47 protein-coding genes, 2 tRNA genes and 1 pseudogene (1 of these 50 running past the window's edge) are annotated in these 57,671 nt (G+C 55.4%); 32 read left to right on the top strand and 18 right to left on the bottom strand.

The genetic code is table 11. The features are described 5' to 3' along the window. The 6 genes from CXF87_RS17580 to CXF87_RS17555 all read right to left on the bottom strand — a co-directional run. On the bottom strand, positions 1 to 83 hold the beginning of the coding sequence (locus tag CXF87_RS17580; protein WP_101147565.1) for a gamma-butyrobetaine hydroxylase-like domain-containing protein. Its footprint begins 301 nt before the window's first position; the window shows 83 of its 384 coding nt (coding positions 1-83); the start codon lies at positions 81 to 83; its stop codon lies off the left edge, out of view. A gap of 112 nt (positions 84 to 195) precedes the next feature. Beyond that, positions 196 to 1,518 (bottom strand): ATP-dependent protease ATPase subunit HslU, encoded by a 1,323-nt coding sequence (gene hslU / locus CXF87_RS17575; protein ID WP_035562091.1) that lies wholly within the window; start codon positions 1,516 to 1,518, stop codon positions 196 to 198. A 51-nt stretch (positions 1,519 to 1,569) separates the two neighbouring features. Continuing rightward, positions 1,570 to 2,103 (bottom strand): ATP-dependent protease subunit HslV, encoded by a 534-nt coding sequence (gene hslV / locus CXF87_RS17570; protein ID WP_035562093.1) that lies wholly within the window; start codon positions 2,101 to 2,103, stop codon positions 1,570 to 1,572. A gap of 159 nt (positions 2,104 to 2,262) precedes the next feature. After that, the gene (locus tag CXF87_RS17565) at positions 2,263 to 2,997 is read right to left on the bottom strand and encodes an SPOR domain-containing protein (RefSeq protein WP_101147564.1); all 735 of its coding nucleotides are present in this window, start codon (positions 2,995 to 2,997) and stop codon (positions 2,263 to 2,265) included. A 3-nt stretch (positions 2,998 to 3,000) separates the two neighbouring features. Next, positions 3,001 to 4,686: an arginine--tRNA ligase gene (gene argS / locus CXF87_RS17560; RefSeq protein ID WP_101147563.1), complete on the bottom strand. Its 1,686-nt coding sequence runs from the start codon at positions 4,684 to 4,686 to the stop codon at positions 3,001 to 3,003. A 124-nt stretch (positions 4,687 to 4,810) separates the two neighbouring features. Further along, positions 4,811 to 7,057: a primosomal protein N' gene (locus tag CXF87_RS17555; RefSeq protein ID WP_198556132.1), complete on the bottom strand. Its 2,247-nt coding sequence runs from the start codon at positions 7,055 to 7,057 to the stop codon at positions 4,811 to 4,813. 158 nt (positions 7,058 to 7,215) lie between these two features. Here CXF87_RS17555 and rpmE point away from each other — a divergent pair, with 158 nt between their 5' ends. Together rpmE and CXF87_RS17545 are read left to right on the top strand one after the other, a co-directional pair. Continuing rightward, on the top strand, positions 7,216 to 7,431 hold the full coding sequence (gene rpmE / locus CXF87_RS17550) for a 50S ribosomal protein L31 (protein ID WP_035562478.1): 216 nt from the start codon (positions 7,216 to 7,218) through the stop codon (positions 7,429 to 7,431). Positions 7,432 to 7,766: 335 nt separating this feature from the next. Beyond that, positions 7,767 to 9,038, top strand: coding sequence for a malic enzyme-like NAD(P)-binding protein (locus tag CXF87_RS17545; RefSeq protein ID WP_101147562.1), 1,272 nt, complete (start codon positions 7,767 to 7,769; stop codon positions 9,036 to 9,038). A gap of 71 nt (positions 9,039 to 9,109) precedes the next feature. On the opposite strand, the gene CXF87_RS17540 is transcribed toward CXF87_RS17545, so the two are convergent. Beyond that, the gene (locus tag CXF87_RS17540; RefSeq protein ID WP_101147561.1) at positions 9,110 to 9,928 is read right to left on the bottom strand and encodes an acyl-CoA thioesterase; all 819 of its coding nucleotides are present in this window, start codon (positions 9,926 to 9,928) and stop codon (positions 9,110 to 9,112) included. A gap of 133 nt (positions 9,929 to 10,061) precedes the next feature. Between CXF87_RS17540 and tadA the strand changes: the two genes are divergently transcribed. Further along, a complete protein-coding gene (gene tadA / locus CXF87_RS17535; protein WP_101147560.1) occupies positions 10,062 to 10,529 on the top strand; it encodes a tRNA adenosine(34) deaminase TadA in 468 nt (155 codons plus the stop codon). Between the two features lie 27 nt (positions 10,530 to 10,556). Here tadA and mltF read toward each other — a convergent pair whose 3' ends face one another. After that, the gene (gene mltF, locus CXF87_RS17530) at positions 10,557 to 12,020 is read right to left on the bottom strand and encodes a membrane-bound lytic murein transglycosylase MltF (protein ID WP_101147559.1); all 1,464 of its coding nucleotides are present in this window, start codon (positions 12,018 to 12,020) and stop codon (positions 10,557 to 10,559) included. Between the two features lie 184 nt (positions 12,021 to 12,204). Between mltF and purL the strand changes: the two genes are divergently transcribed. The 8 genes from purL (at position 12,205) to nadA (ending at position 22,429) form a co-directional block, all read left to right on the top strand. Beyond that, on the top strand, positions 12,205 to 16,158 hold the full coding sequence (gene purL, locus CXF87_RS17525; RefSeq protein WP_101147558.1) for a phosphoribosylformylglycinamidine synthase: 3,954 nt from the start codon (positions 12,205 to 12,207) through the stop codon (positions 16,156 to 16,158). Between the two features lie 21 nt (positions 16,159 to 16,179). Beyond that, complete coding sequence (locus CXF87_RS17520; RefSeq protein WP_101147557.1) at positions 16,180 to 17,991, top strand: DEAD/DEAH box helicase; 1,812 nt, start codon at positions 16,180 to 16,182, stop codon at positions 17,989 to 17,991. A gap of 99 nt (positions 17,992 to 18,090) precedes the next feature. Next, positions 18,091 to 19,041 carry a segregation and condensation protein A gene (locus tag CXF87_RS17515; protein ID WP_101147556.1) on the top strand — a complete coding sequence of 317 codons (951 nt, stop codon included), beginning with the start codon at positions 18,091 to 18,093 and terminating at the stop codon, positions 19,039 to 19,041. Then, positions 19,038 to 19,877: an SMC-Scp complex subunit ScpB gene (gene scpB / locus CXF87_RS17510; protein WP_101147555.1), complete on the top strand. Its 840-nt coding sequence runs from the start codon at positions 19,038 to 19,040 to the stop codon at positions 19,875 to 19,877. The genes CXF87_RS17515 and scpB overlap by 4 nt, the downstream gene beginning before the upstream one ends. Further along, the gene (rluB, locus tag CXF87_RS17505; RefSeq protein ID WP_008957531.1) at positions 19,864 to 20,739 is read left to right on the top strand and encodes a 23S rRNA pseudouridine(2605) synthase RluB; all 876 of its coding nucleotides are present in this window, start codon (positions 19,864 to 19,866) and stop codon (positions 20,737 to 20,739) included. Before scpB ends, rluB begins: the two co-directional genes overlap by 14 nt. 147 nt (positions 20,740 to 20,886) lie before the next feature. Then, a tRNA-Lys gene (locus CXF87_RS17500) sits at positions 20,887 to 20,962 on the top strand. A gap of 92 nt (positions 20,963 to 21,054) precedes the next feature. After that, a tRNA-Lys gene (locus CXF87_RS17495) sits at positions 21,055 to 21,130 on the top strand. 270 nt (positions 21,131 to 21,400) lie between these two features. Further along, complete coding sequence (gene nadA / locus CXF87_RS17490; protein ID WP_101147554.1) at positions 21,401 to 22,429, top strand: quinolinate synthase NadA; 1,029 nt, start codon at positions 21,401 to 21,403, stop codon at positions 22,427 to 22,429. A gap of 125 nt (positions 22,430 to 22,554) precedes the next feature. On the opposite strand, the gene CXF87_RS17485 is transcribed toward nadA, so the two are convergent. After that, positions 22,555 to 24,018: a M48 family metalloprotease gene (locus CXF87_RS17485; protein WP_101147553.1), complete on the bottom strand. Its 1,464-nt coding sequence runs from the start codon at positions 24,016 to 24,018 to the stop codon at positions 22,555 to 22,557. Positions 24,019 to 24,236: 218 nt separating this feature from the next. On the opposite strand from CXF87_RS17485, the gene CXF87_RS17480 reads away from it, so the two are divergent. After that, the gene (locus CXF87_RS17480) at positions 24,237 to 24,500 is read left to right on the top strand and encodes a sulfurtransferase TusA family protein (RefSeq protein WP_008955946.1); all 264 of its coding nucleotides are present in this window, start codon (positions 24,237 to 24,239) and stop codon (positions 24,498 to 24,500) included. Continuing rightward, positions 24,497 to 25,597 carry an AI-2E family transporter gene (locus tag CXF87_RS17475; RefSeq protein WP_008955947.1) on the top strand — a complete coding sequence of 367 codons (1,101 nt, stop codon included), beginning with the start codon at positions 24,497 to 24,499 and terminating at the stop codon, positions 25,595 to 25,597. The genes CXF87_RS17480 and CXF87_RS17475 overlap by 4 nt, the downstream gene beginning before the upstream one ends. 53 nt (positions 25,598 to 25,650) lie before the next feature. On the opposite strand, the gene CXF87_RS17470 is transcribed toward CXF87_RS17475, so the two are convergent. Continuing rightward, a complete protein-coding gene (locus CXF87_RS17470; protein ID WP_101147552.1) occupies positions 25,651 to 26,127 on the bottom strand; it encodes a peroxiredoxin in 477 nt (158 codons plus the stop codon). Between the two features lie 283 nt (positions 26,128 to 26,410). Between CXF87_RS17470 and dapA the strand changes: the two genes are divergently transcribed. The 3 genes from dapA (at position 26,411) to purC (ending at position 29,106) form a co-directional block, all read left to right on the top strand. Beyond that, a complete protein-coding gene (gene dapA, locus CXF87_RS17465) occupies positions 26,411 to 27,295 on the top strand; it encodes a 4-hydroxy-tetrahydrodipicolinate synthase (protein WP_008955949.1) in 885 nt (294 codons plus the stop codon). Positions 27,296 to 27,373: 78 nt separating this feature from the next. Further along, positions 27,374 to 28,357, top strand: a complete 984-nt coding sequence (gene bamC, locus CXF87_RS17460; RefSeq protein WP_101147551.1) for an outer membrane protein assembly factor BamC — start codon at positions 27,374 to 27,376, stop codon at positions 28,355 to 28,357. A gap of 32 nt (positions 28,358 to 28,389) precedes the next feature. Continuing rightward, entirely contained in the window at positions 28,390 to 29,106 is a 717-nt protein-coding gene (gene purC / locus CXF87_RS17455; RefSeq protein ID WP_035562154.1) for a phosphoribosylaminoimidazolesuccinocarboxamide synthase, read from the top strand. Positions 29,107 to 29,121: 15 nt separating this feature from the next. On the opposite strand, the gene tsaA is transcribed toward purC, so the two are convergent. Then, positions 29,122 to 29,859, bottom strand: coding sequence for a tRNA (N6-threonylcarbamoyladenosine(37)-N6)-methyltransferase TrmO (gene tsaA / locus CXF87_RS17450; protein ID WP_035562158.1), 738 nt, complete (start codon positions 29,857 to 29,859; stop codon positions 29,122 to 29,124). A gap of 164 nt (positions 29,860 to 30,023) precedes the next feature. On the opposite strand from tsaA, the gene CXF87_RS17445 reads away from it, so the two are divergent. Then, positions 30,024 to 30,548 carry a GNAT family N-acetyltransferase gene (locus tag CXF87_RS17445; protein ID WP_008955953.1) on the top strand — a complete coding sequence of 175 codons (525 nt, stop codon included), beginning with the start codon at positions 30,024 to 30,026 and terminating at the stop codon, positions 30,546 to 30,548. Between the two features lie 6 nt (positions 30,549 to 30,554). Here the strand turns inward: CXF87_RS17445 and nadC are convergent, their stop codons facing one another. Then, complete coding sequence (gene nadC, locus CXF87_RS17440) at positions 30,555 to 31,409, bottom strand: carboxylating nicotinate-nucleotide diphosphorylase (protein ID WP_035562164.1); 855 nt, start codon at positions 31,407 to 31,409, stop codon at positions 30,555 to 30,557. Between the two features lie 93 nt (positions 31,410 to 31,502). Between nadC and ampD the strand changes: the two genes are divergently transcribed. From ampD to CXF87_RS17405, 7 genes are all read left to right on the top strand, one after another. Beyond that, positions 31,503 to 32,084, top strand: coding sequence for a 1,6-anhydro-N-acetylmuramyl-L-alanine amidase AmpD (gene ampD / locus CXF87_RS17435; protein ID WP_035562168.1), 582 nt, complete (start codon positions 31,503 to 31,505; stop codon positions 32,082 to 32,084). A 402-nt stretch (positions 32,085 to 32,486) separates the two neighbouring features. Further along, positions 32,487 to 35,159: a pyruvate dehydrogenase (acetyl-transferring), homodimeric type gene (gene aceE / locus CXF87_RS17430; RefSeq protein ID WP_101147550.1), complete on the top strand. Its 2,673-nt coding sequence runs from the start codon at positions 32,487 to 32,489 to the stop codon at positions 35,157 to 35,159. Positions 35,160 to 35,217: 58 nt separating this feature from the next. Continuing rightward, the gene (gene aceF / locus CXF87_RS17425; RefSeq protein ID WP_101147549.1) at positions 35,218 to 37,254 is read left to right on the top strand and encodes a pyruvate dehydrogenase complex dihydrolipoyllysine-residue acetyltransferase; all 2,037 of its coding nucleotides are present in this window, start codon (positions 35,218 to 35,220) and stop codon (positions 37,252 to 37,254) included. 254 nt (positions 37,255 to 37,508) lie between these two features. Next, positions 37,509 to 38,162 (top strand): adenylate kinase, encoded by a 654-nt coding sequence (gene adk, locus CXF87_RS17420; protein WP_035562174.1) that lies wholly within the window; start codon positions 37,509 to 37,511, stop codon positions 38,160 to 38,162. A gap of 123 nt (positions 38,163 to 38,285) precedes the next feature. Next, positions 38,286 to 38,984, top strand: coding sequence for a tRNA (adenosine(37)-N6)-threonylcarbamoyltransferase complex dimerization subunit type 1 TsaB (gene tsaB, locus CXF87_RS17415; protein WP_101147548.1), 699 nt, complete (start codon positions 38,286 to 38,288; stop codon positions 38,982 to 38,984). After that, positions 38,981 to 39,724 carry a class I SAM-dependent methyltransferase gene (locus CXF87_RS17410; protein WP_101147547.1) on the top strand — a complete coding sequence of 248 codons (744 nt, stop codon included), beginning with the start codon at positions 38,981 to 38,983 and terminating at the stop codon, positions 39,722 to 39,724. Before tsaB ends, CXF87_RS17410 begins: the two co-directional genes overlap by 4 nt. 36 nt (positions 39,725 to 39,760) lie before the next feature. Next, positions 39,761 to 40,882, top strand: a complete 1,122-nt coding sequence (locus CXF87_RS17405) for a phospholipase D-like domain-containing protein (protein ID WP_101147546.1) — start codon at positions 39,761 to 39,763, stop codon at positions 40,880 to 40,882. Positions 40,883 to 40,897: 15 nt separating this feature from the next. Here CXF87_RS17405 and CXF87_RS17400 read toward each other — a convergent pair whose 3' ends face one another. Further along, positions 40,898 to 41,557 (bottom strand): YecA/YgfB family protein, encoded by a 660-nt coding sequence (locus CXF87_RS17400; protein ID WP_008955962.1) that lies wholly within the window; start codon positions 41,555 to 41,557, stop codon positions 40,898 to 40,900. A gap of 71 nt (positions 41,558 to 41,628) precedes the next feature. Between CXF87_RS17400 and CXF87_RS17395 the strand changes: the two genes are divergently transcribed. Then, positions 41,629 to 42,177: a SprT family zinc-dependent metalloprotease gene (locus CXF87_RS17395; protein WP_101147545.1), complete on the top strand. Its 549-nt coding sequence runs from the start codon at positions 41,629 to 41,631 to the stop codon at positions 42,175 to 42,177. A 245-nt stretch (positions 42,178 to 42,422) separates the two neighbouring features. After that, positions 42,423 to 44,372 carry an acetate--CoA ligase gene (gene acs / locus CXF87_RS17390; protein WP_101147544.1) on the top strand — a complete coding sequence of 650 codons (1,950 nt, stop codon included), beginning with the start codon at positions 42,423 to 42,425 and terminating at the stop codon, positions 44,370 to 44,372. A gap of 107 nt (positions 44,373 to 44,479) precedes the next feature. Here acs and CXF87_RS22320 read toward each other — a convergent pair whose 3' ends face one another. After that, the gene (locus tag CXF87_RS22320; RefSeq protein ID WP_022522133.1) at positions 44,480 to 44,605 is read right to left on the bottom strand and encodes a hypothetical protein; all 126 of its coding nucleotides are present in this window, start codon (positions 44,603 to 44,605) and stop codon (positions 44,480 to 44,482) included. Here CXF87_RS22320 and CXF87_RS17385 point away from each other — a divergent pair. Beyond that, positions 44,604 to 45,266, top strand: a complete 663-nt coding sequence (locus tag CXF87_RS17385) for a response regulator (protein WP_007113812.1) — start codon at positions 44,604 to 44,606, stop codon at positions 45,264 to 45,266. The two genes, CXF87_RS22320 and CXF87_RS17385, sit on opposite strands and share 2 nt — an antisense overlap. A 55-nt stretch (positions 45,267 to 45,321) precedes the next feature. On the opposite strand, the gene CXF87_RS17380 is transcribed toward CXF87_RS17385, so the two are convergent. The 4 genes from CXF87_RS17380 to CXF87_RS17365 form a co-directional block, all read right to left on the bottom strand. After that, positions 45,322 to 49,263, bottom strand: coding sequence for a hybrid sensor histidine kinase/response regulator (locus tag CXF87_RS17380; protein WP_101147543.1), 3,942 nt, complete (start codon positions 49,261 to 49,263; stop codon positions 45,322 to 45,324). Positions 49,264 to 49,402: 139 nt separating this feature from the next. Beyond that, a complete protein-coding gene (locus CXF87_RS17375; protein WP_101147542.1) occupies positions 49,403 to 49,912 on the bottom strand; it encodes a hypothetical protein in 510 nt (169 codons plus the stop codon). A gap of 135 nt (positions 49,913 to 50,047) precedes the next feature. Then, entirely contained in the window at positions 50,048 to 51,829 is a 1,782-nt protein-coding gene (locus CXF87_RS17370; protein ID WP_101147541.1) for a sodium:solute symporter family protein, read from the bottom strand. A 6-nt stretch (positions 51,830 to 51,835) separates the two neighbouring features. Next, positions 51,836 to 52,096: a DUF4212 domain-containing protein gene (locus CXF87_RS17365; RefSeq protein ID WP_007113808.1), complete on the bottom strand. Its 261-nt coding sequence runs from the start codon at positions 52,094 to 52,096 to the stop codon at positions 51,836 to 51,838. Positions 52,097 to 52,791: 695 nt separating this feature from the next. Between CXF87_RS17365 and CXF87_RS17360 the strand changes: the two genes are divergently transcribed. From CXF87_RS17360 to CXF87_RS17340, 5 genes and pseudogenes are all read left to right on the top strand, one after another. Continuing rightward, positions 52,792 to 54,621, top strand: a complete 1,830-nt coding sequence (locus CXF87_RS17360; protein WP_101147540.1) for a DUF294 nucleotidyltransferase-like domain-containing protein — start codon at positions 52,792 to 52,794, stop codon at positions 54,619 to 54,621. Positions 54,622 to 54,626: 5 nt separating this feature from the next. Next, entirely contained in the window at positions 54,627 to 55,280 is a 654-nt protein-coding gene (locus CXF87_RS17355) for a DNA polymerase III subunit epsilon (RefSeq protein WP_101147539.1), read from the top strand. 106 nt (positions 55,281 to 55,386) lie between these two features. Further along, positions 55,387 to 55,596: pseudogene (locus tag CXF87_RS17350) on the top strand (tRNA 2-thiocytidine(32) synthetase TtcA); the annotation flags it as partial. A gap of 285 nt (positions 55,597 to 55,881) precedes the next feature. Continuing rightward, on the top strand, positions 55,882 to 57,009 hold the full coding sequence (locus CXF87_RS17345) for a site-specific integrase (protein WP_198556131.1): 1,128 nt from the start codon (positions 55,882 to 55,884) through the stop codon (positions 57,007 to 57,009). Beyond that, a partial coding sequence (locus tag CXF87_RS17340) for a hypothetical protein (protein ID WP_198556130.1) occupies positions 56,996 to 57,671 on the top strand: 676 nt, incomplete at its 3' end. The genes CXF87_RS17345 and CXF87_RS17340, both read left to right, overlap by 14 nt.

Below are 57,671 nucleotides of genomic sequence, written 5' to 3'. Positions count from 1 at the left end.
AAGCTCTCACCAGTGGAGTAGCCAAGTTCCAGCTCACGGGACTGCTTATGGTAGTGAACACGAGTGGGGGTAGGGGCGTTCATGATGAGACCTCATGGCTAAGTGTCCATGGCTAAATGTCATAGCAGCAAGCCCGCGAAGAGCGGGCTTGCTGTTGCTGACGATACCAGCGCTGATAATAACCGCAGGCGCAGCTTACAAAATATACCGCGACAGGTCTTCGTCGACCGCCAGTTCGCCAAGCTGGGCATTGACGTAATCAGCGTCGATGACCAGCGGGCTCTCCATATCGCCGCCTTTGAAGGAGGCTTCTTCTAACAACCGCTCCATTACCGTGTGCAGGCGGCGGGCGCCGATGTTTTCAGTGCCTTCATTGACCTGCCAAGAGATCTGCGCGATGCGCTCGATACCGTCGGGAGTAAACTCCACATCAAGACCTTCTGTCGCCAGCAGCGCCTGATACTGCTTGGTCAGTGAGGCAGAGGGCTCGGTGAGGATGCGTTTGAAGTCGTTCGGCGTCAGTGCATCAAGCTCTACACGGATCGGCAGACGGCCCTGGAGCTCGGGAATCAGGTCCGACGGGCGCGATAGGTGGAAGGCGCCAGAAGCGATAAACAGAATGTGATCGGTTTTGACCATGCCGTACTTGGTGGACACGGTGGAGCCTTCAATCAGCGGCAGCAGGTCGCGCTGAACGCCTTCGCGAGAGACTTCGCCACCGCTGGACTGGCCGCTGCCCTTGGCCACTTTGTCGATCTCATCCAGGAAGACGATGCCATGCTGTTCTACCGAGTAGACCGCGCGCGCCTTGATCTCTTCCTCGTTGACCAGCTTGCCCGCTTCTTCATCACGCAGCAGAACCAGCGCTTCTTTGACCGTTACGCGGCGATTCTCACGCTTCTGCTGGCCCATGTTGGAGAACATGCTCTGTAGTTGGCTGGTCATCTCTTCCATGCCCGGCGGGGTCATAATATCGATGCCTTGGCCATGAGAGGATATTTCAATATCGATCTCTTTATCGTCCAGTTGGCCTTCACGCAATTTTTTACGGAAGGACTGGCGAGTGCTGCCTTCTTCACGTGGCTTATCTTCCTGGCCACGGGGAGGCGGAAGAAGGGCATCTAGAACCCGATCTTCGGCGGCATCCGCGGCACGGTTGCCAACTTCTTCTTTCGCCTGTTCGCGCACCATCTTAATCGCGGCTTCCATCAAGTCGCGAATAATCGACTCAACGTCACGGCCAACATAGCCGACTTCAGTGAACTTGGTCGCTTCAACTTTAATAAACGGTGCTTTGGCCAGCTTGGCCAAACGGCGGGCAATCTCGGTTTTACCCACACCGGTGGGGCCAATCATCAGAATGTTCTTAGGCGTGACTTCTGGGCGCAAGTCGTCATCGAGCTGCATGCGGCGCCAGCGGTTACGCAGGGCAATTGCAACGGCGCGTTTAGCATCTTGCTGACCAATAATGTACTGGTCTAGAGCGTGAACAATTTCGCGGGGTGTCATCTGAGTCATATAAGTAACCTTTGTGGGCAATGAGCGGCGTTTGCGAGTCGCGTAAAGTGATTAGCGATCGTCAATCGACAGCTCTTCGAGCGTCACGTGATGATTGGTAAACACACAGATATCACCAGCGATCGCCAGCGATTTCTCAGTAATTTCACGCGCCGAAAGCTCGGTATTTTCTAACAGCGCTCGGGCGCTGGCCTGGGCAAAATTGCCACCAGAGCCAATCGCAATAATGCCGCGCTCAGGCTCGACCACATCACCGTTACCGGTAATGATCAGCGAGGCGCTATGGTCAGCCACAGCCAGCAGTGCTTCTAAACGGCGCAGCGCCCGGTCGGTGCGCCAGTCTTTGGCGAGCTCGACAGCTGCTTTGGTGAGATGGCCTTGGTATTTTTCCAACTGCGCTTCAAAGCGCTCAAATAGCGTGAACGCATCTGCGGTGCCACCGGCAAACCCGGCCAGTACTTTGCCGCGGTAGAGGCGGCGTACTTTGCTGGCGTTACCCTTCATTACGGTATTGCCCAGCGAAACTTGACCGTCGCCGGCGAGGGCGACCTGGTTACCACGACGAACGGAGACAATAGTGGTCATGGAGATAACTCCTTGGTGGGAGGCGCGCTCCCGATGACTGGCAGGTCACTTGCTCTTTAACATACTGCTTCTGGAAGCGACCATTGTGTAAGCGTTCACAACAAAATGCGGGCGGCTGATAAAAAATCAACCGCCCGCAGGGTGTTCAAGATGAGATTATTAGTTCTGTAGCTGGATAAGTAGTGGTTCGATACCCTGGGTGTTCATTAAATCCTGAGCGCGGTTCAGCTCGCGGGTATCCTCGTAAGGCCCTACTTGAACACGGTGCCAGGTATTACCATCCGCCTGGACTTCGCTAACTTCCGCCAACAGGCTTAAGTTGCGCAGTCGGCCGCGCAGCTGTACGGCGTCACTTGCCTCACGAAATGAGGCGGCCTGAAGCATATAACGCCCGGGAGTGTTGGTAGCCGCTTCACTCTCCTTGGCTGCTGAAATCTGGTCTTCAGGCCGGGTATTAGCGGCAATGACCTGGGCGATGGGGTCGTCGCTGGCCGAGCCAGAGGCGGTATCGCTCTCGGCCTCTTGCTCGGGAGCTTCCGGGCGCACAACGCTTGACGGCAGCGTGACGCCAGGGGCAATGACCTCGGTTTCCGGCAGTAGTGTATAAAACTCAAAGGTCGGCATTGATGGCTCAGCGGCCTCTTCGGTTTCCCGAGCCGCAGCGCGCTCCTCACTACCCGCGGGCTTGGGCAGAACCGTGGCCTGAGGCGCTTCGCTCTGCTCTTGCCAAGGCGCGGTGCCGTGCTGGTGTTGAGCCAAGAAAAAACCTGCCGCCATGCCGACCAAGCCCCATAGCCAACCAGGAAGGCGAAAGCCGCCACCAGAGCTACGGGGGGATTTGCGCTGCGAAGTGGCTCCACGGCGGGAGGCGGGCTTTTTACGCGGGCTAGCCATTGATTACATCTCCTCTGGGGCGCTAACCCCCATTAAATCAAGCCCATTGCGCAGCACTTGACGGGTAGCGAGGCCGAGTGCCAAGCGCGTGTTGCGTAGGGTGTCGTCCTCAACCATTACCTTGACGGCGTTATAGCAGGTGTGGAAGTCGCCGGAAAGATCGAGCAAATACTGGGCAACCTGCTGTGGTTCGCGGTTTCTAGCGGCGGTTTCCACCACTTCAGGGAAGCGCGCCAAGCGGTTAAGAACGGCTTTTTCCTGGTCGCTGTCCAGTAGGGCTAGATTGGCAATGGCTAATGCATGATCAAACGGCTGGCCGGCATCCTGTGCTTTGCGCAGCATGCTGCAGACCCGAGCATGCGCGTACTGAATGTAATAAACCGGGTTGTCGTTCGACTGCGAGCGCGCCAGGTCGATATCAAAGGTGAGCTGGGAGTCAGCGCGGCGGGCGGCGAGGAAAAAGCGTGTGGCATCGCGGCCGACTTCGTCGATCAAGTCGCGCACGGTGACATAGCTACCGGCGCGCTTGGAGAGTTTTACCTCGACGCCGGAGCGGGTGACCATCACCATCTGGTGGAGCACGTAGTCGGGCCAGCCTTTGGGAATGCCCACTTCCAGCGCCTGTAAACCAGCGCGCACACGGGTAACGGTGGAGTGGTGATCGGCACCCTGCTCGTTAATTACGGTTTTGAAGCCGCGCTGCCACTTGTCCAGGTGGTAGGCCACATCGGGTAGGAAGTAGGTGTAGCCACCGTCCTGTTTGCGCATCACGCGGTCTTTGTCATCACCGAAGTCGGTGGTGCGCAGCCACATGGCGCCATCTTCTTCATAGGTGTGTCCAGCGTTTACCAGCTTCTCAACGGTGGCATCCACCTTGCCATCTTCGTAGAGCGACGACTCTAAGAAATAGACATCGAACTCTACACCAAAGGCTTTTAAGTCGAGATCCTGCTCACGGCGCAGCCACGCGACGGCAAACTCTTGTATCGCGTCCAGGTCGTCAGGATCTTTTTTGGCGGTGACTTCGCGGTCATCGGCGCTGACCGTTTTACCTGCCAGGTAATCGTTGGCGACATCGACGATATACTCACCGCGATAGCCGTCTTCCGGCCAGCTGGCGTCGTCAGGGCCCAAGCCTTTTACACGCGCTTGTACCGAGCGGGCGAGGTTGGCGATCTGGGCACCTGCGTCGTTGTAGTAGAACTCGCGGGTCACGTCATAGCCGGTGGCTTCGAGCAGGCGGCATAAACAGTCACCAATCGCCGCGCCCCGGCCGTGGCCAACGTGCAGCGGGCCAGTGGGGTTGGCGGAAACGAACTCCACCTGCACTTTTTCACCCTTGCCGATCAGGCTGCGGCCAAAGGTATCGCCGCAGTCGAGTACTTGGGCAACGATTTGCGCCGCGGCATCGGCGGCAGCGAAAAAGTTGATAAAACCGGGGCCCGCGATCTCGGTATTCTGGATCGCGTCGCTTTCGGGGAGCGCGGCCACCAGCATAGTGGCTAATTCACGCGGATTTTTGCCTGCCGGTTTGGCCAGCATCAGCGCTAGATTAGTGGCGTAATCGCCGTGGGCTTTGTCTTTGGTGGGGTCGACTTTGATCGTGGGTTGAAGGTCGTTCGGCAGCACGCCTTGGTGCTTGAGCGCAGTGATCGCGCCTTCGAGCAGAGAAACTATCGTGTCTTTCATTTAGGTATCCGGGTGTCGTCGGTGGCGGCGTGTGCTAACGCGCAGCTGTAAAGGTGCGTCGATAAAGCGGCTATTATCAGCAATTGAGCCGCAGTTTCAAAGCCGCGTGATGGTGAGCCCCTCTTTAGGAGAGCGTTTGTGGGTCGATATCTATCGACCAGCGCACCTTGCGCGCCTCGCGATTCGCTTCCAACCACTGCACGAGCCAGCTGACGGCAGGGTGAAGTTGGCTACGCTTATTGGCCGCCAGCATGACATGTAAATGATAACGGTTTTGACGTCTTTCCATCGGTGCGGGCACCGGGCCCAGGCACCGGGTCGCCACGCGGGACTCTTTGAGCCACTGGCGCAAGGCCTGGGCGGCCTGCTGCGCCATGGCTAAGGCGGCCTCCTCCTTGGGGCTTTCAATCCGAAGTAGCGCCATAAAGCAGAACGGGGGCAGCTGGGCAATACGCCGCTCTTCCAGCATGTTGCGTGCGAGCGCCCCGTAACCGTGTTCAGCTAACTGGCCCAGATGAGGATCATCGGGGTGCAGTGTTTGCACGAGCACCCGGCCTGGATGAGCGGCCCGCCCCGCTCGCCCCGCCACCTGCTCAAGCAATTGAGCGCTGTGTTCCAGCGCGCGAAAATCAGCGGCGTACAGCCCGCCGTCGGCATTAACGACGACCACCAAGGTAACGTGGGGCAGGTGGTGCCCTTTGGCGAGCATTTGAGTACCGACTAATACGCACGGTTCACCGCGATGGATCTCTTTTAACACTTGCTCGAAGCTATCCTTCCGCCGTGTGCTATCGCGGTCAATGCGGTGGATGGTGGTCTTGGGAAACAGGGTCTGTAGCGTCTCTTCCGTGCGTTCCGTGCCGCTACCCAAGGCGCGCAGGTCGCCGCTAGCGCACTCGGGGCAGGCATCCGGCAGGGCGCGGCGGCTATCGCAGTGGTGACAGGCCAGTAGGGCGGGCTGACGATGCAGCGTCATGCGCGCGTCACACTGGCCGCACTCGGCCATCCAGCCGCAGGCGTGACAGGCAAGCGTTGGGGCAAAGCCACGGCGATTGATAAAGATTAGTACCTGTTTGCCTGCACTTAAGGTGCTTTTGATCGCCTTAATGGCGCCGGGCAGCAAACCGCCCTGGCGGCGCTGGTGGCGCAGGTCGATCAGTTCCAGCTTGGCCGGTGGGTGGCGGCTGGGGCGCTGGGTCAGGCGTAGATGGCGGTAGGCGCCGCTAAGCGCCTGATGCAGGCTCTCTAAGGACGGCGTGGCGCTGCCCATGAGCAGCGGGATTTTATGGTAATGCGCGCGCGCAACCGCAAGGTCGCGAGCGTGATAGCGCAAACCGTCGTGCTGCTTGTAGGAGCCATCATGCTCCTCATCGACAATGATCGCACCGGGGTTAGCCAATGGCGTGAAAATGGCCGAGCGGGTGCCGATAATAATCAGTGCCCGGCCGCTGGCAGCGGCTTCCCATACATCTAAGCGCTCAGGGTCGGTAAGGCCCGAATGCAGCGCCACCACGGGCACGCGAAAACGGCTTCTAAAGCGGGCCAGCGTTTGCGGCGTTAAGCCAATTTCCGGCACCAGCACCAGCGACTGCTTACTTTTGGCGGCCACTGCTTCAATCAGCTGCAGATAGACTTCCGTTTTCCCACTGCCAGTGACGCCTTCGAGCAAGCAGGGGTGATAACCCTCTAGCTTTTCATGCAGCGCGGCGAGAGCGGTCGCCTGTTCGCGGTTGAGCGGGAGCGCCGGGGCCGCGAGTAAGTTACCGCTTGGCGGTGATGGGGCGGTAAGAATATGTTCCTGGCTCGTGGCCAAGCCTTTCTTCTCCAACGCTAGTAGCTGGTCGCGGGCAAAGCCATGGGCGCTGACCGCACGACCGGGTAGGCCATGGGGGTGTTGGCGTAAAAGCGCATGCAGTTCTGCTTGCTTAGGCGCTCGGCTGAGGGTTTCCTGCGCGTCGTCACCTTGGGCCATCCAAAGTGTTTGCGTGCGACCGGCCATCGCGTGTCCCTGGCGTAGCCGCGCGGGCATGGCGTGGTGCAAGGTGTCGCCCAGGCTGTGCTGATAGTAGCGGGCGGCAAAGCGGCATAACCAGAGCCAGTCTGCTGGCAGCGGCGCGTCGTCCAGCGTCTCGCTGACCGCGCGCAATTGGCTGCGCGGCAGGTCGCTGTGGTCGGTAAGTTCCACGACCACACCGACGACTTCGCGGCGCCCAAAAGGTACCCGCACCCTCAACCCCGGCTGCCAACCGCAGGCTGGCGTCACGTTAGACGGCAAGTAGTCGAACAGGCGCCGCAGCGGTGAGGGCAGCGCTATTTTAAGTATTTGGTTAAGCACTTGAGGCGGTACCCGCGAAGAAACAGAATCAGGCAATTGGCCTCCGGCGTTAGTTTTGCTAGAATATGCGACCGCTCAATCTTAGCGATCTTATCGTAACGAAAGAGCGGCCAACCGGTTAGTAGTTTTTCCAAACCCGTATGCGGTGCCTGGCACGAGATCAGGTGGCGGCATATAGCTTCGTGAGGTTCGAGATGAGACAAGGTATCCACCCGAATTACAACACGGTCACCGCCAACTGTTCTTGCGGTGCTAATTTCCAGGTAGGTTCTACTTCAGGTCAGGACTTCTCTCTGGATGTGTGCTCCAACTGCCACCCGTTCTATACTGGTAAGCAGAAGCAAGCGACCACTGGTGGCCGCGTAGAGCGCTTCAACAAGCGTTTCGGCGCTGCTGTTAAGCGCGGCTAATCCAACTCGGATAGCCATATCGCAAGTACAGGTCGTACTTGCGCAAAACCCACGCCAAGGCGTGGGTTTTTTGTTGTCTCGCTAAAAACTGGCTATTTTTGTGGAAAAAATTTTCACAAATGCTGCGCTGATGTTGCGGTACAGCAATAAGCAAAGCGTTATGGCTAACGCCGTTTTACATAAGTTTCAGCAAATATCTGCGAAATGTGGCGAATATGAAGGTAAAATTCAGTTAAACGGGCGTTTTGATATGAGTTGACGGCACGCTTGAGGCGCATAGGTTTTTTCTATATTCTGAAACGACTTATCTACTTTATGTTAACTGGACTCTGACCATGACGGATGCAACTAAGCAGGCTGCTTTGGATTATCACGCAAAACCGATTCCCGGTAAGCTGTCGGTGGAGTTGACCAAACCCACCGCAACGGCACGGGATTTGGCGCTGGCGTATAGCCCAGGCGTGGCTGAGCCAGTGCTTGAAATCGCCAGGGATGCGGAAAATGCCTACCGCTATACCGGCAAGGGTAATCTGGTTGCCGTTATCACCGACGGCAGCGCTATTCTTGGCTTAGGTAATCTGGGCCCACTGGCGAGTAAGCCAGTCATGGAAGGCAAAGGCGTGCTGTTTAAGTGCTTTGCTGGCATTAACTCGGTGGATATCGAGGTGGATGCGGAAAGCCCACAGGCGTTTATCGATACCGTCGCGCGCATTGCCGATACCTGGGGTGGCATCAACCTTGAAGATATCAAGGCGCCGGAGTGCTTTGAAATTGAAAAAGCCCTGATTGAGCGCTGCAGTATTCCGGTCTTCCACGATGACCAGCACGGCACCGCGATTGTCACGGCGGCAGGCATGCTCAATGCGCTTGAGATCGCTGGTAAACGTATCCAAGACGTTAAGATTGTTTGCATGGGCGCAGGAGCGGCGGCGATTGCCTGCATGCGCCTGCTGGTCTCCTGTGGCGCAAGTAAAGACAATCTTGTGATGCTTGATCGCCGTGGTGTCATTCACACGGACCGCGAAGGCATCAACGAATACAAGGCTGAATTCGCCCGCGATACCGAGATGCGCACCTTGGATGATGCCATCGACAACGCTGACGTATTTATCGGCCTTTCCGGCCCGGGCCTGCTCTCCGCTGAACAGGTCAAGAAAATGGCGCCAGACCCAGTGATTTTTGCCTGCACTAATCCGGATCCGGAAATTCATCCTGACGTTGCCCGCGAAGCGCGCCCGGATGTGATCATGGCCACTGGCCGTTCGGATTTCCCGAACCAGGTCAACAACGTGCTGGGCTTCCCGTTTATCTTCCGTGGTGCGCTGGATGTTCGTGCTACACGCATTAACGAAGAGATGAAACTGGCCGCCGTGCATGCGCTGAAAGATCTGGCCCGAGAGCCGGTTCCTCAGGAAGTGCTGGATGCCTACGAGCGCACCGAGATGAGTTTTGGCCGCGAGTACATCATTCCCACGCCTGTCGATATTCGCCTGTTGGCGCGAGTCACCTCGGCGGTTGCCCAAGCCGCGGTTGACTCTGGCGTGGCGCGCAAACCGTTTCCTGCGCACTATCCGCTAACGTCTATCAACGACGTTTACGGTGGCTAATAAACCGCAGCATTCTGGTAACTATTTACGCCCGCTAATAAGCGGGCGTAAATGTTTGAGAGAGTATCTGTTTAGTTTTGTGAATAACGCGTTAGCCCTTCTTGAGCGGTAGAGGCCACTAATCGACCGTCGCGACTATAAATATGCCCCCGCGCCAGCCCGCGAGCGCCGCCTGCCCAGGGTGAATCGATAACATACAGCAGCCAATCGTCCAGGCGTGTGTCCTGGTGTAGCCATAAGGCGTGGTCTAGGCTGGCGATGCGCAGCTTGGGGTCGCGGTACTCGATGCCGTGGGGAATCAGGCTGGTGGTCAGCAGGTTGAAGTCAGAGGCGTACGAGAGCAGGTGGCGATGCAGGGCCGGGTCGTCTGGCAGTGTGCCTGAAAGGCGAAACCACAAACACTGGCCTGCAGGCGTGCCGTTGTCGGGGTTGCCCGTGAGATGCAAAAACTCAATGGGGTGGCCGGGAAAGCGGTCATGTTTGGCATCGCCGCTCTCTAGCAGCGCCTCGGGGGTGGCGACATTCGGCATGTCGCGCTGATGGCTAAAGCTTGCTTCCTCGCTCTGAAAAGAGGCGCTGCAGAAAAAGATCGGCCGACCTTTTTGAATGGCAGTAACGCGGCGGGTGGTAAAGCTGCCGCCGTCGCGAATGGTATCCACTTGATAGACAACGGGGCGATGGGGGTCGCCGGGGCGCAGAAAGTAGCCATGTTGAGAGTGCGGGCGACGCTCGTCTGGCACAGTGCGCGCGGCGGCCGCCAGCGCTTGGCCAAGAACCTGGCCACCGTAAAGCTGAGGAAAGCCTAGATCCTGGCTCTGACCACGAAATAGCGTCTCTTCCAGCGTTTCTAGCTCTAGTAACGCTACCAATTTGTTCAGCGCGTCTGTCATTCTCGGTATCCTTGCGGCTGTCTCTATCGAATGCGGTCGGTGAAAGAATGCTATCGGTGAAAGTAATGAGTTGCCACGGCGCCGGGCACCCCTTTCATACGATCGTTTTGCTACCTTAGCGGAGTTTACGTTTATGCGCAGCGATGAATTTTACATGCACCGGGCGCTTGACCAAGCCCACCTGGCCGCGGCGGCGGGCGAGGTGCCTGTAGGGGCAGTGGTTGTCGATGCGCAGGGAGAGATTATTGGTGTGGGGTGTAATGCGCCGGTGGCCAGCTGCGACCCTAGCGGCCATGCGGAAGTTCGTGCCCTACGCGAGGCGGGCAAGCACCAGGGCAACTATCGCCTTGAAGGCTGCACGCTGTTTGTCACCCTGGAGCCCTGTATGATGTGTGCGGGCACGATGATTCATGCTCGTCTGGCCCGCCTAGTCTACGGGGCCGCCGAGCCTAGAGCGGGCATGGTTGAGTCAAAGGCTAATCTGCTGACGCAGCCGTGGTTTAATCATCAGATCGCGGTGACCGGTGGGGTATTGGCCGCAGCCTCGCAAAAGCTGCTGAAGGGTTTCTTCGCCGCCCGGCGCAAGCAATTGAATCAGTAATACTGAATTGGAAATGCTACGACGCTGTTAATCAAGCGGCGGCACAAGTTCAAACAATACCAGCGGGTCATCGTTGACAGATGTTTGTTCTAGTTGAAAAAATTGCTGACGACTACGTTCCACATATTGAATCATTTCGTAATAACGACGGATGTTGCGTACGTATATCACCGGCTCACCGCCACGGGCGTAGCCGTGACGCGTTTGGCTATGCCATTCACGCTGCTGTAATAGCGGTAGCGCCGCGCGCACATCTTGCCAGCTGTCGGGGTCGCCGCCACGCATTTCCGCAATCTTACGCGCGTCATAAAGGTGGCCAAGACCCACGTTGTAGGCCGCCATGGCCATAAACAGGCGATCATCGCCGGTGATGCCTTCCGGTAAGCGGTCTTTAATACTGCGTAAATAGCGGGCACCGCCGTCAATGCTCTGGGCGGGGTCTGTGCGGTCCGTCACGCCCATTTCACCCGCCGTGGGGTTGGTCAGCATCATCAAGCCACGCACGCCCGTTGGCGAGACGGCATCTGGGTCCCAGTGGGATTCCTGATACCCCACTGCCGCTAATAACTTCCAGTCAAACTCTGTTTCGCGGGCAGCCTGCTGGAACAGTTCCGTGTAACGGGGCAAGCGTGCATCAAGGTGATCAAGAAAGGTGCGCGTGCCGACATACTCTAAATAGTCGTCATGGCCGAAGTAACGGCTTACCAGCCGATCAAGCGTGCCGCTTTCCTGAAGGTCTTGTAGGAAGCGATTGGCGGCTTCAAGCAATCCTAAGCCACGACCGCTAGGCACCGCCCATGCCATGGAAAGTGGGTCCCCGAGTATGAAACCACGTTCTACGTTGGGGAAAAAAAGCCGATTTAAACGAAACTGATGCTCGAAAATGACCGCGGCGTCCAGGGTGCCGTCCTCAACGCGTGCCAGCAGTTCGGCGACTTCAAGCTCGTGAGACTCTTTCCAGCTCAAGGTAGGATGACGCCGCTGAAGGTCGCGCAGCGCTTCATCGGTACCGGCTTCGCTGAGCGTACCAAGTTCTAAGCCGACAAGGTCGCTCGGCTCTTTAATGCCATTCAGACCGCGGCGGTAAACCACCAGCGGCTGCATTTGAATGATTGGGCGTGTGTAGTGGATGCCAGGGCTGTCAGGCAGTAATGGCAGCGCTGCCGCGCCCAGGTCGCCTTTTTCACGCACCGCCGGCAAGACGCTTTCTGGGTGGTGGCTGGCGTCAAGGTTAAGGCTCACTCCCAAGTAATCGGCAAAACGGTGCATCAGCTCGTATTCAAAGCCGGTAGGACCTTGGCGGCCTTCGTAATAGGTCGTGGGGGTGTTGCGGGTGTGAACGGTAATAAAGTCTTTTGTACCGATATGCGTTAAATGCTCGCCTGGGGGAACAAGAGAGAGAGTGGGCACCATGGTCAAAAGCGTAACGGCAGTTAACGCATAATAAGCGCTGGCACGGGCTATAAAATGTCGGCAAATCAACGTCAGCATGGCGTCTTGTCGGCATGAAACAAGCTGCCACGATACCCAGCCCGGGTCACGCTGTCACCTTGTTGATTTCGTGTGGTGGCTGGTTTCCAGTATCATAGGCGTTTTTCGCTATCATAAAAGCACGGCCGCCTAGCGGCCCGGTGATTTCCCTGCTCGAATTTCCCTGCTCTAGAGGCTTCAGGATATGCTCGAACTGCGAGGCGCGCCCGCCCTTTCTGCCTTCCGTTATGCTCGGCTGTTAACGGTGCTGCGTGAACGTGTTCCCGAGGTGGAAGCGCTGTCTGCCCACTATGTTCATTTCATCGATCTTAACGCTCATAACCACAGCAAGACGCTGGATGATACCGCCCACGCGCGTTTGGTGCAGTTGCTGGACTATGTGCCGGCTCACGCAAGCGTTGAGGTTCCGAAAAACGCCCAGCGTTTTTTAGTGGTGCCGCGTTTGGGTACCCAGTCGCCCTGGTCGTCTAAAGCGACCGATATCGCCCACAATTGCGGATTGCGCCAGATTAGCCGTATCGAGCGCGGCATCGATTATCGGGTCAGCTTTACCGACATGCCGGATGAAGAGAGCCTGAACGCGCTGGCGGCACTGCTGCATGACCGTATGACTGAAACCGTGCTATCCGATGCTTCAGACGCCGCTAAGTTGTTTGCCCAGCACGACCCGGCGCCGTTGGGTAGTGTGGATATTCTAGAAGGGGGCCGGGAAGCCTTAGCGACAGCCAACCAAGCGCTGGGGCTGGCGCTGGCAGAAGATGAAATTGATTACTTGGTAGATGCCTTCAACGAATTAGGGCGTAACCCCAGCGATGTTGAGCTGATGATGTTTGCCCAGGCCAACTCCGAGCACTGCCGTCACAAAATTTTCAACGCCGACTGGATCATCGACGGCGAGCCGCAAAGCCACTCGCTGTTCAAGATGATCAAGAACACCTTTGCGTCGTCGCCGGACAATGTGCTTTCCGCTTACAGTGATAATGCCGCTGTCATCAAGGGCAGCCAGGGTGGGCGGTTCTTTGCAACGCCGCTGACAGGAGCAGAGGACGAGCGTGCTCTTTACGCCACGCATCAGGAGCCTATTCACATCCTGATGAAGGTCGAAACCCACAATCACCCCACCGCGATTGCCCCCTTCCCCGGCGCTGCAACCGGCTCGGGTGGGGAGATCCGCGATGAGGGCGCCACGGGTATCGGCGGTAAACCCAAAGCCGGTCTGTCAGGTTTTACTGTCTCCAACCTGCGCATTCCTGAGTTCGTGCAGCCTTGGGAAGCGTTTGATTACGGCAAGCCGGGGCGCATGGAGTCGGCGCTTAACATTATGCTCGAAGGCCCGATTGGTGGGGCCGCGTTCAACAATGAGTTTGGTCGCCCCAATCTAACCGGCTATTTCCGCACTTACGAGCAGGAATCCCTGAACGAAGGCGGTATTGAGCGGCGCGGTTTCCACAAGCCGATCATGCTCGCCGGTGGTTATGGCAATATTCGTGCTCATCACGTCCAAAAGGGCGATATCCCGGTCGGTGGCAAGCTGATTGTGATGGGCGGCCCGGCGATGCTGATTGGTCTGGGCGGCGGTGCTGCCTCCAGCATGGCGTCCGGTACCTCCAGCGCCGATTTGGATTTCGCCTCGGTACAGCGCGAAAACCCGGAAATCGAGCGTCGCGCTCAAGAAGTCATAGACCGCTGCTGGGCGCTGGGCGATCACAACCCCATCCGCTTTATTCACGATGTGGGCGCAGGCGGGCTTTCCAACGCTTTGCCGGAGCTTGTCAAAGACGGCAACCGTGGCGGCCGCTTTGATTTGCGCGCGGTGCCAAATGCTGAGCCGGGCATGAGCCCGCTGGAAATCTGGTGCAATGAGGCGCAAGAGCGCTACGTGCTAGCCGTCGCGCCCGAAGACCTGGACACCTTTGACGCGCTGTGTAAGCGCGAACGTTGCCCTTATGCCGTAGTTGGTGAAGCGATGGAAGCGCACCATTTGGAAGTGCGCGATGGCCATTTCAGCAGCAAGCCGGTCGATTTGCCGATGAGCGTGCTGTTCGGCAAAGCACCCAAAATGCAGCGTGAGTTTGAACGCCACGATCCCGAACTCTCGGGCATGATGCTCGATAATCTTGACCTTCGCGAAGCGCTGGATCGGGTGCTGCGCCTGCCGACAGTCGCCTCCAAAAGCTTCCTGATCACCATTGGCGATCGCTCGATTACCGGCCAAGTGGCCCGTGATCAAATGGTCGGCCCCTGGCAGGTGCCGGTAGCCGATGTGGCGGTTACCACGGCAAGCTATGATACCCAGGCCGGTGAAGCCATGGCGTTGGGGGAGCGTCCGCCGGTGGCGTTGATCAACCCCGCGGCAAGCGCTCGCTTGGCCGTTGCCGAAGCAATTACCAATCTGGCGGCCGCGCCAATTGCCAAGCTTAGCGATATCAAGCTCTCCGCTAACTGGATGAGCGCTGCTGACCACCCCGGTGAAAATCAAGCGCTTTATGATGCTGTTTACGCCGTGGGCATGGAGATGTGCCCGGCATTGGGCATTGCGATTCCGGTGGGCAAGGATTCGATGTCCATGCGCACCGCCTGGACTGATGAGAACGACCAAGGTGAAAGCGAAGACAAGAGCGTAACGTCGCCGCTTTCGCTGGTCGTCACGGGCTTCGCGCCGGTCACCAATGCAATGGCAACGCTTACGCCGCAGATCAATCTGGATCAAGATGAATCTGATCTGATTTTGATCGACCTGGGCAGCGGTCAGAACCGCTTGGGTGGTTCTGCCTTGGCGCAAGTATACGGCCAGGTGGGTAACGACTGCCCTGATGTAGACGACCCGGAGGATATTAAAGCCTTCTTCGAGGTCATTCAGGGCCTTAACCGCGACGGTAAGCTATTGGCCTACCACGATCGCAGCGATGGCGGCCTGTTGGTCACCCTGCTGGAAATGGCCTTTGCGGCCCATGCGGGGCTTGAGATCAAGCTTGACTGGATGATCGATGAGCCGGTAGAGGCACTGAATGCGTTGTTCTCCGAAGAGCTGGGCGCGGTCATTCAGGTCAATCGTCAACACACTGAAGAAGTGCTGGCGCAGTTTGCCGTGGCCGGTATCGAAACCTGTGGCGTGATTGCTCGTCCCCGTTACGACGACCAAGTGCGCGTCACGCTATTTGAAGAGCCCTTGCTGGAAACCACGCGTCTGCTCACTCAGCGCACCTGGGCTGAAACCAGTTATCGCATGCAGGCGCTGCGCGATAACCCTGAGTGCGCCAAGAACGAATTCGACAACCTGCTCGATAGCCGTGATCCAGGGCTCTCCGCGACGCCCACGTTTGATATCAACGACGACATAAGCGCACCGTTTGTTAATACCGCTAAACCTGCCATGGCCGTACTGCGCGAGCAGGGCGTCAATGGCCAGGTGGAAATGGCCTGGGCCTTCGATAAAGCCGGGTTTGAAGCAGTTGACGTACACATGAGTGACATCCTTGAAGGGCGTGTTTCGCTGGATGAATTCAAGGGCCTTGTCGCCTGTGGCGGCTTCTCTTATGGCGACGTGCTAGGCGCAGGCGGCGGATGGGCTAAATCGGTGCTGTTCAACGAACGCGCCCGTGAACAGTTTGCGGCGTTCTTCGCCCGAGACGATAGTTTCTCATTGGGTGTCTGCAATGGCTGTCAGATGCTCTCTCAGCTCAAATCGTTGATTCCTGGCGCTGAAAATTGGCCGACGTTTGTGCGCAATGAGTCTGAGCAGTTTGAAGCGCGGGTCTCCATGGTGCGGGTTGAGAAGAGTCCTTCGATTCTGCTTGCCGGCATGGAAGGCTCCAAGCTGCCCATTGCGGTTGCTCATGGTGAGGGGCAGGCGGCGTTCCGTGACAGCGCTCATCTGCGTAGCATGCAGTCGAGCAGCCAGATTGCGCTTCGCTACATCGACAACTATGGCCAAGTGACGACCCGCTACCCGGCGAACCCTAACGGCTCGCCGTCGGGTATTACGGGGCTAACCACGCCCGATGGCCGCGTGACTATCATGATGCCGCACCCTGAACGTGTCGCTCGGGCGGTCACCAACTCTTGGCGTCCGGCGGAGTGGACTGAAGATGGTGCTTGGCTGCGCCTATTCCGCAACGCTCGCGTTTGGTTGGGCTAACGGATACACCCGCATAGGTGAATGATGACGCAACACCACAAGGCGGCCTCAGGGCCGCCTTTCTCATCCATAGCCCAGACGCCCCAATTGCGCTCCTACCAACAGGAAGCGGTAAAACGGGTGGTCGTGCATTTTCGTGCTTCCAGTGAGCCGGCGTTGGTGGTGCTGCCTACCGGCAGCGGTAAATCCCTGGTGATTGCCGAGCTGGCGCGTCTTGCGCGTGGGCGTGTACTGGTGCTCGCTCACGTACGCGAGCTGGTGGAGCAGAACCATGCCAAGTATCAGGCTTATGGGCTTGAGGCCGATATTTTTAGCGCGGGCCTAAAGCGTAAAGAGGCGAGTCGGCAAGTGGTCTTTGGCTCGGTGCAGTCGGTGGTGCGCAACTTAGATCGCTTTAATGACGCTAATTTTACCTTGCTGGTCATCGATGAGAGTCACCGCGTATCGCTTAACGAGGACGCAAGCTACCGCCAGGTGATTGAACACCTGCGGAGCCAAAACCCACAGCTTAAAATTCTCGGGCTCACTGCGACGCCGTATCGGTTAGGGCAGGGGTTTATCTATTACCGCCATCACCACGGTATGGTCAGGGGCAGTGAAGAGAGCTTTTTTCGCGACTGTGTCTTTGAGCAGCCGCTGCGGCTGATGGTGAAGCAGGGTTATCTGGCGGCCCCCAAACGCCTGGATATGGCCATTGAGGGCTATGATTTCTCAGCCCTTAATCCCTCTTCAAGCGGTTTTTTTCAGGAGGAGGAACTCAATCGCGTGGTGGCGGGTAGCCGGGCAACGCCGGGTATTATCGGGCAAATCGTCGAACGCGCGGCTGATCGCCAGGGGATAATGATCTTTGCCGCCACGGTGGCCCATGCCGAAGAAATTATCGGCTATTTGCCGCGAGCCGAAGCGGCGCTTATCACCGGTGCGACCCCCTCCCAGGAGCGCACAGCGCTGATTGATGTCTTCAAAGCACGTGAGCTGAAATATCTGGTTAACGTCGCGGTGCTGACCACCGGTTTCGATGCTCCCCACGTGGATCTGATCGCTATTTTACGCCCCACTGAGTCGGTTAGCCTTTATCAACAGATGGTGGGTAGAGGACTGCGTTTGTCGCCGGGCAAAAACGACTGCCTGATTCTGGATTACGCCGGTAATCCCTGGGATATCTTCGCGCCGGAAGTGGGCGAACCGAAGCCAGATAGCGATAGTGAGCCGGTTCAAGTCGAGTGCCCCGCTTGCGGCCATGCCAACCTATACTGGGGCAAGCGAGATGGTGACATCGTCATCGAGCACTTTGGCCGCCGGTGCCAGGGGCTAATGGAAGATGATGAGGGTAAGCGCCATCAGTGTGACTTCCGGTTTCGCTTTAAAGTTTGCGATGAGTGCGGTGCCGAAAATGATATCGCTGCCCGGCGCTGCCATGGCTGCGACAAGCTGTTGGTGGACGCAGATGACAAGCTAAAAGATGCCCTAAAGCTGAAAGATGCCAAAGTATTGCGAGTAAGCGGTATGCAACTGGAAGCGACGACCAATGGTCGTGGCCTGCCGCGTTTGAAAGTGACTTACCACGATGAAGATGGCACCCAGCTCTCCGAGTGGTTCGCACTGGAAACGCCTGCTCAACGGCGCGCCTTTTATGCCGCATTTCTGCGCTATCACCTGCGCGCACCAGGCGGCAAATGGCAGCCGTTGAGCGCTGATGAGGTAGTCGCCGAGCAGCGCCGCCTGCGCCATCCTGATTTTGTCGTAGGCCGTAAAGTGGGTCGGCATTTCCAAATCCGCGACAAGCTGTTTGATTACGAAGGACGCTATCGTAAAGCGGTGGAGGCAGGGTGATGCGCTTTCATTACCTGCGACTTGGGCGTCGCTAAGGGTGTCGACTTTGCTAAACTGTGCGATTGTGTTGATCCCCTTTTACCAGGAGAGCCGACCCGCGTGAGCGAGACGCCAAGCGATACGACTGAGCTAGAAAATCCTGACGCTGCGACCACTGACCCAGTGGCGGTTTCGTTTGGGCGCCTGTTCAATGAGCAGATAACGCAAATGCCGGAGGATTTGTATATTCCTCCCGAGGCACTGCGCGTCTTTCTGGAGACTTTTGAAGGCCCGCTGGATTTACTGCTCTACCTGATTCGGCGTCAGAATCTGGATATTCTGACCATCAATGTGGCCACCATTACTCACCAGTACATCGAGTATGTGGAGCTGATGAAGGCCATGGAGATCGAGCTGGCGGGTGAGTACCTGCTGATGGCCGCTATGCTCGCTGAGATCAAGTCGCGAACGCTGTTGCCGCGCCCACCGAAGGCTGAGGGCGATGATGAGGAGGATCCTCGCGCAGAGCTTATCCGACGCCTGCAGGAGTACGAACGCCTCAAAGAGGCAGCCGAGACACTGGATACGCTACCGCGCATGGGGCGTGACTGGTTCAGCGTGCAGGCGGGCTTACCTCCGCTGGAATCTCGTGTGATTCACCCTGAGGTGGAATTGGATGAATTGCTCAGCGCGCTTTCGGATATTCTCAAGCGCGCCGAGCTGGTGCAAGCCCACCAGATCAGTCGCGAGGTGCTATCTACCCGCGAGCGCATGCTCAAGATTATGGAGTTACTCAGCCACGATGATGCGCATCAACGTTATACCCCCTTTGAAGCGCTGTTCACCTTAGAAGAAGGGCGGGCTGGCGTGGTCGTGACCTTTATGGCAATTCTAGAGCTGGCCAAAGAAGCCATGATTGAAATTGTTCAGAATGCACCGCTTTCGCCGATTCACGTACGTGCTCGGCGTGCCGCCCTGGCCGACGACGAAGAGGGCGCTTTTGAGGAGAACGAGATAGAAGACGATGCCTATGGTGAGTCCGCCTTTGAACCTGGAGAAGAGACGCCATGAGTAACGCCGCCAACGCGTTAGATGACATTATTGAAGCAGCGCTCCTGGCCGCTGGTGAACCGTTACCCCTTGAACGTCTAGAAACGCTTTTTCTTGAAGGCGAATGCCCGACTCGCAAGGAGTTTCGCGATGTCCTTGAGCGCTTACAGCTGCGCCATTCGGCTGGGGCACTAGAGTTATTGGAAACGGTCTCAGGCTATCAGCTACGCATTCGCCCGCGTCTGTCGCAATGGGTGTCGCGGTTATGGGACGAGCGCCCCCAGCGCTACTCACGGGCGCTGCTGGAAACGCTGGCGCTGATCGCCTACCGCCAGCCGGTTACTCGTGGCGATATCGAAGAGGTGCGTGGGGTCAGTGTAAGCAGTTCAATCATGCGCACCCTGGCGGAGCGCGGTTGGATTCGCGTAGTGGGCCACCGGGATGTGCCGGGGCGCCCGGCGGTATATGCCACCACGCGGAGCTTTTTAGATGACTTTGGATTAAAAACGCTCGATGCGCTGCCGCCGATGCACACCCTGGCGAACTGGGACGAGAGCGAAATACCTGAAGACACAGGGATGACCAATGATACTGTCATCCAGGAAGAACAAGACACCGGTTCAGACCACGAAGCACTAGACGAAACGATCAAAACGGTGCAGGATGCGCCACCCCAGAAAGAAGACATAACGTCGGCTGAAACAGCCGATACGCACGCCGAGACGGCGTTAACCCAGCCGCTAAGCTTTGCCGATTTACAGGCACGGTTGGCGGCACGTGCGCAGCGCGCGAACGAAGAAGAGCGCGAGCGCACGCAGACTACCGATGTGAGGTCAGACGACCATGAGTCAGAGTGATAGCACCACGCCCCCTACCAGCGAAAAGCTGCAAAAAGTCCTGGCCCGCGCAGGCCTTGGCTCACGGCGTGAGATGGAAACGGCAATTTCCGATGGCCGTGTAAAGGTGAATAGCCAGGTGGCCAAGCTGGGTGACCGTGTTGAAGCGCGGGATAAAGTCAGCTTTGATGACCGCCCGGTATCGCTGCGCCCTGAAGAGGAAGTGCCGCGTCGAGTGATTATGTACAACAAGCCGGAAGGCGAGTTGTGCACACGCAAAGACCCGGAAGGTCGGCGCACCGTATTTGAACGCTTGCCGCGCTTGAAAGGCGAGCGCTGGATTGCGATTGGTCGCCTGGATATTAACACCAGCGGTTTGCTGCTGTTTACCACGGATGGCGAGTTGGCCAACCGCTTGATGCATCCCTCTACCCAGGTGGAGCGTGAGTATGCCGTTCGCGTAATGGGTGAAGTGAAGCGGGAGCATATCCTGGCGATGGTCGATGGCGTTATGCTGGAAGACGGCCCGGCTCGCTTCACGGATGTGCAGGAGTTTGGCGGCGAAGGCATCAATACCTGGTTCCACGTGGTAATTTTGGAAGGTCGTAACCGCGAAGTGCGGCGCCTTTGGGAGTCGCAAGCCCTCACGGTGAGTCGCCTGAAACGCGTGCGTTACGGCAACATCTTCCTCGATAAGCGCGCTAAAGCCGGTGAATGGGTTGAACTTAACCAGGATGAGGTGGACGACTTAGCGACATTGGCTAACTTAGAAACCCGTAAAGTGCCTGCGTTGACGCCTGATGAAAAGAACCGCTGGAACCGCGATAAGCACAAGCGTAAGCCGGTTCAAGCGATGCGTAAACCGAAAAGCAAAGCCCGTTAACAAAGCCCGCTAAATAGGTAAGTGAACGTGCCTGAACCGGTTTATATTGATCAGTCAGGCACGTTGTATGATTCATTTCTGTTATCCGAGACTAAAAAACACTTGCTATCAAAAGGGTGTAAGCGTAGGATATGCATCCGTTCAGGCGGGTCGTTAGCTCAGTTGGTAGAGCAGTTGACTTTTAATCAATTGGTCGCAGGTTCGAATCCTGCACGACCCACCATTGAAGCCGTTGTTTTTACGATATGTTTAAACAGCAAGTGGCGTCGGGTGGTTGTGAACGAAGACAGTATGATGATGTAGCAGCGCAAATTTGGGTCGTTAGCTCAGTTGGTAGAGCAGTTGACTTTTAATCAATTGGTCGCAGGTTCGAATCCTGCACGACCCACCAGATTCAACGCCCCTGGCAGCATAGCTGCCAGGGGCGTTTTGCTATGCGGGTGAGAAGCACTTTTGGGTAATGCCTCTACGTGACAATCTGTTTGCAGTGGGCAGCTATTTCCAATCAGAATGGGCTAGAATAGATATTCAGACGATAGGCCACCACGAGAGACGTAGCGGCCGATCGCACGCGAGCGGTGCGGGAATAGAGCGAAACGCGCCTGTGCCGTGACCCAGTGTTTAGCAGGGGGATTCCCTGCTCGTCACAGTGGTAGACACGATGACTATTATGACTACTCAAGCAGAGCTGAGTGCTCCGTTGCCCGTTGCGTACTGTCCGACCCGGATTTCGGCGGAAGATTTGGCAAGGGTCGAAGAAATCAAGCAGCTATTGAAAGCTCATAACGCTGTTTTGGTCGCGCATTACTACACCGATGATGCTATTCAGCAACTCGCTGAAGAGACCGGCGGCTGCGTTGCCGATTCGCTAGAAATGGCACGCTTTGGTGCCCGTCACGACGCCACCACGCTGGTTGTCGCCGGTGTCCGTTTTATGGGCGAGACCGCCAAGATACTGTCGCCGGAAAAGCGCGTGCTCATGCCCACCCTGGAAGCGACCTGTTCACTGGATATTGGCTGCCCTGCCGATGAATTCAGCGCTTTTTGTGATGCGCACCCGGATCGCACCGTGGTGGTGTATGCCAACACCTCAGCGGCGGTTAAGGCGCGAGCGGATTGGGTGGTGACTTCATCAATTGCAGTAGAGGTAATTGAGCACCTACAGGCCAGGGGCGAGAAAATTCTCTGGGCGCCCGATAAGCATTTGGGCGGCTATATTCAGAAGAAAACCGGTGCCGATATGTTGATGTGGGACGGCGCCTGTATCGTCCATGAAGAGTTCAAGGCCAAAGGCGTTGAAGACCTTAAGCGGATCTATCCCGATGCGGCTGTCTTGGTGCACCCCGAGTCGCCCGAGCCGGTGGTGAAGCTGGCCGACGTGGCAGGTTCCACTTCGCAGTTGATCAAGGCCGCTAAAGAGCTACCTAACGATAAGCTGATTGTGGCGACGGACCGAGGCATCTTTTTCAAGATGCAGCAGGCGGTGCCCCATAAAACCCTGTTTGAAGCGCCCACCGCCGGTAACGGCGCTACCTGTCGCAGCTGCGCGCACTGTCCCTGGATGGCCATGAACGCGCTGGATAACCTGGCGGGTGCATTGCGCGAGGGAAGTGGTGAGATTCAGGTCGATGAGTCGATGCGTTTGAAGGCCCTGATGCCGCTGGAGCGGATGCTTAATTTCAACGCCTAGCGAGAAAAGATTAACCGAATGTCATTGCGAACGAAGTGAAGCAATCTTGGGGATATTGCAACCGCTGGTTAAGATTGCCGCGTCGCTGCGCTCCTCGCAATGACACAGGTTTTGTTGACCTAGATTTAGTTGAAATCTTCCAGCGCTTCGCGATATTCAATAAAGGCCTCGCGGCGCTGTTCAATCCTGGCTACTACCTGCTGATCATTTTCACGTTCCGCCGCATCGCGAGCAATGGAGAGCTGGCGAATGCCGCGGTCTACCCGGCCCGTCAATTGCAGGTGCTCAGCGCGAGCCAAATGCCCCCAGCCATCATGACCACTGCGTCCGGCGGCTTCAGCTAATAGATTGAAGACCTGAGGGTTTTCTGGGTGCTGATCGGCCATGTCCCGTAACACGTTGTAAGCCGATTGAGGGTCACGCTGTAGCTGTGCTTCGGCCAATATCAGTTGAGCAGGCAGGTAGTTAGGCATAAAACGCAGCAATCGCTGGCTGCGCTGGATGGCCTCATCGTACTGACCGGCCTCTAAGGCGACGCTCGCGGCAGAGGCGGGGAGCATGGCAAAGTCAGGCTGCTGACTGGCAAGTTGATCAAGGCGTTGTAAGGCATTATCAGTCTGGCCGTTACGGGCAGCGATCAAGGCGTCCAGATAGTCCTGGGCAGTCTCGTCAGCGCCTTCTTGGGCAAGGCGCGAAGCCGCTTGCTCAGGCGTGTTGGCATAAATGCTCAACAGGGCGCGGGCGCGCATCATGTCGTAAAGGGTGTCGCTGGTATAGGCATCGGCGACATTGAGCTGGGCAGCGCGATCCTGGGCAGCGGTTAAGCGGCTATCGGTGACCGGGTGGCTAAGCAGGAACTCCGGCGGTGTATCGCCCTGCAGACGGGCCATGCGCTGCATAGCGGCGAACATGCGCACCATGGCCTCTGGGTCGTAGCCCGCATCGGCCATCGCCTGGAGGCCTAGGTTGTCGGCTTCCTGTTCAAATAAACGTGAATAGCTGAGCTGATCCTGTATTAGCGCTGCTTGGGAGCCCATGGCGGCCGCTATGCCCGCATCACCGCCGCCACTCGCGGCAATTAGCATGCCGGCTAGCATGGCCGCCATGGCGGGCAGTTGGGTTTGTGCTGCCCGTGCGCTTCCCCGCGCATAGTGGCGTTGAGAGAGATGGCCCAACTCATGCGCCAGCACTGAAACGAAGGCACCTTCATCTTCGGCAAACGCGAACAGCCCTGAATTGATGCCTACCACCCCGCCAGGCACGGCAAAGGCGTTAAGCGATTCGTTATCCACCATCACGGTAATAGTGCGTAGACCATTAATCTTGCTATGGGGGGCGAGCCGGGCAATCAGGCTTTCCAGGTAGTCGCTGGTAATAGGATCTTGCCACTGGGGGGCTTGAGCACGAAACTGTCGTAACCACGCGCGGCCCAGGCGGTACTCTTCATTGCTGACCGAGGTAGACGCCGCCCCCAGGCTTGGCAGGCCGTAATCGTTGATGGCAACGCTTGGGGGGCTAAAAAGTAAACTGCCACAGGCACAAGCGAACGCACATATCCAGCCTGGGTAAGCGGTAGGAAAGGTCGGCATGGCATCCTCATGGGTGATGGTTAAACGCTACAGTCAGGGTATGACATTGATTAATACTATGACATTGATAAAGACGGGGAAGTGCCGTTAAATCGACGACCTAGTGAAATCAATCGCTAACAAGACAGTTTATGCGGCAGCGTCTATTACACAATGTATATGCAGCAACATTTACAAATCTATGCCGTGAATAGGCAGGTCATTTTGAGGGAGAGTATATGTCTGAGCAAACCGGGGGCTTTCAACCCGATACGGTGCTTGACGCTTGTGGGCTGCATTGCCCATTGCCACTGCTGAAAGCTAAGCAAGCCTTAGCTACCTTGGCAGCAGGTCAGTTGCTGGAGGTGCGTTCAACGGACGCCGGTTCGTGGCGGGATATGGCGTCGTTTACCGATCAAAGTGCGCATACCCTGGAAGGCCGTGAACAGCGTGACGATGTTTATGTGTACTGGATTCGTAAAGCCGGGGATGGTCACTCATGACCCTGCGTACGATTTTAAAAAGCTGGGTTGAGCGCTACTTCTCCGACGAAGAGGCGCTGATTCTGCTGGTAGTATTGGTGGCAGGTTTTGCGGCGATCATTTGGTTTGGCCGTATGCTGGCACCGTTTTTCACTGCACTGGTAATTGCGTTTCTACTACAAGGCGTGGTGAGCGCACTTACCCGCCGTGGGTTGCCGCATTTGCTGGCGGTGATCATGGTATTCCTGGCGTTTATTAGTGTCTTGTTAACCCTGGCGTTTATTTTAATGCCGCTGATTTGGAATCAGTTAGTGGGGTTGGTACAAGAAACACCGAGGATGTTCGCCAGTGGTCAAGGCTGGCTGGATGAGCTGCAAGCGCGCTACCCCAACATTATTACGCCGGACCAGATGCAGAACTGGATAGGCGTGGCGAGCCGCGAGATCAGCCAGTTAGGGCAGCGCGCCTTAACGCTTTCGCTGGCATCGCTAGGCAATATTATGTCGCTGATTATTTATCTGGTGCTGGTGCCGATTCTGGTCTTCTTCATGCTCAAGGATCGCGATGTATTGGTTGGCTTTATGCTGTCGCTGCTGCCCCAAAAACGCACGCTGTTATCACGTATTTGGCGTGAAATGGATGATCAAATTGCCAACTATATCCGCGGCAAGTTCATTGAAATCATTATCGTGGGCACCGTAACGTTCTTTACCTTTGCCTTCTTTGGATTGCCTTATACGGCGCTGTTGGCCGTTCTGGTGGGGTTTTCTGTATTGGTGCCGTATATCGGGGCGGCGGTGGCAACACTGCCGGTGGCTGCGGTCGCTGGGTTTCACTTCGGGCTCAGCGAGGAGTTTGTGTATGTGCTAGTAGCTTATGGAGTGATTCAAGCGCTGGATGGCAACGTATTAGCCCCGGTACTATTTTCTGAAACTAACAATATCCATCCGGTTTCTATCATTGTGGCGGTGTTGTTCTTCGGCGGGATTTGGGGGTTCTGGGGTATTTTCTTTGCTATTCCATTAGCGACGCTGCTGAAAGCGCTGATCTACGCTTGGCCGCGTAGTATGCAGGAGCGAGAGGAGCGTCGTAGCTTGCAAGCCCCAGCAAAAGAGTAAGCGTAGCGCTTAAACACGGCCCGCGCTGGGTATCCTCAGCGCGGGCATAGGGGTTAACTGGCAGCGTTAAGTTGTTCAGCCGCGGCGAGTACCTCATCAACATGACCAGGCACCTTAACACCACGCCATTCGTTGGCGAGCTTGCCCTCTTTATCAATCAAGAAGGTGCTGCGCTCTATGCCGAGATGCTCCTTGCCGTACATTTTCTTGAGCTTGATAACGTCAAACAGCGTGCAGACGTTTTCGTCCTTGTCAGAGATAAGATCAAAATTAAAATCCTGTTTGGCTTTAAAGTTCTCCTGCGCACGTAGGCCGTCGCGAGAGACGCCGAGGATGACCGTATTGGCAGCATCGAAGGCGGTTTTACGGTCGCGAAAGTCACCCCCCTCGGTGGTGCAGCCTGGGGTGCTGGCTTTGGGGTAGAAATAAATAACCACTTGTTTGCCGTGCAGTTCCGATAGCGTCACGGTGGAATCACCAGTTGCAGTAGCGGAAAAGTCAGCAACGGGTTGACCAATTTCAACAGACATAAGGCGTCCTTTTGAGGGTGGGTGTTAAGATTAGTAGTCACGCGCGATTACACGAAAGCCAGGGGCAGTTGTCAAAGCTCAAACCAGGCCGGTGACAAACTTGCACCGCTTTACGCTGTACAGGCTCGAATCGCCTGAGTACCATTTGCTCTCTGTGGAACGCCAGCGCCTTATACAAAGTATCGCGATGGCGCCCAGTTTGCTAAAGACATAGCACGTAAAATACATAGCACTTAAAACACAGATAGTTGATATCACACTTTGGCTGGTGAGGAATAAACGGATGATCACAGGCAGCATTGTCGCCCTGGCGACGCCTATGAAGGTCAATGGCGACATCGACTGGGAGGCGCTTCGTCGTCTGGTGAACTTCCATCTCGAAAATGGCACCGATGGCATTGTGGCTGCTGGCACGACGGGCGAACCTACTACCATGTCCTTCGCGGAGCACTTTGATGTGATTCGCAGCGTTGTCGAAGAGGTCAATGGTCGTATTCCGGTTATCGCAGGGACGGGGGCTAACGCCACTTCTGAGGCGGTTGAGCTGGCGCGTTACGCCGGGGAAGTCGGGGCCGATTACTGCTTGTCAGTGTGCCCTTACTATAATAAGCCCACCCAGGAAGGCCTGTATCAGCACTTTAAAGCGGTCGCGGAAGGCAGCAAACTGCCGGTGATTCTGTATAACGTGCCGGGCCGTACCTGCTCTGATCTCTACAACGAGACCGTCTTACGCTTGGCCGATGTCGATAATATTATTGGTTTGAAAGACGCAACAGGGAACCTGGAGCGTGCGGAAGATCTAATCTCACGTCTAAAGGGCAGTGGCTTTATGCTCTACTCCGGCGACGATGCGACCGCCTGTGACTTTATGTTGATGGGTGGCCATGGCGATATCTCCGTGACGGCGAATGTTGCCCCACGGGCGATGCATGATCTGTGCACCGCTGCCGTGGCCGGTGATGCTGATAAAGCCCACCAGATTAATACCCGTCTGATGCCGCTACACACCAATTTGGGCATAGAGTCGAATCCTATTCCCGTGAAGTGGGCGCTTAATCGCATGGGTTATGCGGACGCAGGCCTTCGTTTACCGCTAACCTGGCTGTCTGAAAAGTACCACGCCACGGTGAGCGAAGCGCTGCAGATGGCAGGCGTCGTAGAGGAGTAACCTGGCGCAATACCCTTTGCTACCCAGCTCAGCGATAAGTTGAGCTGGGTACCTGATTTGTTGACTTAAGGTGGCTTGATGAGCTCTGTGCTTGAAATACGTGCGCTTAAATGGGTTCCGCTGGCACTCGCAGCGGCTGTCGCGCTCTCTGGTTGCGCACGGGATGGTTTTTACCACGACCGTAACCTGGACTACACCGAGGCTGCTCCGGCGCCTCCGTTGGTGTTGCCAGAGACCCGTAATCCCCAACGTTACCGCGATGCGCTGCCGGTTCCTCAAGCCGCCACCCAAGGGACACGGCTTGACGAAGCGGCAGAAATTCGTCCGCCCCAATCACTGGCTATTGGCAGTGGCTTAGAGCCTGAGTACGTTGAGCGCCGCGAAGTCGGTGATCAAACCTGGCTAGTGGTGGCCGCCGACACCGGTACGGTGTGGCCGCAGTTGGAAGAGTTTGTACGCAGCCGACAGCTGAATGTGCTGCAGAGCAGCGCGTCCCAGGGCGTTATCGTGACGTCCCAGGGGGAAATACGCCTGCAGAGTGCGCTGCGCGCAGGCAGTAGCGAAGTTCGCTGTGAAAGCGGTGGGCAAACCATGACTAGCTGTCTGGACGCACTGGAAAGCCATCTAAGTGCACGCAGCGCTTCTGCCAGCGTGTCATCTTCCTGGACCGCTCAGCGCCTTACCGATGAGCAAACGTTACAAGTTCGCCAGCAGGGTGAAGAGTGGGAAGTGGTTATTCCGCAGCCGGTGGACCGCGTATGGGCTGAACTGAACCACTACCTTGAACTGGATTTTGCTCAGGAAGGACAGCGCGACTTGCTTGCCTCTGACCCCAGTAGCCACGAGTTCCTGGTTGAATATATGACCGAAACCGAGCGCAATCGTAACCCGCTGCAAATGGTATTCAGCGCGGACGTACGCAAAATGTCCCAAGAGATCCGCCTTGCCTTACAGCCTGACGGCGACAAGACGATCCTGCGTGCCATCAACGCCAGCGAACGGGCATTCAGCGCCGATGATCAGCGCGAGCTGCTTGAGCGTGTCTCCGGTTATTTACGTTAATTTATTGACCCTTGATCCCTTACGGAGCCCCCATGGAAAAGCGCCAAGAACTCTACGCCGGTAAGGCGAAATCTGTGTATACCACCGACGATCCGGATTTGTTGGTGCTTAACTTTCGTGATGACACCAGCGCCTTCGATGGCAAAAAAGTGGAGTCGCTGGCCCGTAAGGGAATGGTCAATAACATCTTTAACGCCTTCATTATGGAGCGGCTGCAGGAAGCGGGCATTCCCACTCACTTTGAAAAACAGCTCTCCAGTACGGAGAGTCTGGTCAAAAAAATGCAGATGATCCCGGTGGAGTGCGTAGTGCGCAATATCGCCGCCGGTGGTTTGGTAAAACGGTTAGGTGTGGAAGAGGGTATTGCACTAACACCGCCTACCTTCGAGCTGTTCTTGAAGAACGACGAGAAGGGCGACCCGATGATTAACGAGTCGTTGGCGGAGACCTTCGGTTGGGCAACGCCCGAGCAGCTCGCCAAAATGAAAGCATTGACCTTCAAGGTTAACCATATCCTCAAAGCGCTGTTTGCCGAGGGCGATATGCTGCTGGTGGATTACAAGCTTGAGTTTGGTGTCTTCAAGGGTGAGGTGGTATTAGGGGATGAGTTCTCGCCGGATGGTTGCCGCCTTTGGGACGCTAACACCCGTGAAAAGCTGGATAAGGATCGCTTCCGCCAGGGGTTGGGCGGCGTGATTGAGGCGTATGAAGAAGTTGGTCGCCGCCTGGGTATTACCTTTCCCGCTTAAAACGTCATCATTGTTTTATCGCTCGTCGTAAGGTTCGATAGCCATCACCTCTAAGGTGGTGGCTTCGCCTTGTTGACGCTGACGAAACTTAACGTCTACATCGCGCAGGCGTACCCCGTAAAGTCGTTTAGACGCTAACTCTTTTTGCTTATAGGCGGGCCGTGGGTCCTGGCTTAGTACTTGCTCAATTAATGCATGCAGCGTGGCGCTGTCTGAGCGTTGGGTGAGGGTGTCCAGTGCCGCTGGGTGAAACGACACCGCCAACAGTGACGGCGTCTGCGGCGCAAAACCAGCCTTTGCATCAGGCTGAGATTCAGCCCAGGGCAAGTAGGGTTTGATATCAACCACCGGCGTGCCGCTCACTAAGTCGCAGCCCTGTAACGCCAAAACGACGCCTTGCTGAGTGTCGATACCGACTAGCCTTACCAGTGATAGCCCCAGACGATTAGGGCGATGGGTGCTACGGCTGGCAAAAACGCCCACTTTTTTATTACCGCCCAACCGTGGCGGCCTCACCAGCGGCGACCAGCGTTGCGGGCTTTGATGAAATATAAAGCTTAACCACAGGTGGCTGAAGTCTTCTAAACCACGCACGGCGAGAGGGTCATTGTAGGGGGCGGCGAGCACAAGCTTGGCGTTAGCCGCGGGTGCGAGCCCTGGTTGGCGCGGAATGCCGAATTTGTCAGGGTAGTCGCTGACCATGTGGCCAATGGGCGATAGCGTAAAGTGCTCGCTGTTAGGGGCATCGTCCATCACACTGCCTTTTGCTAGGATTTATTGGCGTAGTATAAAACAGTATAAAGCAGCCGATGGCTTAAGCGTGACCCAATAGGGTGTGATCTAAAGCGGCGTGATCGAAGAGGTCTTGCTTGAATAGGCATTGACCAAATGTTAGCTGAACAGTGCAGAGGTGACGCATGAGTAATAGCGATGAGCAGCAAGCGCCAACGAGTGCGCGGGTTATGTATCGCGCGGCACTGGCACGCGATGCCGCCGATCAGGCAGAAGTGTTTTACCACGCCGTCATGCAAGGGGCTGCTACCCACTATACGCTGGATGAGCGGCGGGCATGGGCGCAAGCGCTACCCCGTGAAGGCAGTGCCTGGGCAGTGCGGCAAGCGCTGTATACCACGTTAATTGCTACCTGTGATGGACGCTGCGTGGGGTTTTTGGAAGTAGATTTAGATGCCGGGCGGATTGAAACGCTCTATGTCTGGCCTTCTCTTGCTGGTCGCGGCATTGGCACCACGCTACTGGTTCACGCTGAGCGTATGCTGCTCGAACAGGGCAAAGGCAAGGTGGAGATTGAGGCCAGTTCGATGCTTTACGAGCGTCTAATGCGCCGCGGCTGGGAAAACCACGGCGAGCAGTGGGTGGAGCGCAGTGGTGAATCGCTCAAGCGGTATCGACTTTCCAAGGCACTTAACGCCGTGGAAACGTAAGTCTAGCTACACATTATAGCTGCGGGTTATGCGCATCGATAGGTCGATTGAGGCGATATCCTTGGTTAGCGCACCGCTAGAGATACAGTCAACGCCGGTATCGGCGATTGCCCGTAGCGTAGCGTCGTCCACATTGCCTGATGCTTCCAGGGTGGCTCTGCCGCCGTTAATTTCTACCGCAACGTGCAGGTCTTCAATGGCGAAGTTGTCGAGCATAATAATATCGGCACCCGCTGCCAACGCCTGATCCAGCTCTTCAAAGGTTTCTACTTCCACTTCCACTGGGAGGTCACTGGCCAGCTTGCGTGCTTGTGCAACGGCTGCTTGAATGCCCCCACAGGCAGCAATGTGGTTCTCTTTGATCAAAAACGCGTCCCATAGACCAATGCGGTGGTTATGGCCGCCACCGCAGGTGACCGCATATTTTTGCGCCAAGCGCATGCCGGGTAGCGTTTTGCGGGTATCGAGCAGGCGCACGCCAGTACCTTCAATCAGGTCGACATAAGCACGGGTGGCGGTCGCAGTGGCAGACAGCGTTTGCAGCACGTTAAGCGCCGCACGCTCGCCGGTGAGCAGGATGCGGGCGGGGCCTTCCAGGGTTAAAAAACACTGGCCAGCCTCAAGTCTATCGCCATCAGCGGCGTGCCAGTTCAGGCTTACTCGGTTATCCAGGCGGCGAAAAAGCTCATCCACCCAAGGTGCACCGCACAGCACCGCGGCTTCACGGGTAATCACATCGGCGCTGGCCCACTGGTGTTCAGGGATCAATTGCGCGGTAATATCACCTGGGCCCACGTCTTCGGCTAGCAGACGAGCAGCGCTGGCGCGGATTTCTTCTGCAAGAGCGGATTGATAATGCATGGCAGTGAGTTCTCAGAACGTCGTCAAGTGTGACCAGTATTATAGTGAAAATGAGCAGTGAAAGAGAGCGCTAATATAGAGGAGAGCGTGCGCGTGGAAGAGAAACAACCGTTAAGTGGCTGGTGGGAAGGCGCTCGGCACGTGGTCTCACCCAACTGCGACGCTCGCCCAAGCGACGAAGTCTCGCTGCTGCTACTGCATGCGATCAGTCTGCCCCCAGGCGTGTTTAGCGGTAATGCCATTGAGGCGCTGTTTACCAATCGGCTGGTGGCAGATGAACATCCCTTTTTCACTGAAATAGCTCATCTGAGAGTCTCTGCGCACCTGCTAATACGTCGCGATGGAGAGTGCGTTCAATTTGTTGATACGGATCAGCGCGCATGGCACGCCGGGCGCTCTTGCTGGTGGGATGCATATCAGCTAAAAAGGCGAACAGCGCTCAACGACTTCTCGGTAGGCATTGAGCTTGAAGGGGACGACATTACCCCCTACACCAAAGCCCAGTACAACGCCTTGGTAGAAGCAACGACTTGGCTAATCGCGCGCTATCCACAGCTTAATAGCCGCCGTATCACCAGCCATGCCCATGTCGCGCCGCTGCGCAAAACAGATCCAGGCCCAGCATTTGACTGGGTTTATTTCCAGCAGCGGTTAACGTCACAGGCTGAGAAGTAGGGGGGCGATTAGGTGTTTTAATAACTAAGTGCTTCAATAACAAAGCAATAAAACAGTAGTTTAATTACAATTGTTGGCTTATTTGATACTGAAGAATGAGGTCTTTAATTTGCTTATGTTGCAGTGCAATAGTTTGTTTTCGATAGGCTTTTCCGCCCCGACAGAATTGGCAGCGTGACGACTTTGCGGTATCTTCCCCTATACAAAAGGCTAACTTTTACGACATTTGTGTAGCTTTACTACATAAAACGGTACGTAGCTTGTTGAATGTAGAGCTAAAACCCCTATCCGGCGTTTATTCACCGGCTGAATGTTGGCGCGTGGTGGACTTCCACACCGCCGCCCCAGGCCCATTAGGGTAGCGGGGCTAATTGTCATTTATCGTCATTCGGAGAGACCTCTATGAGTCTGGAGACAAGAGAAGATCTCGATCCGATCGAAACTACGGAATGGATTGATTCCCTAGAGTCGGTATTGGATCGTGAGGGCGAAGATCGTGCCCGCTACCTGATGACCCGCCTGGCGGATCGCCTGCGCCGGGACGGCATGAAGGTGCCCTTCTCGGTGACAACCCCGCACCGTAATACGATCCCGGTTCACCGCGAAGCACCGATGCCTGGCGACCTGTTCATGGAGCGTCGTATTCGCTCCTTGATCCGTTATAACGCCATCGCACAGGTGATTCGTAACAACCGCGCCAAGCCGGGCCTGGGCGGGCACATTGCCAGCTTCATGTCGTCTGCCACGTTGTACGATGTAGGCTTTAACCACTTCTTTCGCGCGCCCCAAGGCGATTTTGCTGGTGACTTGGTGTATATCCAAGGGCATGTGGCGCCAGGCATTTACGCCCGTTCCTATTTGGAAGGACGCCTGAGCGAAGCGCAGATGGATAAGTTCCGTCAGGAAGTCGATGGCGATGGTCTCTCTTCCTACCCGCACCCGTGGTTGATGCCGGACTACTGGCAGTTCCCCACGGTGTCGATGGGCCTGGGCCCGATTCAAGCGATCTATCAAGCGCACGTGATGAAGTACCTGCATCACCGTGAGCTGAAAGATATGTATGACCGTAAGATCTGGTGTTTCATGGGCGACGGCGAGTGTGACGAGCCGGAATCCTTGGGCGCCATTTCACTGGCGGGCCGTGAAAACCTCGACAATCTGATCTTCGTCATCAACTGTAACCTGCAGCGCCTTGACGGCCCGGTACGCGGTAACTCGCGGGTGATGGACGAGTTCGAAGGCGTCTTCCGTGGCGCTGGCTGGAACGTGATCAAGGTCGTCTGGGGCCGCCACTGGGATCCGCTGTTCGAGAAGGACAAGAAAGGCATCCTTCAGAAGCGCATGGACGAAGCGGTCGACGGCGAGTACCAGAACTACAAAGCCAACGGCGGTGCTTATACTCGTGAGCACTTCTTTGGCAAATACCCAGAAACCGAAGCGATGGTCAAAGACCTCTCTGACGAAGATATCTGGAAGCTCAACCGCGGTGGCCACGATCCGTTCAAGGTTTATGCGGCCTACCACGAGGCGGTTAACACCTCTAACGGCAAGCCAACGGTTATTCTGGCCCATACCGTTAAAGGTTACGGCATGGGTAGCGGCGATGGTGAAGCGGCCAACGAAGCGCACCAGGTTAAGAGCATGGAGTACGAGGCGCTCAAGACCTTCCGCGATCGCTTTGGTATTCCGATCACCGATGAGCAGCTCAAAGACGTTCCCTACTACAAGCCGGAAGATGATTCTCCCGAGCTTAAGTACATGCACCTGCAGCGCGAGCGCCTGGGTGGTTACTTGCCCAGCCGTCAGAGCGACTTTGAGGCGCTGGAGATTCCCAGCCTCGAAGATAAAACCTTTGCCTCGCAAATGGGTGGTTCGAAAGGTCGTGAAGTCTCCACCACCATGGCGTTCGTGCGCGTACTGAATGGCCTGGTGAAAGATAAGACGCTTGGCAAAAAAGTGGTGCCGATTATCCCTGACGAGGCACGCACCTTCGGTATGGAAGGTATGTTCCGTCAGTTGGGTATCTACACCTCGGAAGGCCAGAAGTACGAGCCGGTGGATAAAGGCCAGATCATGTTCTACCGCGAGGATCAGAAAGGTCAGATCCTTGAAGAGGGTATTACCGAAGCTGGCGCCATGTCTGCCTGGATAGCTGCCGCGACCTCTTACAGCAACAACAACGTCACGCTGCTGCCGTTCTACATCTACTACTCGATGTTCGGCTTCCAGCGCATTGGCGATTTGGCCTGGGCAGCAGGCGATTTGCAGGCGCGCGGCTTTATGGTCGGCGGCACGGCGGGGCGCACCACGCTCAACGGCGAAGGTTTACAGCACCAGGATGGTCACAGCCTGATTCAGGCTTCCACCATTCCCAACTGCCGCAGCTATGACCCCACCTACGCTCATGAAGTGGCAGTGATTCTGCAGGATGGCTTGAAGCGCATGTTCACCGATAAGGAGAACTGCTTCTACTACCTGACGGTGATGAACGAGAACTACGAGCATCCTGCACTGGAGAACGTACCGGCCGACGATATCGTCAAGGGTATGTACCTGCTGCGCGAAACCAAGGGTGACAAAGGCCGCGTTCAACTGCTGGGTTCTGGCACGATTCTGCGCGAAGTCGAAGAAGCTGCCACCCTGCTTGAGAACGATTGGGGCATCGGCGCCGACATCTGGAGCGTGACCAGCTTTAACGAGCTGCGTCGTGAAGCGCTACAGCTCGACCGTGAAGCCTTCCTAAGCCCAGATGCGGAGGCCAATAAGCCTCACGTGACTAAGTGCCTGGAAGGGCGCGATGGCCCGGTTATCGCTTCAACTGATTATATGAAGCTGTATGCGGACCAAGTGCGCGCCTGGGTGCCGGGTGACTACACTGTACTGGGTACCGATGGCTTTGGCCGTTCAGATACCCGCGAGAAGCTTCGCTACTTCTTCGAAGTGGATCGCTACTTCGTCACTGTAGCCGCGCTGCGTGCGCTGGCTGATCGCGGTGAGATTGATCGCAAGCTTGTCGGCGAAGCGTTGAAGAAGTACGGCATTGACGCTAATAAGCCTAACCCGCTGACTAGCTAAACCGCTGCCCGGTGGGCGAATGCTCACCGGCTCGATCCGATTTGGAAGGAGCGCGACCTTGAGTAGCGAAATCATCAAAGTTCCCGATATCGGTGGCGATACCGATGTCGAAATCATCGAGATTGCGGTGTCAGAAGGCGACGTCATTGAAGCGGAAGACACCCTGATCACTCTGGAATCTGACAAAGCCAGCATGGATGTACCGGCCCCGAAAGGCGGCAAGGTACTTAAAGTGCTGGTCAAGGAAGGCGATAGCGTCTCCGAAGGTGACGATATCGTTGAGCTGGAAGTTGAAGGCGGCGGCGACAGCAGTAGCGAAGACGCTGAGCCAGAAGCAGCCCCAGCGAAAGAAGAAAAGCAAAAGCCCCAAGAAGAAAAGCCGCAGGCCGAGAAGCCTGCTGCCAAGAAATCAGCCGGTGGTAAGCAAACCGTTGATATCAAGGTGCCCGACTTGGGTGGCTCGGATAACGTTGAAATCATCGAAGTCGCGGTGAGTGAAGGCGATGAGGTTGAAGCCGAAGACACGCTGATTACCCTGGAGTCTGATAAAGCCTCCATGGACGTGCCCAGCCCTCATAGCGGCAAAATCGTCAGCTTCACTGTAAAAGAAGGCGACACGGTTTCTGAAGGCGATGTGATCGGCCAGATGGAGATTGCGGGCGAAGGCGGCGATGACGCAGAAGAAGCTTCTGATGATCAAGCCGCTAGCCAAGCCCGCAGCGAACCGGAAGAGCCCGCTGAAGAAGATGATCAGGAAGAAGCCGCTAGTGGCGAACCGGAGCGTAAAGAAATTCGCGTACCGGATATTTCTGGCGCCTCTGACGTACCGATTATCGAAATCGGCGTAGCGGTCGGTGACGAGATCAACGAAGAAGACCCGCTGATTACCTTAGAGTCCGACAAGGCCTCTATGGATGTGCCCAGCCCCTACAAAGGTAAGCTCCTTGAGCTAACCGTCAAAGAGGGCGACACCGTCTCGGAAGGCGATGTCATTGGCTATATCGAAGTGGCTGGCAGCGGCGGTGGTAAGAAAGCTGCGCCGAAAAAAGCTGCCCCTGAGAAAGCAGCGCCCGAAAAGGCCCAGCAGAGCAAGGCTAGCGCCAAGCCTTCTGAGTCGCCAGCGGGCACCCCCAGCCCAGAAGCGCAGATGGCGGCCCACAAGCCGCGTGACGGCAAATTGGTTCACGCTGGCCCCGCCGTACGTATGCTGGCCCGTGAGCTGGGCGTCGACCTGGAACTGGTAAAGCCGAGCGGCCCGAAAGATCGTGTGCTTAAAGAGGACGTACAGTCCTACGTGAAGCAAGCCATTGCCAATCAAGGCAAAGCGCAGCCCGGCACAGCTGCGGCCTCCGGTGGTGCGGGTATTCCGCCTATTCCGGAAGTCGACTTCAGCCAGTTTGGTGAAGTGGAAGAGAAGCCGATGGGTCGCCTGCTCAAAATGGGCGCGACTAACCTGCATCGTAGCTGGCTCAATGTTCCCCACGTCACGCAATTCGACGAAGCGGACATTACCGAGCTGGAAGCGTTCCGCAAGGCGATGAAGGCCGAAGTGGAAGCCCAAGGCGCCAAGCTGACGCCGCTGCCGTTTATGGTCAAAGCCTGTGCGTTTGCGCTGCGTAAGTTCCCGCAGTTCAACGTCAGCCTGAAGGGCGATGGCGAAACGCTGGTATGGAAGAACTACGTCCATATCGGTATCGCGGTTGATACCCCCGATGGCCTGATGGTGCCGGTGGTGCGCGACGCAGATAAAAAGTCCTTGGTGGAGATTGCCAAGGAGATGGCGGATCTGGGTAAGAAAGCACAAACCAAAAAGCTCAAGCGTGACGAGATGACCGGTGGCTGCTTCACTATTTCGAGCCTCGGCTCGATCGGTGGCACGGCGTTCACGCCAATCGTTAACGCGCCGGAAGTGGCTATTTTGGGTGTGTCTAAAGCGCAGATGAAGCCGGTATGGGACGGCAGTGCCTTCCAACCGCGCTTAATGATGCCGCTGTCACTCTCTTATGATCACCGTGCCATCAATGGCGCTGACGCAGCCCGCTTCACCGCCTTCCTGGCAGATGTGTTGACCGATATCCGTCGTTTACTGCTGTAATTGGTAGCGATAGAGTCTTAAAAGCGGCGCCCCTCGGGGCGCCGCTTGTGTTTGCTAAATGGCTAGCAGCGCTACCAAAGTGGTAGTTTTACGGCACTTGGCTGTTTTAATTTAAAAAAATTGAAATAAAAGCGGGTCTCTCAGGCTTTTGGGGAGTTGTGTCGCCTGAGAGGCGCGGTTATTGTCAGTTAACAGATTTTCCATACTCATTTTCGTACTCATTCTTCATACTAAGAATTTCAAGGAGCAGAGCCATGCGTTTAATCCTGTTGGGTGCCCCCGGCGCGGGCAAGGGGACTCAAGCTCAGTTTATTTGCGAGCAATTTAAGATTCCGCAGATTTCCACCGGGGATATGCTGCGCACGGCCATTAAAGATGGCACTGAGCTGGGCTTGAAAGTAAAAGAGATCATGAACAGCGGTGGTTTGGTGTCTGACGACATCATCATCGATCTGGTCAAAGAGCGTATTAGCCAGCCAGACTGTGAAAATGGCTTTTTGTTCGACGGTTTCCCACGCACGATCCCCCAGGCTGACGCCATGAAAGAGGGCGGCGTTAAACTGGATCACGTGGTGGAAATTGCCGTTCCCGATGAAGAGATCGTGAGCCGCTTGGCGGGCCGCCGTGTTCACCAAGCCTCGGGCCGGGTTTATCACGTTGATCACAACCCGCCCAAAGAGCCGGGCAAAGATGATGTCACTGGCGAAACGCTGATTCAGCGTGAGGATGACCAGGAGTCCACGGTGCGCAATCGTCTATCGGTTTATCACGATCAAACCGCCCCGCTGGTTAATTATTATCAGCAGTGGGCCGCGCAGGATCCGCAGAGCGCTCCTCAATATCACCGCATTGAAGGCGTAGGCAGCGTGACCGATATCACCCGTCAGGTGAAAGAAGCGCTAAGTTAATAAACGCTATTGATTAATCGCATCGGTATTACCTGCCAATGATGGCCCGCTTCGGCGGGCCATCGTCGTAATGGCGTGACAAAGGTATAATGCCGCCATCTTTCTTTCGAGTGGCCACTTGCTATGCCGTTACATCTGCTTGCCCTGGACGCCTCCTCTAGCGCGTGTTCTGCAGCCCTATTGCGCCAAGACGAGACGGGGGCTACTTGCCTGGCGCGCTTTGAGATGACGCCCCGCGCCCATACTCGCCGGTTGCTGCCAATGGTGGATGAAGTGCTTGCCGAAGCGCAGGTGACGCCTTCCCAGCTTGATGCCGTCGCGTTTGGTCGTGGCCCGGGTTCGTTTACCGGGCTGCGTATCGCCGCAGGCGCTGCTCAAGGGTTGGCGTTTGGCCTCGATTGCCCGCTATTGGGTATCTCAACGTTGGAAGCACTGGCGCTTCAGGCTCACCGCCGCTATCACCTTCGCCATGTGGTGACGGCGTTAGATGCCCGCATGGGTGAGGTCTACGCCGCGACCTGGCACTGTTTAAAAGATACGATTACGCCGATGAGCGCCGAGGCCGTTCTGGCCCCAGAGGCACTGCGCTTGCCAGGCGATGAAACCGATTGGGTGGGCGTAGGTAGCGGCTTTACGCTGTGGGAGCGCTTCACCGTCGATTTACAGCTAAGCATGCCCCAGCATTTGGATGACTTAGAGCCCCGCGCCGAAGAGATGGCGTGGCTGGCGGCACGTGATTTTGCCGCTGGGTTGGGGCAGGCGGCCCACTTGGTTCAACCGGTGTATCTGCGTAATGACGTCGCCTGGAAAAAGCCCGCATGAGCTTTGTGAAGAGCCCAGTTGAGACCAATGTCGAGAGCGACGTTGAGTGCATTGCTCTGCCTGACGGGCTGCGTTTAGTACAAAGCGATGATGGATTGGCGCTGGTCGGTGATGAAAAACGCTATGGCAAGCCGCTTAGCGTCGATTTTGTGGCGGGCAAAGCGGCCCATCGGCGACGTTTTGGCGGTGGGCGGGGGCAGCTGGTTGCAAAGGCCTGTGGGCTAGCCAAGGGCGTGTCACCTAGCATTGTTGATGCAACGGCAGGGCTAGGCCGCGATGCGTTTGTGTTGGCCAGTCTCGGCGCCCAGGTGCTGTTGATTGAACGGGTCGCGGCGATTGCGGCGCTTTTGGACGATGGCCTGAAGCGTGCCCTAAGGCATAGCGACACGGTGGATATTGCCGCCCGAATGACACTGCGCCACGGCGATGCGGCGCAATCTCTGGCGGCGCTTGTTGCCAGTGCTCATTTTGCGCCGCAGGTGATACACCTGGATCCGATGTTTCCCCACCGCGAAAAATCAGCGCTGGTGAAAAAAGAGATGCGTCTGTTTCGTGAGTTGGCCGGGGATGATGACGATGCCCCGCGCTTGCTTGAAGCGGCGCTGGAGATAGCCACCCACCGAGTGGTAGTCAAGCGGCCCCGCAAGGCACCCCCTATTGAGGGCCCGGCACCGCAGCACACGCTTGAAGGCAAAACCAGCCGCTATGATTTGTATGTCCATCGCTCATTAGTGCGCTAATCGGCTCGCTTATCGACAGTACCGCAAGGAGCACCCATGCAGAACGCGTGGCGAGAAGGTAATCGATTTACGCTGCTGCCAGAGGCCTCGCGCTTTCTGCCAGCCATGTTTGAAGCAGTACATAGCGCTCGTCACTATGTGTTGGTCGAGCTCTATTTGATGGAGTCAGGAGAGCTTGCCGATCAAGTGAGCACTGCGCTGATTGACGCTGCCCAGCGTGGGGTTCGTGTCTGTTTACTACTGGATGGATATGGCTCGATGGGGTTGTCTAGCGAAGACCGCCAGCGATTGAAGCAAGGCGGCGTAAAGCTGCGCTTTTTTAATCCCATCGGCTTTCACTCCTTAGCGCTTAACTTAAGCCGCGACCATCGCAAAATTGTCGTTATTGACGGCGAACTGGCGTTTACCGGTGGCTTTGGCGCGGTAGATGAGTTCCTGAATGCTTGGTATGAAATTGCGCTACGTATCGATGGACCGGTGGTGGCGGACTGGGAGCAGCTGTTTAGACGACTCTGGAACTCGCGGCTAACTCGCGCTGAGAAGGGTGATAATAGCGCGGGTGCACTGCCTGAACGGCGTGAGCCACAAGCGCATGCCGATGGCCAGCCGGGGCGGGCGATGTCGGCGCGGGGCTATCGATACCAAGCAATACGCCATTCACTGCATGAGCGCGTCAACCAGGCGGAAACGCGGCTGTGGCTATGTACGCCCTATTTCGTGCCTACCTTCGCGTTGCGGCGTCGCTTGGTGCGGGCCGCACGGCGGGGGATCGATGTGCGCCTGCTGCTGCCTGGGGCAAAGCATGACCATCCTAGCGTGCGTTTTGCCGGTCAACGCTTTTACCATTCGCTAATGAAAGCGGGGGTGCGCATCTTTGAGTTCCAGCCGACCTTTATCCATGCCAAATTTGTGCTCGCCGATAAGTGGGTAAGCATTGGTTCGTGTAACTTTGACCACTGGAATCTGCACTGGAACCTGGAGGCCAATCAAGAGGCGCTAGACCCTCAATTGGCGGAGGATGTGCGTGAACTTTTTGTACGTAACTTTGCCGCAAGCCAGGAAGTAGACGCCGCTGCCTGGGCGGCGCGCCCCTGGGGGCAGCGCGCTCGTGAGTGGATCTACGGGGTGTTGGATGGGATCATCATGCGGCTTAAATAAGGGCCGCGGGTAGCGTTAGCGTTTCTTGCCCTTGGCAGGCGTTTTCTTGCGCGGCTTGGGTTTGGAAGTTTCCGGCGGGACGCGGTAGTGCAGGTAAAGGTCCAAGACGAGTTCCGGCAACTGCACCACCAGCGACTCCTGGCGCGCTTGATCCTTAGCGAGCTCGGCCATGTCGGGTTCATCATCGAACAGCCCAGAAAGCAGCATAAACGGCAGCAGCAGCGTGGCGGCGGCCTCTTCATCGTCTTGAAACCAAGCGCTTTCATCGCTGAAGACGCCTTCCATAAAGCCCGCGCACCAGTCGCCTATCGGTGTTTCTTCGGCAGGCTCGCCGCCAAGCGTTAGCTCAAAGGGGAGTTCGGGTAAGCCACCCTGTTCAAGTACTGCCACCGCATTGTCACGCAGCAGCGTGAGCAGGGTGATAATCTCATCGCGCTCGGCGTCGTCGGCATAGCGTGGCTCGCCCTGAAAAAGCTCTGCCAACCACTGGGCGGGCGGCACTTCGCTAGGGGCGACGGCAAGCGCCACTAAAAAGCCATGAGCGGAGATCAGATCAAGGGCGTCTTCATCCACTTGATCAGAGTCGAGGAAGTCATCCAGTCTGTCCAGTTGCTCATCCTCGAGCAGTGGCTGCGGGGGCGTGTTTGTGTCGGGCGTGTCGCTGCGCTCTGCCATGAGTAAAGCCTCATCAATGCGAATCGGTAATCATCGGTCACTAGGAAACCATAACGGCTAGTTTATCACTAATGAAGACGTCTCCACTGCCCCCTTGGCCAGCTGCTGAACTGGCCGACATGACGGAAACAGAGTTGCACCACGCCGCGCGGGTTCGCGTGGAGCAGGCGTGGCTGCGCTGTTGTGAAGTATGCCCTACGCTGCCAGCGCCAAAGGTGTGGTTTAACCTGCGTGGTGCGTCGGCCGGGCAGGCGCATCTGGGGCACGGAGGCTTGCGTTTTAACCCGGTGTTGTTGAGTGAAAACCGCACGGCTTTTTTTGAGGACATTATTCCTCATGAAATGGCCCATTGGTTGGTCTTTCATTTAGATAATGGCCCGCGTTTGAAACCCCATGGCCGTGAATGGAAAACGGTGATGCGCGAGCTTTTCGGCTTAGTGCCCACTGTGACCCATCAGTTTGATATTCAGCAGGCGCAGCCCGCCCCTTATCGCTACCAGTGCGATTGCCGGATTCATCAATTTACTCCCAGGCGTCATGCTTTAGTGGCAAACGGCCGTCGTTACCGTTGCCGTCACTGTGCTAAGACCTTGGTCTACAGGCCAGGATATAAGCTTTAATTTAAATATAAATGTTTGTTTTTTAAATAAAAAATGCTAATACCAATGTCTAAAGGGAAGCCAGGGCGAGGAGGTTTATGCTAGGGGAACATTAATGGCAGTCGATACCCCTGATAATGGTCAATAACACCCAGCAATGTCTTCAAGTAGCGTCTTCGAACAATGCCTTCAATTAGTGTATCGACTACAGTTTCTTTAGATGGCACTTTATAGAAGAGTGCATTTTCACGGACAGAGGCAATTTTATGAGCGATCAACACAACGTCTATCCGGTGCGCGACGATTTCGCCGCCAATGCCTGGGCCGATAAAGCTAAGTACGAGGCCATGTATCAGCAGTCGATGGACGATCCGGAAGGCTTCTGGGCCGAGCAGGCCAAGCGTCTTGACTGGATTAAAGCGCCCACTAAAATCAAAAACACCTCTTTTGCGCGTGATAATGTCGATATTCGCTGGTTTGAGGATGGGCTGCTTAACGTCAGCGCCAACTGCCTGGATCGTCATCTAGAGAAACGCGGTGATCAAACGGCGATTATCTGGGAAGGCGATAATCCCGATGACTCCAAGCACATTACTTATCGTGAGCTCTACGCACGTACGAATCAGCTGGCCAACGCGCTGAAAGAGCTAGGCATTCGTAAAGGCGACACGGTTACGCTGTATATGCCGATGATTCCCGAAGCTGCCATGGCGATGCTTGCCTGTGCGCGCATTGGCGCCGTGCACTCGGTCGTTTTTGGTGGCTTCTCGCCAGATGCTGTTGCTCAGCGGGTGATTGGCGCCGACTCCAAGCTGGTGATTACCGCCGATGAATCGGTGCGTGGTGGCAAACACGTACCATTAAAAGAGAACGTGGACGCCGCGCTGACCCGTGACGGCACCGACGTGTGCAAAAACGTTCTGGTGGTGAAGCGTACCGGCGGTGAAATTGAGTGGAAAGATGGCCGTGATGTGTGGTTTGACGAGCTGGTAGATAAGCAGTCCAGCGAGTGTGAAACCGAAGCTATGGGCGCCGAAGATCCGCTGTTTATTCTGTATACCTCCGGCTCTACCGGTGCTCCTAAGGGTCTGAAACACACCACCGGCGGTTACCTCACCTACGCTGCGATGACGCATCAGTACGTGTTCGACTACCAAGAGGGTGAGGTTTACTGGTGTACTGCCGATGTGGGCTGGGTGACGGGTCATAGTTATATCGTTTACGGACCTTTGGCGAACGGTGCGACTACCGTCATGTTTGAAGGTGTTCCCAGCTATCCCACTCATGGCCGTCTGGGCGATATCGTTGATAAGCACAACGTCAATATTCTCTATACTGCGCCCACCGCGGTGCGTGCCCTGATGGCCCATGGCGACAACGTCATGGACTCCAGTAAACGCGATAGCCTGCGTCTGTTGGGCTCTGTGGGTGAGCCGATCAATCCGGAAGCCTGGGAGTGGTTCTACCGCGTTATCGGCAACGAAAAGTGCCCAATTGTAGATACTTGGTGGCAAACCGAAACTGGCGGCATCATGATTGCCCCGCTGCCGGGCGCTACGCCGCTCAAGCCCGGTTCTGCGACCGTACCGTTCTTTGGCGTCAAGCCCGCGCTGGTCGATAACGAAGGCAATAAACTGGAAGGTGCCACTGAAGGCAATCTGGTGATTCTCGATTCCTGGCCGGGGCAGGCGCGCTCTATTTGGGGTGACCACGAGCGCTATATCCAGACCTACTTCTCAACCTATGACGGTATGTACTTTACTGGTGACGGCTGCCGCCGCGATGAAGATGGTTACTACTGGATCACTGGCCGTGTGGATGATGTGCTGAACGTTTCCGGACACCGGATGGGGACTGCTGAAATTGAGTCGTCCTTGGTAGCGCACAGCGCCGTTGCTGAAGCAGCCGTTGTCGGCTTCCCGCACGATATTAAGGGACAAGGCATCTATATTTATGTCACCCTGAATGACGGTATTGAGGAGTCTGACGAGCTCAAAAAAGAGCTGACCCAGTGGGTACGCAAGGATATTGGCCCGATTGCCTCGCCAGATGTTATTCAATGGGCGCCCGGCTTGCCGAAAACCCGCTCGGGTAAAATCATGCGCCGTATCCTGCGCAAGATTGCCGCTAACGAGTGCGATGGTTTGGGTGATACCAGCACGCTGGCGGACCCGTCGGTGGTCGATGAGCTGATTGAGCATCGCGCCAATCAATAATGGCGACACCGTAGTAGGCTGTTTAGCCTAATAAGGGCTGTTTACCTAGAAAACAGTGCCGACCCGTGTAGGTCGGCACTGTTGTTTTTGTTGGTATGATCTATCTATTACAAATTGTGCATGTGATGCTTGGGCATGATGAAGCCCATGGGGTACCATGCTTCACAACCGTAAGAGCCTAGCGTCGCGGCGGCAGACAACCCCGCTGCTCGAGGAACCGGAGGAATATCCATGGCAGTAGCTCATAAGTTTATCGTCGCTGACGATCACCCGCTGTTTCGTGCAGCGCTGACCCAAGCGTTACGCCAGTTGGCCCCCCAGGCGGAAATTGTCGAAGCGGATACCATGGAAGCCACCACTGACGTGGTTAACCGCCACCCAGACGCTGATTTGATTCTGCTGGATCTGCACATGCCGGGAGCCCACGGCTTTTCCGGCTTGATTCAATTGCGTGGCCAGATGCCCGATATCCCCGTGGCGGTGGTATCAGGTAGTGATGAGCCCTACGTGGTGCGTCGTGCTATTGACTACGGCGCGTCGGGTTTTATCCCTAAATCATCGTCTCTACAACTCATTGCTGAAGCCGTCGGTGAAATTCTGCAGGGCGAAGTGTGGTTGCCAGAGGCATTGGCCAACGTGCTGGAAGAGACCAGCGAAGAAGAATCGCGCTTTGCTGAGGCGATTGCGTCGCTGACGCCCCAGCAGTTTCGCGTGTTGAACATGTTGACCGAAGGCCTGCTGAATAAGCAGATCGCTTATGAACTGAGCGTTTCTGAAGCGACGATCAAAGCCCATGTGACCGCGATTCTACGTAAACTGGGCGTGCACTCACGTACCCAGGCCGTTATTGCGGCTCAGAAACTGGAAGTCGAACCGCCAAAAGTCGTTTCCTAACTACCTGTCTTCTTGATACTTAGCATCTAAGTAATTAGCACCTGAACCGCGGCGCTTAACGCGCCGCGCGATTGGCCTGCAATGTGCGCGTCAATAGCGCCCGCAGCGCCGCGGGTTTTACGGGCTTCAGCAGTAGTTGATAGCCCGCCCGCTTGATCTCTTCAGCCACCGCTTCGGTACGATCAGCGGTGATGACAATGCCCGGTACCGCCCCCTCAAAACGCTCGCTGAGCGCTTCTAGCGCCATTAGACCGGTGACTTCGTTATCCAGGTGATAGTCCGCCAAAATAGCGTCCGGGTCGCCATCCATATTGCGTAGAATCGATTTGGCCCCACCGATGCTGGTAGCGGTAAATACTTCGCAGCCCCAGCCGGTAAGCATGGCGGTCATGCCTTCCAAAATCAGCGTTTCATTATCGATACACACAATCCGCGTACCGCTAAGCTTATGGCTGCCACGCCGTGCCTGGGGTTCTAGCTCGCTGCTGCTCGCCTCACGGGCGGTGACTATCGGCACGCTAACTGAGAAAACCGCGCCTTTGCCTACCGTCGAGCGCACTTTAATGGGGTGATCCAGCACGCGGCTCATACGGTCGGCAATCGACAGCCCCAACCCCAGGCCTTTCTCGCTCTCTTTATGGCGTGACACCTGATCCAGACGGCGAAACTCCTGAAAAATTTCGGTGAGCTTAGATTCGGGAATGCCGGGGCCGCTGTCCCACACTTCAATCGAGAGCCAGCCATTATGACGGCGGCAGCCCAGCAGTACGCGTCCCTCTTGGGTGTAGCGAATCGCATTGGATAAGAAGTTTTGTACGATTCGGCGCAGCATCTGCGGGTCTGAGTCGACCCACAGCTGGGTCGGAACCACTTCTAAGTCCAATCCGCGATCATCCGCCATCACCTCAAACTCGGCGCGTAACGGGCGAACGATATCCGCCAGGGCAAAGTGACTGCGGCGTGGCGTCAGGGCGCCTGCGTCCAGCTTGGAGATGTCTAGCAGAGTGCTGAGCAACTCCTCAGCGGCTTGCAGCGAGTTATCGATGTGGCCGACGATACGTTGGGTATCGGTGGTGGTAACGTTTTGCATCAGTGCGGAGGTAAACAGCCGTGCCGCGTTAAGCGGCTGCAGCAAGTCGTGGCTGGCCGCGGCCAGAAAGCGTGTTTTAGAGGCGTTGGCATCTTCCGCCAACTGCTTGGCTTGGCGCAGAGCGAGTTCTGCTTCAGCGCGTACACGGTTCTCCTGGCGCAGCGCCGCATTGGCTTCAGACAGCGCCTGGGTACGTTCGCGCACGCGCTCCTCAAGGGTTTCATTGGTTTCTTTGAGGGCGATCTCAGCATGGCGGCGCTCGGTAATATCTTGATAAAGGGCAAAAAAGCCCAAAATTGCTTGGCTGTCGCCAAAGTGGGGGGTGTAAGTGACCAGCATATAACGCATCACCTCGTTCACCCTTAGCGAGACCTCAAAGCTCACCCGTTCGCCGTTCAGCGCGCGGGCCACCCAAGGGGCCCGCTCTTCCGCCTGTTTAACTTGGAGAACATCTTGAAAGCGGCGGCCAATCACCGCGTTACGGTCAATATTAAATGCTTGTTCGTAGGCGCGGTTGGTAAATAGGTAGCGGCACTCTTTATCGAAGTAGGCAATCAGCGCGGGCACGTTATCGGTATAGATACGGATATTGTTTTCCGAGCGTATTAGCGCCTCTTCGATGCGCTTTTGCTGGGTAATATCCTGGTAGGTATACACAAAGCCGCCGCCGGGCATCGGGTTGCCCTGTACTTCCAGCACGCTGCCATCCTGGCGGTAGCGCACGTAGCGGTGGGGCTGGCCCTCGCGGATATTGTCGAGCAGTAGCTGTACGTGCTCTTCCGGGTCACCTGGGCCATATTCGCCGTTGTGAGCGTTGTAGCGGAAGATGCGATCAATGGGCGCGCCAACACGAATCAAGTGGTCAGGGAAGCGGAAAAGCTCCAGGTAACGCTGGTTCCACACCACCAAACGCAGGTTCTGGTCGACCACGCTGATGCCCTGGTTAATATTCTCGATGGTGGCTTGGAGCAGCGCGCGGTTGAACTCCAATACCTGGGAGGCCTCATCGACAATCGAGATCACGTCTGAGATGCCGATACCGCGCCCCTGCAGCGCCGAGTTAACCACGATACGGGCCGATGAAGCGCCGAGCACCGAGGCCAGAAAACGTTCAGTAAACTGAATAATATCGATGGAGGCGCGGGTACCGTTGTCCAGGGGCTTGCCTGCACGACGGGCGTAATCTTCAAAGGCGCGATCCACTTGGCCGGCACCGAGGAAGCGCTCGCAAAGCACTTTTAAATCACCCACGGTCGTCGCGCCCGTCCAGGGGCGGTTGACCGAGGTCTGGCGAGTTTCTACGCTATCCACGAACAGCGAGGCTTGAATACGCTCAACCACCCGCTGCGAAGTGACTTGAGAGACGAAGATATAGCAGAACAGGTTGACGCCGAGTGACAGCATGACGCCGTGGGTGAAGCTGTCGCCCAAGTTGAGTCCAAACAGCGCCGTGGGTGATAACCAGTTAAGCCCTAACGGGCCACCTTCTAGCCACATTGCTGGCAGCACGCCGGCATTGATCATGGCGGGCATTAACAGGCTATATACCCAGATGGCAAAGCCAGCGTTCATGCCGACAATGACCCCGAGTCGATTACCGCGCTTCCAGTAAAGCCCGCCAATCACCGCCGGGGCAAACTGTGCCGCGGCGGCGAACGATAGCATGCCGATCGAGGCCAGCGAGGTGAACTCGGCAATCAGTTGGTAGAAGCCATAGGCCATGGCCAAGACGGCGACAATGGTTAAACGCCGCGCGCGCAGTACTAAGCGACCATAATCCCGGGCCTTGGTGTCAAACCAGCGCAGCCGGAACAGCGCCGGAATTACAATCTCGTTGGAGATCATGATCGACACGGCCACCGCGGCAACGATCACCATGCCGGTCGCTGCGGAGAAACCACCGATAAAGGTAAGCAGCGTCAGCCACTGCTGCCCCGACGCCATGGATAGCGCCAATACATAGGTGTCCGGCTCGACTCCGCTTTCGGAAAATATCAGCAGCCCGGCAGCAGCCAAAGGCACCACGAAAAAGGCAATCGCCAATAGATAGAGCGGGAACAGCCAGCGGGCTTTGGTAGCGTCGTCGGGGTGAATATTCTCGACCACCGCCACATGGAACTGGCGTGGCAAGCACAGAATTGCGAGCATGGCGAGCAGGGTTTGCGCCCAGAAGCTCTGGCCAAAATCCTGGTTGGCGAGCTGGCGCTGGAGTTCAAGCTGGCTTTCGGCGTGACCCATTAACTCACCCAGGCCATCAAACATTCCCCAGGTGACAAAGACACCAAGCACCACAAAGGCCAGCAGTTTGACCAGCGATTCAAACGCGACGGCGTGAATCAAACCTTCGTGGTGTTCGGTGGCATCGGTATGTCGAGTACCAAAGAGAATCGCGAAGATAGCCATCACAATGGCAACGTAGAACGCCGTATCGCCAAACAGCGGCGTATGGGTCACATCGGAGGCATCGGTGAGCACACTGAAAGTGGTAGAAACCGCTTTTAGCTGTAGCGCGATGTAAGGCAGGGTGCCGACAAGGGCGACCAAGCTGGCAAAGGCGGCCAGCGACTGGGTTTTGCCGTAACGGGAGGCAATAAAATCGGCAATCGAAGTAACGTTTTGGTGTTTAGCGACACGAATCATTTTGGCCAACACCGGCCAGAACAGCAAAAACGTCAATATCGGGCCGACGAAAATGCTCGCAAACGACCAGCCCGCCGTGGCTGCTTGGCCAACCGCGCCGTAAAAGGTCCATGACGTGCAGTAGATCGCCAGCGCCAAACTATAGATAATCGGGCGCCGCCGGGAGGCGCCATGAGTCCGCGCACGGCGGTCACCGTACCACGCAATACCGAACAAAACGGCAATATAAAGTAGCGATACCGCGACCAGTAGCCCGCCGTGAAACATGCTTTTCTCCCCGCCAGAGTGTGCGACCCACTTATATGTGCGCTAAACGTACGCTAATAAAAAAAGGCTTCATTCTAGGCGAAATAGGGGGCCATGTACGACCACTACGTAGGCTTGTTGTTATCCCGGCTAACTTTATCTATGCGCATACGTTGTTGAGTAACGGCGATGTTTCTCGCAGCGTGCGTATCTCTTCGAGAATAGGCTCGCGGGAGTCTTGATCCAGCGGCACTAGCTCACGGTTATCACAGTTGAGCAGATAGGGCTGGGTGATCAAAATATCGGTGTGGTGACGCTCAAACTGATAAAGGATAAATTCTGCTAAGCGGGCGCCATCCTGCTCGCTTATGCGGACGTTTTCACTATCGACCATGCTGAACTTAGTGGTCATCGGAAAGGCAAAGGTCCATGGGCGCCATACGGCGGTACTGCTCTCGGTTGAAATGACCGTGGCAGAGTCAGGAAGCTGCGCCTGCTTGTGTTCAAACCAGCTGTACTCCACCTGAATTTGATAGGCCAGCATACCCAGCGCGCCACACACCGGCACTATCCATTTGGGCAAACGTTTGCCGCTCAAGGTGCGCAGTATCAACCCAATCCCTGCGGCTGCAAGGCCCGCAAAAACGGCGGCGATCAAATGCCATATCATAAAATATCCTTTCAAAAAGCCGTCTATAAAAGCTATCTATAAAAGCCATCGGGCTTCCCTAAGGAAGCCCGATGGTAAGGTCAATTCCTAAGCGACATCACAACAGTGCGATAAGCCGCCCGGATGGAGTATGACTTAGTGATCTACCGCCATACCAGCACCTTTCGGATAGCGAACGCTTTCCACCAGATCCTGAATTTCCTGCGGCGGTGCCGCGGTCACTCTGGAAACTGCAAAGGCAACGGCGAAGTTGATCATCGCGCCCACCGCACCAAAGGAGAGCGGCGAGATGCCAAAGAACCAGTTATCCGGCGTGTTGGCCAGCATGTTGGTCTCCGGTATGAAGAACCAGCCTAGATAGGTGAAGATGTACAGCAAGGTACAAACCAAGCCCGCTAACATGCCGGCAACGGCGCCTGGGCTGTTCATCCGCTTGGAGAAGATCCCCATCATCAGCGCAGGGAATAGCGATGCGCCAGCGATACCAAAGGCGAGTGCCACCGTCTGTGCCGCAAACCCTGGCGGATTAAGCCCCAGATAGGTGGCCAACAGGATCGCGCCACCCATGGAGATTCGCGCCGCTAACATTTCGCCTTTCTCGGAAATCTTCGGATTGATCATGGTCTTGATCAAATCGTGACTGATCGCCGAAGAGATCGCCAACAGCAAGCCTGCCGCGGTAGACAGCGCCGCCGCAATACCACCGGCTGCGATCAAACCAATAACCCAGCTTGGTAGGTTGGCGATTTCCGGGTTGGCGAGTACCAGGATATCGTTATTAACGGTTAGTTCGTTGCCTTCCCAGCCACGATCAGAGTAGTCGGCGGCATCATTATACATCTGAATACGGCCGTCATTGTTGCGATCATTGAAGCTGATCAGGCCGGTTTCTTCCCATGTGCGAACCCAACCTGGGCGCTCTTCGTACAGAATCGGGTTTTGCGCAGCCTCTTCGTAGTTCTCAACCTGCCCCGCCATCTCTGGATACACGGTGGTCGCCAGGTTCAGGCGAGCCATAGAGCCTACTGCCGGTGCGGTCAGGTAGAGCAAGGCAATGAAGACCAGCGCCCAACCAGCGGACCAGCGCGCATCGGCCACTTTCGGTACGGTGAAGAAGCGAATGATAACGTGGGGAAGACCGGCAGTACCGACCATCAACGACAGCGTGAACAGCACCATGTTGAGTTTATTGTCCACATCGGCGGTGTAGTCTTGGAAACCAAGCGCATTGACCACATCATCCAGTTTTTCCAGCAGCGGTACACCGGATTCAGTGTGCGTGCTGAACATGCCGAACATCGGAATCGGATTGCCCGTCAGTTGGAACGCGATGAACACCGCCGGAATGGTGTAAGCGATGATAAGCACCACATACTGTGCCACCTGGGTGTAGGTGATGCCCTTCATACCGCCAAATACGGCGTAGAGGAAAACGATCAGCGCGGCTAACCAGATACCCCAGGTGTTGCTGACTTCAAGAAAGCGCGAGAACGCCACGCCTGCACCGGTCATTTGACCGATAACGTAGGTCACCGACGCTACAATCAAGCACACGATCGCCACTAGGCGAGCGGTGTTGCTGTAGAAGCGGTCACCGATGAAGTCGGGCACGGTGAACTTACCAAACTTACGCAGGTAAGGGGCCAGCAGCATCGCGAGGATAACGTAGCCACCCGTCCAGCCCATCAGGAAGGTGGAGTTAGCGTAGCCACCGGAGGCCAGCAAACCCGCCATGGAAATAAACGACGCCGCAGACATCCAGTCGGCGGCAGTGGCCATGCCGTTGGTGATGGGGTGAACCCCGCCCCCGGCGACATAGAAGTCTTTTGTTGAGCCGGCGCGCGCCCAAATCGCAATGCCTATATACAAGGCAAAGGAGGCGCCGACGAACAGTAAGTTAATTGCAAACTGGCTCATACCGGCTTACTCCCCAAGGCCAAATTTTTGATCGAGCTTGTTCATCTTCCAGGCATAGAAGAAGATCAGCACGATAAACGTTAAGATAGAGCCCTGTTGTGCAAACCAGAAGCCTAGGTCAGTGCCGCCAACCGGAATGCCGGCGAGCAGTGGGCGAAACAGGATAGCGCATCCGTAAGAAACAAATGCCCAAACGGCCAGGCATCCGAAAATTAACCGGACGTTTGCTTTCCAGTATTCAGCAGCATTGGTTTTGTCGTCTGCCATTGTGTTGCTCTCCACTTGTGATTTTTAAGGTTGGGAAAGTTCACGAGGAATAGCGTGTGACCCATCAGGGCAATCGCACGTCTAAAGCCACCCAATTGTTAGTAGTGGTGAGTCAGCTTCTCTTGGCACATCACCTTATTATTCGATATGAAATGTCGAGTCAGTTAGTGACGTGCGATTACCCTGCATGACTCATTGTTAATACTGGGCAATAATCGTTAAAAAATAAATCCCAGACTTTGGTATCAATAAACAGAGAAGTGGCTGTTTGATAACTGTATGTTGTTGAAAATAGGTGTTTTTAGACACTGGTTAAGCAGATTTTGTAGGTGTTTTTAGCACTATAGGACAATAGTCTAGTAAGCAAATAAATGCAGTTATTGGCTGCTTTAAGTACATGCGCTGCGTTTAGTGGTCAGTGACCGTTAGTCACTATCAATACTTTGGTCGCGTATCTAAAGTCGCTTCGACTTTAGCGTGATAGCTAAAGGTATAACAAGGTTCTACTTGCTACTTGGGAAGTGAATCCTTTATACCCGTATAGTCATCTTCATATAATAATCGATAACTGCTTTCTGAAGCGTTGGAGTGGGCCAGCATTGAGTCACGATATTTATTTGTTTTTTCTTATGTCTACCAGTTTGTCTTAAGGCAAAGCCTGGTTAGTCGTAGCCCTGTTTAATGAGGTCATACCCATGGTCGATGTGGATCTATCCCAACTGCCGTTCACGCTTCTTGACGATGAAGGTCGTGACCACATTCGCCGAGGCATTGACCTTGCGTATTTTGACCGCGACGAAATAATCCTAGAGACCGGACAGGCGGGCGAGTTTGTTTACCTAATACATAAAGGTGAAGTGGCAGAAATCGACCCCACGCTGCCCTCGTCTACCTCGCGTATTGGTCATTACACGGCCGGGGACCTATTTGGTGCGATCAGCATTCTCAATGGTAAAAGCCGCTATCGTTTTAAGGCCGAGCAGGAGTGCTTGTGTTACCTGCTGCCCAAAGCGTTGTTTCAGCAGTTGTGCCGTCATTACCCGGACTTCAGTAATTTCTTTCGCCAATCGCTGACGCATAAAGCACGCTTACTGACTGAAAAGCGTGCCGAAGGAGGCGTCACCATGGCGGGTTTTATGTTAGCCAAGGTAAGCGAATGTATGCGTGCGCCGCTGTTAATGGCGGCGGCTACTGATATTGCCAGCGCGGTGAAGCAGCTCAACGACAGCCACGCCGACAGCCTGCTCGTCGAGACTCAAGGCAAGCTAGGCATGGTGACGAAAACCGACCTGCTCAATGGATTGGTATTGCACGGTAGAGCGTTGTCATCACCGCTTGATGAGATCGCCCATTTTAATCTGGTCACCGTCGCGCCGGATCAATACTTATTTGAAGTTCTGGTACTGATGACGCGGCATAAAGTGACGCGTGTAGTGGTGCTGAAGCAAAACGTTCTCAAAGGCGTCGTCGAACTCACCGACGTACTTAGCTATTTTTCCAGTCGCAGCTACGTGGTGAGTCTACAAGTCGAACAGGCGAGTAGTTTGGAAGCACTGTCGGCGGCCAGCCAGCGCACCCCAGAGTTGGTGAAGGCGCTGATGGCTCAAGGCGTAAAGCTACGCTTTGCGATGGATCTACTCGCTGCGCTGAACGGCCGTATCATGAGTAAAGCCTGGGAATTCACTATTGATGAGAAGTACCGCGAGCAGAGCTGCATGATGGTGATGGGTAGCGAAGGGCGCGGCGAACAAATACTAAAAACCGACCAGGATAATGGCTTGATTCTCGCCGACGACGCGCAGTGGCCAGATCTTATGAGCCATATGCAAACGCTCACCGATACCCTCATCCAGCTTGGCTACCCGCCGTGCCCCGGCAATATTATGGTTTCGAACCCTGAGTGGGTGGCCACGGTGTCGCAGTGGAAGAGCAATATTGCCAAATGGGCCAGCGAGCGGGATGGCGACAGCCTAATGAAACTGGCGATTATGCTTGATGCTCATGCCGTGGCCGGTAACCCCAATCTGCTTGAGAGCGTACGAGAAGAGCTATTTGAACGCTGTTCTCGTGATGAGCTACTGCTTTCGTACTTTGCTCGCACGGCGCTACGCTTTTCCACACCGCTAACGCTGTTTGGCTCGCTGAAAAAGCCCCAGCACGGTATCGATATCAAGAAAGGCGGCATTTTCCCCATTGTCCACGGCGTGCGCACCATGGCGCTGGAGCGACGAATCAAAGCGACCTCAACACTGGATCGTTTAGACGCGCTGGCCGCCGATGGCCGCTTGGATCGACGGTTCGCTGACGACCTGGGCGAAGCGCTGGCGCTGTTTTCCGAGCTGCGTCTCAAACAGCAGCTCACGGCCCTAGAGGCAAGTAGCACATCGCAAGAGGCGAACCGCACCAATCGTGTCGTGGTGCAAAGCCTCTCTTCGCTAGAACGCGACTTATTACGTGAAGCTTTGCATATCGTCAAAGACTTTAAGCAGCGGCTTTCCCATCGTTATCATCTGGAGTATTCGTGAGCGGAATGCGGCTGTTAGATCGACACGTGGCACTTTTTAGCGGCTCCTTGCGCACCTTATTGCGCCGCGAAAGCGACCGGCGGCGCTGTGCTGATTCTCCCTATGCCTGGCTCTTTCAGCCCTATATGGGCGAAGAACTAGTAGCGCTTGCCTGCACATCAACGCCAACGCCGACGTCACCTGTGATCAGTTTGGCCGCCGTGGTGCTTAGCCAACAGCAGGTGCGTACCAGCCGTGCTTTTGTGCTGACGTTAGGCGCACCGGGGCAGGCTAGCAATGCATCGCTGCGTCGCCATCACCTGCTGTGTCAGGCGGGGGAGGTGGCGGCGCCAAACCGCGACAATTTAAATGCGTTAGTAGAGTTTATTGGCAATCGTCCTATTGTCGGTTGGCAGTTAGACAAGCGGATTGGAGCGTTAAATGCGTTGCTGAGAAAGCGGTTGGATTTCGCGCTGCCCAATGCCCAGGTCGACGTGGAAAAGCTGCACCAGCGCCAGCTGCGGCGCTTGCACCCGGAGATAGAGGCGCGGAGTAGCTTTGCCCAAGCGCTGGCGTGCTGGCAAGTACCCGCGATGGGGATGCAGGGTGTGTTAGGCGAGGCCACTTCCAGTGCGCTGCTCTATATGCGCCTGCAGCGCATTATGGCGGAGGCTGCTTAGTGATAAGCAGCTCTGCATACGAGTAGTTGGGTCAGGGCGGTGAGTGTTGTTAGAATAGCAGTCACTTTTTTCTTGAATGCCTTCCACCCTCGGCAGTGCTTATACCATGCAATCTCTTGATCATTTTGACCCTGCTTCCCTCGGAGCCGCCCTCGCTGATGTTGAGCAAGACTCGCCAGAGCTGGCCGATGCTAAGCAGAAACGTGAATTTAACAAGCTGCAAAAGCGCCTGCGCCGAGAAGTAGGCAATGCGATTATTGATTACCAGATGATCAATGAAGGCGACCGTGTGATGGTCTGTCTCTCCGGCGGCAAATTATAGGCCATATATTTTTTGTAAAGTTAGTTCCTGCCTCTTCATCTCCCAAAAGCCCGTTTTTCGGCCTTTCTCAAGAGTTTTTATTGACAAAGACTTGTCTGAGTAATAGATTTTTGTAATCTGCTTATAGGATTACATATTTTGTCAAGGATTAGGCTTAAAAAATATCTTTATGGTGGCATCCAATTCGTATCAATTGTAGACGAGAACGATTGTCCTTTAGACGTCTATGCGGCAGCTTACATAAATAGCGTATTATCTCGAAAGGCGTTTAATACAACTGTGAGATACTCAAACGAACTATTGTTTGCGCTTTGTTATTTCACTAACCGCTCGATAGATCTGACCGCCCGAGTAGCAAACGGCAGGTTAGTTTCATACCCAGAGTATTTAAGTTTTTTTGATTTTTGCCACCATCAAAAAAGCGCCCCACTTGAGCCAAACGTAATACCTTTTCTAGGTGTCGAGGATAAGCATCTGCGGAATGCTATGACAGCCAACCTCCGGGCTTTCTCAAAGGTATCTCCAGAAACTATCCAGGGTCGAGTACGTCGGCTCAGGCAATATCTAGAGTGGCTATTTGATGAATTCCACGGTGGAAAGGGAGTAACTGACGAAGTCGAGGATCGCTTTCATAAATTGATCTCAAAATTAAAGCTTGATGAGCAATCATTTGGCCGAAATTCTGATTTCAATCCTGTCTCATCTACCGATTCGGTGATACCTGACAGCGTATTCGAAAGCCTAAAAGAGATGATACTTCCTGAGTCTAAGCACAATCCCTTTAAGTCTTCCAAAGTAAGAAACTATCTGATTGTTTCACTGCTTGAGCAGACGGGCATCCGGCGCGGGGCGCTCGCAAAACTTAAGATATCAGATTGTCGGTTTCATGGTAGCTATGACCGAATATCTATCTATCGTGCGCGTGGCTCGGATGTTTCCGATCCTCGACTAGAAAAGCCAAATCAAAAGACTCGTTCCCATGAAGCTATTGTTAACCGCAGCCTAATGGAGCAGATTAAATTCTACATAGATCATATCAGACCACAGTTTAACCAATGTAATACTCATGACTTTATTTTTGTAAGTGAAAAAAATTCAAAAGGTACAGCCGGGCTACCTATTTCCCTGAAAACGATCAATAATATTTTTAATAAACTATCAAATTCTCTTAATTTTAAGGTGCATCCACATTTACTACGCCATAAGTGGAATGAAAAATTCGACGCCGCAGGTGAAGAACAGAACGTTGAGCGTCCTCTTTTAGAGGATATGAGGAGGAACGCCATGGGATGGTCGCCCAACTCAACTATGGGGCAAACTTACAATGATAAGGCAATTCAGCGGCACACTGTAGAAATGATGCGGAAGCACCAAGAGCTGGTGGAGCAGAAAAATGAGGGAAAATAATGATGCAACGATAAAGAAAAATAAGTCATTTCCCTTTTTTGACGAGGACAATACTGCTGGCGATGAGATTCCAGAATACATTATTGTGAAATCAGGTTTAAAAGTAAGAGTCGCCGATGCTGAATGGGTGCTTTTGCAAAATAAAGGTAAGGGTAATTTAATTAAACTAGCCTGGTTAAGGTCCGGCGAGTTGTCAAATAATGAGATTAAGCTGGCATTGCTTGTTTTTATTCACTATGTGATTAATAAGTCAGCATCAACTGCATGCACAGTGGCAATAGGTGTAAGACCGGTTATACAATCAGGATTTCCCTCAATTGAAGATTTAATGATTGCGTGGAGTAGTCTAGGTTTAAGTAAAAAGAAAGCTACTAATCAATTTTTTGGTACCTTGGTAAGGCTTGGTTACCGTGAGTTTGAGAAGTTTCACCAGTTTACTTCAAGCAATCTTGATTCAGAGATGATTGATCCCTTGAATCCTTTTAAAGGGAGGTTGAGCGAATTAGAATTTGATTCAGTGGTTCAGAATTTAAACCAAGAAATTGCTAGAATCGATTTTAGTATTGATAGAGATTATGATTTTTTCGATAGGCAGGCGTATGCTGGATTTTTTTCATTTAGCACATTGAGAAATCTTGTAAGTGTAAGATTGTTAATAGCAA

The organism is Halomonas sp. MES3-P3E, from assembly GCF_002836035.1.
Taxonomy (GTDB): domain Bacteria; phylum Pseudomonadota; class Gammaproteobacteria; order Pseudomonadales; family Halomonadaceae; genus Vreelandella; species Vreelandella arctica.
Note: the sequence above shows the minus strand (reverse complement) of the source record. Positions and strands in the feature narration are given on the sequence as shown.

Excerpts from the sequence above, each read along its gene's own strand:
- hslU (WP_035562091.1), bottom strand. The coding sequence starts at position 1,518 with ATGACTCAGATGACACCCCGCGAAATTGTTCACGCTCTAGACCAGTAC.
- hslV (WP_035562093.1), bottom strand. The coding sequence starts at position 2,103 with ATGACCACTATTGTCTCCGTTCGTCGTGGTAACCAGGTCGCCCTCGCC.
- CXF87_RS17565 (WP_101147564.1), bottom strand. The coding sequence starts at position 2,997 with ATGGCTAGCCCGCGTAAAAAGCCCGCCTCCCGCCGTGGAGCCACTTCG.
- argS (WP_101147563.1), bottom strand. The coding sequence starts at position 4,686 with ATGAAAGACACGATAGTTTCTCTGCTCGAAGGCGCGATCACTGCGCTC.
- rpmE (WP_035562478.1), top strand. The coding sequence starts at position 7,216 with ATGAGACAAGGTATCCACCCGAATTACAACACGGTCACCGCCAACTGT.
- CXF87_RS17545 (WP_101147562.1), top strand. The coding sequence starts at position 7,767 with ATGACGGATGCAACTAAGCAGGCTGCTTTGGATTATCACGCAAAACCG.
- CXF87_RS17540 (WP_101147561.1), bottom strand. The coding sequence starts at position 9,928 with ATGACAGACGCGCTGAACAAATTGGTAGCGTTACTAGAGCTAGAAACG.
- tadA (WP_101147560.1), top strand. The coding sequence starts at position 10,062 with ATGCGCAGCGATGAATTTTACATGCACCGGGCGCTTGACCAAGCCCAC.
- mltF (WP_101147559.1), bottom strand. The coding sequence starts at position 12,020 with ATGCTGACGTTGATTTGCCGACATTTTATAGCCCGTGCCAGCGCTTAT.
- purL (WP_101147558.1), top strand. The coding sequence starts at position 12,205 with ATGCTCGAACTGCGAGGCGCGCCCGCCCTTTCTGCCTTCCGTTATGCT.
- CXF87_RS17520 (WP_101147557.1), top strand. The coding sequence starts at position 16,180 with ATGATGACGCAACACCACAAGGCGGCCTCAGGGCCGCCTTTCTCATCC.
- scpB (WP_101147555.1), top strand. The coding sequence starts at position 19,038 with ATGAGTAACGCCGCCAACGCGTTAGATGACATTATTGAAGCAGCGCTC.
- rluB (WP_008957531.1), top strand. The coding sequence starts at position 19,864 with ATGAGTCAGAGTGATAGCACCACGCCCCCTACCAGCGAAAAGCTGCAA.
- nadA (WP_101147554.1), top strand. The coding sequence starts at position 21,401 with ATGACTATTATGACTACTCAAGCAGAGCTGAGTGCTCCGTTGCCCGTT.
- CXF87_RS17485 (WP_101147553.1), bottom strand. The coding sequence starts at position 24,018 with ATGCCGACCTTTCCTACCGCTTACCCAGGCTGGATATGTGCGTTCGCT.
- CXF87_RS17480 (WP_008955946.1), top strand. The coding sequence starts at position 24,237 with ATGTCTGAGCAAACCGGGGGCTTTCAACCCGATACGGTGCTTGACGCT.
- CXF87_RS17475 (WP_008955947.1), top strand. The coding sequence starts at position 24,497 with ATGACCCTGCGTACGATTTTAAAAAGCTGGGTTGAGCGCTACTTCTCC.
- CXF87_RS17470 (WP_101147552.1), bottom strand. The coding sequence starts at position 26,127 with ATGTCTGTTGAAATTGGTCAACCCGTTGCTGACTTTTCCGCTACTGCA.
- dapA (WP_008955949.1), top strand. The coding sequence starts at position 26,411 with ATGATCACAGGCAGCATTGTCGCCCTGGCGACGCCTATGAAGGTCAAT.
- bamC (WP_101147551.1), top strand. The coding sequence starts at position 27,374 with ATGAGCTCTGTGCTTGAAATACGTGCGCTTAAATGGGTTCCGCTGGCA.
- purC (WP_035562154.1), top strand. The coding sequence starts at position 28,390 with ATGGAAAAGCGCCAAGAACTCTACGCCGGTAAGGCGAAATCTGTGTAT.
- tsaA (WP_035562158.1), bottom strand. The coding sequence starts at position 29,859 with ATGGACGATGCCCCTAACAGCGAGCACTTTACGCTATCGCCCATTGGC.
- CXF87_RS17445 (WP_008955953.1), top strand. The coding sequence starts at position 30,024 with ATGAGTAATAGCGATGAGCAGCAAGCGCCAACGAGTGCGCGGGTTATG.
- nadC (WP_035562164.1), bottom strand. The coding sequence starts at position 31,409 with ATGCATTATCAATCCGCTCTTGCAGAAGAAATCCGCGCCAGCGCTGCT.
- aceE (WP_101147550.1), top strand. The coding sequence starts at position 32,487 with ATGAGTCTGGAGACAAGAGAAGATCTCGATCCGATCGAAACTACGGAA.
- adk (WP_035562174.1), top strand. The coding sequence starts at position 37,509 with ATGCGTTTAATCCTGTTGGGTGCCCCCGGCGCGGGCAAGGGGACTCAA.
- tsaB (WP_101147548.1), top strand. The coding sequence starts at position 38,286 with ATGCCGTTACATCTGCTTGCCCTGGACGCCTCCTCTAGCGCGTGTTCT.
- CXF87_RS17410 (WP_101147547.1), top strand. The coding sequence starts at position 38,981 with ATGAGCTTTGTGAAGAGCCCAGTTGAGACCAATGTCGAGAGCGACGTT.
- CXF87_RS17405 (WP_101147546.1), top strand. The coding sequence starts at position 39,761 with ATGCAGAACGCGTGGCGAGAAGGTAATCGATTTACGCTGCTGCCAGAG.
- CXF87_RS17400 (WP_008955962.1), bottom strand. The coding sequence starts at position 41,557 with ATGGCAGAGCGCAGCGACACGCCCGACACAAACACGCCCCCGCAGCCA.
- CXF87_RS17395 (WP_101147545.1), top strand. The coding sequence starts at position 41,629 with ATGAAGACGTCTCCACTGCCCCCTTGGCCAGCTGCTGAACTGGCCGAC.
- acs (WP_101147544.1), top strand. The coding sequence starts at position 42,423 with ATGAGCGATCAACACAACGTCTATCCGGTGCGCGACGATTTCGCCGCC.
- CXF87_RS17385 (WP_007113812.1), top strand. The coding sequence starts at position 44,604 with ATGGCAGTAGCTCATAAGTTTATCGTCGCTGACGATCACCCGCTGTTT.
- CXF87_RS22320 (WP_022522133.1), bottom strand. The coding sequence starts at position 44,605 with ATGGATATTCCTCCGGTTCCTCGAGCAGCGGGGTTGTCTGCCGCCGCG.
- CXF87_RS17380 (WP_101147543.1), bottom strand. The coding sequence starts at position 49,263 with ATGTTTCACGGCGGGCTACTGGTCGCGGTATCGCTACTTTATATTGCC.
- CXF87_RS17375 (WP_101147542.1), bottom strand. The coding sequence starts at position 49,912 with ATGATATGGCATTTGATCGCCGCCGTTTTTGCGGGCCTTGCAGCCGCA.
- CXF87_RS17370 (WP_101147541.1), bottom strand. The coding sequence starts at position 51,829 with ATGAGCCAGTTTGCAATTAACTTACTGTTCGTCGGCGCCTCCTTTGCC.
- CXF87_RS17365 (WP_007113808.1), bottom strand. The coding sequence starts at position 52,096 with ATGGCAGACGACAAAACCAATGCTGCTGAATACTGGAAAGCAAACGTC.
- CXF87_RS17360 (WP_101147540.1), top strand. The coding sequence starts at position 52,792 with ATGGTCGATGTGGATCTATCCCAACTGCCGTTCACGCTTCTTGACGAT.
- CXF87_RS17355 (WP_101147539.1), top strand. The coding sequence starts at position 54,627 with ATGCGGCTGTTAGATCGACACGTGGCACTTTTTAGCGGCTCCTTGCGC.